The sequence below is a fragment of the Geobacter sp. OR-1 genome, assembly GCF_000813145.1.
Taxonomy (GTDB): Bacteria; Desulfobacterota; Desulfuromonadia; order Geobacterales; family DSM-12255; genus Geoanaerobacter.
Genome location: NZ_BAZF01000003.1, coordinates 169,583 through 227,253, shown reverse-complemented (window position 1 = coordinate 227,253; position 57,671 = coordinate 169,583). Strand labels below are relative to the sequence as shown.

Below are 57,671 nucleotides of genomic sequence, written 5' to 3'. Positions count from 1 at the left end.
CAAGCAGGCGCCGCTACCGGCGCCGGTCCTGAAAACGACGGCGACTACCGGCTCAGTCACCCTGGAATGCATTGCCGTAACCCTGCCCGCAGGATATGTTCCGACAGGATGCGCCATTTACCGGGCAAAACAGGGGGAACCGGAACCGCTGGCTCCGTATGCGGCGCTCCCTAACTTCGGAAAATATGAGGACACCCTGCTGGAACAAGGGGTGACCTACCAATATCAGGCCACCCAGACCGCAACAATCAATGGCCAGTCCATCGAAGGAGTCCCGGCAAAAGCCACGGCCAAGCTGGCGGAACCGGATTGATCGGTCGATAAACTAGATCAGCAGTCGCGGAACGCTGCCGGCCGTTTTTCCAGAAAAGCGGCCATACCCTCTTTCTGGTCAGCAGTGGCGAAACTGTTGGCGAACAGCTCCGCCTCGTATGCGCACCCCCTGGCAATATCCATCTCAAGACCGTTAATGACCGCCTGCTTGCAGAGTTGCAGGGCCGGCAGCCCCTTGGCGGCAATCTTACCGGCCAGCAGCCGCGTCTCGTCCAGCAACTCTCCCGGAGCCACAATCCGGTTTACCAGGCCGATGCGCAGCGCCTCCCGGGCGTCGATCATTTCTCCGGTGAGGATCAGTTCCAGTGCCCGCCCCTTCCCGATCAGCCGGGGTAAACGCTGGGTACCGCCAAAGCCGGGCAGGATGCCGAGGTTGACCTCTGGCTGGCCGAATTTGGCGGTCTCGGCTGCCATCCGGATATCGCAGGCCATGGCCAGTTCGCAGCCGCCGCCAAGGGCATAACCATTCACCGCGGCGATAAACGGTTTGGCAGACCGTTCGATCCCGGCAAAAATGCGGTGCGCGCGAAGCGCCATTTCCCGGGCCTCCATCGGCGACATATCCCGCATCGTGGCGATATCCGCCCCGGCAACGAACGCCTTTGTCCCGCTGCCGGTGATAATCGCCACCCGGATCTCTGGATTGCGGCCAATCTCCCCGACTAGGTCTTCAAGCTCCGCCAGGGTCGCCAGGTTCAAAGCATTAAGGGCTCCGGGGCGATTCACCGTCACGGTCGCCACCCCTTCGACAATCTCCAGCAGCAGATTTTCCAAATTCATAGCTACTCCTTGTTCATGCAGAATATCCGGTGGGCCTCGGTTGGCAAATAATAACATATGAGGCAGCAACATGCGTTGCCCATATATGACAAAACGCCGGAACCATTATTGGCTACGGCGTTATTGTTTGTAACTATAAGCTTATTACGTCCCAGAAGGGTTATTTGAACCTTCATACCGTCCCCACCCCTCAATTCCGTTTGAGATTAAATGAGGAAGATACCCTGACACTGTTTTCTCTCATTTTTCGCGACAGATTTGACCCACTATTAAAGTTCGTTAAAATTATAGAGGTTCATTCCCAACATGAATGCCCCGTAACAGGAGGCGAAATATGCTCAAAATTTTATTTACATTGTGTCTAACGATATTAGCATCGCCGGTCTATGCCGAAACGATCAAGATCGGCGGCTCCGGCAGCATGATTCCGATGCTTACCGATTTGGCCAAAGGCTACATGGAAGAGAACCCCGACGACAATGTGGAGGTTAATCAAAAGTCTTTGGGGCAAAACGGAGGGATAAAGGCTCTCAGTGACGGCTCTATAGATATAGCTATGTCTGCTGTCAGGCTGACTGATGACCAAAATAGGCTCCCGATAAAGGCGTATGAAATTGCTAAGGTTGCCGGGGTAATTGTTGTCACTAATGATGTCCCCGTAACGAATATTTCAACTCAGCAATTATGCGACATATACTCCGGGAAGATAAAAACCTGGGAACAGTTCGGCGGCAGTGACTCGGCTATACAAGTTCTTACTCGTCCTGAAAGTGACAGCACCAAATTCAGGTTGAGAAAGTCGTTTGCCTGCATGGAGAATTTGAAAGAATCTCCAGACGCCGTGAATCTGCCGAAATCACAGGAGATGTACAATGCTCTTGTTTCCAGGAGCAATGCTATAGGCATTGTGGATGCGATAGCTATGGCTGAAGGCATAGGCAAATTCAAGGCAATCAAAGTTGACGGAAACAGCTATTTAATGTATGAAAGCGGCCAATGGCCTTACGGCTACAGGAATCATCTCGTAGTAAGAAACACAGTGACAAATAAAGCGGTAAAAAAGTTCCTGGAATTTGTGAAGTCTTCCGAAGGCCAATACTTAATTAATATGAACAAAGCCATACCGGTTGATTTCAGCCTGTAATAAAAGAATATCCCTCGTCTTTTGTTCGAATTATAGACCTGTTAAAGTATTTTTTTCATATCGTCAAAAACAAAAAAAGCCCCGCAATGCGGGGCTTGGGCGGTTGTATTTCTGAATGTATTAAATGAAAGGTCTGACTAAAACGGTATATCGTCATCAGGGTTGAAGGACGGCTCTTCGTAGGCCGGAGCAGAGTTGTAGCCACCCTCGGTTGCCGGGCGTCCGCCACCCTGGCGGCCTCCCGAACCACCTTCGCCCTTGCCGCCGAGCATCTGCATCCGGTCGCCGACGATCTCGGTGGTGTAACGGTCCCTGCCGTCCTTGTCCTGCCATTTCCTGGTCTGGAGCCGCCCCTCAATGAAAACCGTGCGCCCTTTTGCCAGATACTCGCCGGCAATTTCCGCCTGCCGCCCCCAGAGGACGACGTTGTGCCACTCGGTCCGCTCCTCCATCTCGCCGTTCCTGTTTTTGAACTTTTCGCTGGTGGCCACGGAAAAGCTCGCCACTGCCTGGCCCGACGTGGTGTAGCGGACCTCCGGATCCTTCCCAAGGTTCCCTATAAGCATCACCTTGTTTAAACTGGCCATGGCGCCACTCCTTCCTTCACGGATGTCAATTAATGATGGCGGATCATACACCAATTTGACACGTAACTCAATTTGAGATTATCTCTCAGTCGGAGAATGGCGGGATATACTTTTGCCCTGCTGCAACACTCTGTTGACTCTGCAAGTAAAAACAAGTAAATTTGTTCGGATTAACTGTGCGGGTACCGACCAAATGCTTCGTGCCTATCTTTTCCTCATGTTCTTCATCCCGCTGACCTTTGCCTTCGCGGCAATCGCATTGGTCTGCACCCTTTTTGATGGCACGGGCAGCGCATATCACCTGATTGCCTGTGCATGGAGCAGCGTCAGCCTCAGGATGGGTGGAGTCTCGGTAGAAGTTGCGGGCCGGGAAAATGTTCCGGAGAATGTGCCGGTCATATACATGAGCAACCACCAGAGCAATTTCGACATCCTGGCCCTTTATCAGGCCATCCCGAGGAAATTCTCCTGGATAGCCAAGGAAGAGTTGTTCTCGTACCCCATCTTCGGCCACTCCATGCGCAGAGCCGGATATATACCGCTCGACCGGAGCGATGGCCGCAAGTCGCTCCGCAGCATGGTTGCTGCGGCGGCAAGGATCAATCAAGGGGTCAGTGTCGTGATCTTTCCGGAAGGGACCCGTTCCGAAGACGGACAGCTCATCCCCTTCAAGCAAGGGGCGTTCCTGCTGGCGGAAAAGGCAAAAGTACCCATAGTTCCGGTCTCGATCAGCGGCAGCGGGGCGATTAATCCCGCCAAACAGCTTTGGCTCAAGCCCGGAACCATACATATACGGTTTGCCGAGCCGATATCCGAGATTGCCCAAACCGGCCGCAAGCGCGCCGACCTGATGAATCAGGTGCGGGCGGCAATCGAAGCAAACCTGGAGACCTATAGATGATATTGGCCATTGCCCTCATTTTATGCGGCCTTGCCGGCGTTGTATGGGGCCTTCCCGCCATGCACCGCCTCCGCAGGCCTTTCGACATCCTGGCGTCGCTTATCGTCCTGGCGGGAGTAGTCGCCTCTCTTATCGGCGCCCTGATTCTCACCGTACCCGGCTTTTTCAAAGGATAGCGTTATATGAGTAAAGCCCGCACCATAGCGGAACACGTTACTGTGGCTGCTGTCATATCGATCCTCCTGATCTGGGGGAATACCCAGTACCGTCAATGGTACCAGTACTCCAAGGGTGAGGAGGCCATGGCCAAAGGGGACGCGATCGCCGCCATAGCGGCCTACGAAGCCTCCCTGCATATGTACACCCCGTTGAGCCCACTGATTGGCCGCTCGGCGGAACGGCTCTGGAATCTGGGACAGGAACTGGAACAAAGAGATCCGCGCAAGGCCTTGCTGGCATACCGGGCGCTGAGGAGCTCATTCTATGCAGTCCGCAGCCTCTATTCACCCGGCACCGAATGGATCAAACGGTGTGATGACAGGATTGCCCTGCTGGTCAATACCACCCCTGCCGGAAGGTAGGCACCAATGGACACTTTGACAAAGGACAACTCGGGCCTCAAGATCATTCCGCTCGGCGGTCTCGGGGAGATCGGTCTGAACATGGCCCTGTTCGAGTACGGCGACGAAATCATCGTGGTCGACTGCGGGCTGATGTTTCCCGACGCCTCGATGCTCGGCATCGACCTGGTGGTGCCGGACATAACCTACCTGCGCGACCGGGTCGAGCGGATCCGCGGGATCTTCCTTACCCATGGTCACGAAGACCATATCGGCGCGCTTCCATACGTACTGCCGGAAATCAACCCGCCGATCTTCGGCACTGCCCTGACCCTGGGGCTGGTCAAGGCCAAGCTCAAAGAGTTCCACCTGGACGAAAAAGTCGACCTGCGGGTGGTAAAGCCGCGCGAATCGGTTACGGCCGGCTGCTTTACCGTCGAGTTCATCCGCGTCACCCATTCCATTGTCGATGGTTGCGGCCTGGCCATCCGGACCCCCGAAGGAACGGTCATCCATACCGGCGACTTCAAGATCGACCAGACGCCGGTGGACGGCGAGTTGACCGACCTGGCCTCGTTCGCGCGCTACGGCGAGGAAGGTGTCCTGGCGCTGATGTCCGACTCCACCAACGTCAAGCGCGAGGGGTACACCATCTCCGAGCGGGCGGTCGGCGAGGCGTTTCACGAGCTGTTCCCCAAATGTCCGGGCAGAATAATCGTCGCGGCCTTTTCCAGCAATATTCACCGTGTCCAGCAGGTCGTGGAGGCTGCGCTCAGCTGCGGCCGCAAAGTGCTGCTCAACGGGAGATCCATGGTCGCCAACGTCCAGATAGCAAGGGAACTCGGCTATCTCCGGGTTCCGGACGGTCTCCTCATCGATTTGAAAGAGCTTCCCCATCTCCCCCGGGAAGAGGTCTGCATCATCAGCACCGGTTCCCAGGGGGAACCGATGAGCGCCCTGACCCGGATTGCCATGGACGACCACAAGCAGATCAAGCTGGCGCCCGGAGATACGGTGATCCTCTCCTCCCGTGTCATCCCGGGCAACGAGAAGACCATCACCGACATGATCAACCACCTCTATCGCCGCGGCGCCGAGGTTTTCCACGAGCAGGTCTCGGAAGTCCATGTATCCGGCCACGCCAGCCAGGAAGAGCTGAAACTGATCCTCAACCTCACCCGGCCGGACTGGTTCATCCCGGTCCATGGCGAGTACCGCCACCTGGTGTGCCATGCCAGGCTGGCCCAGCGTGTGGGGATACCGGCCGAACGGTGCATTGTGGCCAACAACGGCGACGTCATCGCCTTTGCCGAAGGGGAAGGGTGCATCATCGACCAGGTCGAGAACGGCAGGGTCTTTGTGGACGGCAAGGGGATTGGCGATGTGGGGGAGATCGTCCTGAAGGATCGCAAACACCTCTCCGAAGACGGCATGGTGATCGTGATCATCGGGATTGCCATGTACAACGGCCAGATTATCTACGGTCCGGACATTGTCTCGCGCGGGTTTGTCTTTGAAGACGAGAGCCAGGATTATCTGGACGCTACGCGCCGGGTGGTGACCGACAGGCTCTCGGAACTCAGCCCCGAGGTCATGGGCGACCTCAATGAAGTCAAGCAGGAGGTTCGGGCTGCACTCCGGCGGTTCTTCAAGAAGAGCATCGAACGGCGGCCGGTGATCCTCCCCCTGATCCTGGAGATGTAAGCAATGATCGCGCTCGCCACGCTCTTCCGCTACCGGCTGCTCGTCCCCCTGGCGCTGATCCTCGGCCCGGCGCCCTATTTCAGCGAACCCCACCTTGCCGAAAAGCTCCGGATGCTGATGAACGGCACACTCCACAGGCCGCTGGACATTTTCGACCTCTGCCTCCACGCCGCCCCTCTGCTGCTCCTGGGGTTCAAGGTGGGTGCCGATATCGGCCGGAAGATCCTCGCAAGAAAAACTCCTGTATAGAGCCTCCCTAATGAAAGACGACCATTACTGGATGGGTGAGGCAATCAAGGCGGCCCGCAAGGCCGGGGCCAGGAACGAGGTTCCGATCGGCGCCGTGATCGTGCGCGACGGCAGGGTATTAGGCTCCGGCTACAACCTCAGAGAGACGCGGCAGGACCCGGCAGCCCATGCGGAGCTGATCGCCATCCGCCGTGCCGCCCAACGCGCCGGCAACTGGCGGCTCTCCGGCGCCACCCTGTATGTGACCCTGGAACCATGCATCATGTGCATGGGAGCCGCAATCCTGGCCAGGATCGACCGATTGGTCTTCGGCTGCTTCGATCCGAAAGGGGGGGCCGCCGGCTCACTCTACGACCTCTCCTGCGACAGCCGCCTGAATCACCGCTTTGACGTTACCAGCGGCGTGCGCGGCGAGGAGTGCGCAGAGCTGCTCAGCAGCTTTTTCCGGCAGCTGCGGAAACAAAAAAAGGGCATTACTGAAGAGTGATGCAACAGATTGATTGAAATTCTTTCTCAGATGAGATATATAGAAACCCTTCTGGAGAGGTGTCCGAGTGGTCGATGGTGCCTGACTCGAAATCAGGTGTGGGGAAACTCACCCGGGGTTCGAATCCCTGCCTCTCCGCCAGTTAAAGCAAGGGGTCGCGGTTATATCCGCGACCCCTTGTTCTGTTTGAATTATAGTAAGTATGAAGTACGGCAGGTGTAATGCTTGTCAGTCTTGAGTTGGCCAAAGATTTTACAAGGTAATTTTTTTATATAGATTACTGTGTGTGATTAAATCCGGGTCTTTGGCAATTTAGTTTTGGATTAAGGAAGTGAGCATCTTTTTCAAAGATTTTAGCCCGGTTTTGATTGTGTCACTCTTTTTATTTATTCCCGCTACCCTTATTTCATTGAGTATTGTTTTTATTCCCTCAACCTTTTGCCGCTTGGCGGCCTTGTTATCCAAGTAATTCTCAACAAAACCAAAAATAGTGATTATTTCATCCAGTTCGCTCACCACTCTATGGTAATTTTTTATATTATTGGCTTCTTCTGCTTCTGCTATATATTTGCCAATAACGATAAATATCGGCCGGGTTTTATATTCATAATTACTTGACAACGTAAAAATAAACCTATGCAACTCAATGAAATTTCTTTGGGTAGCCACAGAGCTCTTTTCATTCAAAGACTTCTTAATATTATTGCTGATTTCATTGTATGTTTTTTCCGGATTGGTTTTGAGGTCCTTTTTTAGTTGGGGCAACATCCGGTTGAATGTCATATCAATCTTGCCGGTTGCACTCAGTGCTCCATCCCAGTTGCCAGACTTGAATGCGGTTTCAAGTTCCGCAAAGTCGTTGAATATCGATGTCAACTCAGGTGGCGGTGATGCAATCCGGGCGTGAGACAAAGCCGGAAGAAAAAAAATGAACAGGGCAACAATTAATAAACCGGCACATTTTAAGCTAATTTTCATAACGCCTCGCTGATTTGGTATGCAAAAATTACGCTCTTTTTACCGTGAAAATTACCACTCTGCAAGTCCAATATGCAATTCGTGTTACATCCTTAGTACATCAACACCCCCGGAATCCCTTGACAAACTGTGGTTTCACGGTATGTTAAGGGGGTGTACCGATCTATACTAAATTTTCCGAGGCGATCAAGATGACAAGGACCGGCAAAAGGCGCGGCAACAGACTCTCAGTGCTAAAGGGAGCGATCTATGCCATACCGCTGCTCGCCTTGGCCCTGCCGGCTGCAGCACAGAGCCATGGGAAGATCAGAAGCGACGATCTGGCGCTTGCCACCCGGGAAGAGCTGCAGCTCTTCTGGGAGGAAAAGGACCTGATTGTGGAGTCCGCCACCCGGACCGATAAGCCGCTCTCCCAGACCGCGGAAAACATGATCGTAATTACGGCTGGAGAAATCGAAAAGATGAACGCCCACACCGTGGACGAGGTGCTGAGCCGGGTGCCGGGGCTGTTCGTCGATTTTGGTATTCCCGATTTCGTTACCCATTCGGGTCTTCATATCCAAGGGTCCAAACCGACCCATGTGGCGGTCAAAATCGACGGCGTGCCGCTCAACCTCCTCTCCGGCGAGGTCTCCATGTCCTTCATGGTGCCGCTGCAGATCATCGAACGGATCGAGATCGTCAAGGGGGCGGCATCCTCTGCCTGGGGCTCGGCCCTGGGAGGGGTGATCAACATCATTACCAAGGATACCGGCGATACACTCCTACCGCACGGCAGTCTGTACGGCTCCATTGGCGAGGCCAAATCGCTGGACTACGGTGGTGAACTGTCCGGCAAGGCCGGGCCGGTGGAATACTACCTCCATGCCGGCCGACAGGAATCGCAGGGACTACGGGTCGTCCATCTGCTCAAGAACTCCCTGTTCGGTAAACTCACTGTCTCCCCGACCAGCGACCTGACCCTGACGGTCAGCTCCGGCTACATGGACCCGGCCGAAACCTATGCCCCGCCGAAGGCGATCCGGTTTGGTCAACAGCTTGAGGGGCATTTTGATGCCAGTACCTTCTTCGTCAACGGCGAGGCCGCCTACCGCTTCACCGACGACCTTAGCCTGCATGTGAACCTCCATTCCGTCAGGATCAAAGACGATACTTTTTCTATCCTGCGCCCATCGGGGGATCTCTACAACGGCTTAAATGACGTCGACAAGACTATCGGCGGCGGCATCCGCCTGACCTACAGCAGCGGCATGCACAACGCGGTGCTGGGAGGCGAAGGGAGCTACGGCGATGTCGAAGCAACCACCAAATTCGGCCCGATCCTGTCGACGGCGCTCAGTCTTCCGGCCAGCAGCACCGTCTACCCGGATATCACCCGCTGGGCGCTCTATGCCAACGACACCGTGACCCTGGGACCGGTAAGCGTTACCCCTGGTATCCGCTATGACCATAACAACATTGCCGGCGGCTTTGTCTCCCCGAGTCTGGGGATCGCCTGGCAGCTGGCGGATCGCACTGTGGCCAGGGCCTCGGTTGCCCGGGGGTTCACTACTCCGGTGCTGACCAACATGCAGGGGGGCGGGCCGATGCTCAAGCCGAACCCGGACCTCAAACCAGAGCAGGTCTGGTCGTTCCAGGCCGGGATAGAATCCGGGGTGTGCGATTACCTGAACCTGTCGGCCGTCCTGTTCCGCCACGATATGAAGGACGAGCTGACCCAGACCGCGCTGTCGCCAGTCATGTTTTATACCGTCAACAACGGGAATGTAACCCGGCAGGGGTACGAACTGGGGGCAGAGACCGTGCCGTTTTATGATCTGTCATTAAAGGCGGCATTCAGCTATGTGCGGATAAGCCCTGATTCCGCAGCTCCGGGGCAGGACAATTACTTGACCCAGCTCCGCTTCCGCTATGACGACCGGAAATCGCTGAATGTTGATCTCTACGGCCAGCAGACCTGGTGGAACCTGGATGCCTCACAAGGGGCGAAATACAACAACTTCATCTGGGACCTGACCGCTACCAAACGGTTTCAGCTCACCGATACCACGTCAGCGGAACTGTTCGGCACGGTCCACAACCTGTTCAGCGGCTCGTCGTACACCTACTCCCTTTTTCCAAACCCCCAGCGCTGGGTTGAAGGCGGGTTGCGATTCAAGTTCTGACCTTATCCCCCAAGCGAGCACAGTGGAGCGTTTATTGCCCGCCCCTCTTCCGTATATCTCCGAACAGACACGGGATGATGCGGATAAGCGGCCATTTCCGCAAATCACCTTGACTTTTCACGCTGTTACGCGTATTCGTAGTGGCAGCGTCGGAATTAATGAGAATGGAACACCCCGAATAATGTCCAGCTATACGATACCCTGTTTTCGCCTTGTCCTCGCTCTGTTGTTCATAACTGTCATCTCCGGTAATGCCGGCGCCGCCGAGGTCGTTCTGGTCGGCGATACGCAGCTTAAACCAGCGCTGGATATCATTGCCGGCGTCAAAAAAACCCCTCTCTGCCTCGATCAAAATCTACACCCCGACCGAGGTCAAGGGGCGGCTCAAGAGCATAGTTGAGCGCGAAGAGGCGAAAGTGGTCATTGCGCTCGGCAAGGAGTCGCTGGCCGAAGCAATAACGCTCCCCCCGTCGATATCGGTTATCTTCGACCTGGTAGTGACGCCGCCGCAGGTGAAGCGACAAAACATGACCGGCTTTTATCTCGCTACCCCGGTCCGCCCCTATGCCGAGCTTTTGAAGAACAATCTCCAGTCGATCAGAAGAATCGCCGTGGTCGGAAGCCGCGAACAGTTAAGCCTCCTGGCCCGCGAGCAGATCCCCCTGTTCAACTCCTACAGCGTCAGATCGCCATACGAACTGGTCGATACGGTGCGCCAGCTCGATGAGGCGGATGCGATCCTGCTGCTTCCGGACACCTCGCTGCTGACAACCGCGGCAATGGATGAGGCGTACCTGCTCTCGTTCCGGCGCGGCATCCCGCTGTTGGGAATTTCGGAACGGCATGTCAAGCAGGGGGCGCTCCTGGCCCTGGTAGTGGACATGGTAGGCGTCGGCAGAACCATCGGCGAATATGCCACCAAGGCGCTGCACGGAGTCAATATCGGCCAGTTCCCCCCCGCACCGGGCAAACGGTTCGAACTGTATCTGAACACGGAAACCGCACGGCGGATGAAGATCAGCCTCCCTGAACAGCTCGTCAGGACCGCCAAAAGGGTCTTTCCATGAGGATGTCCTTCAGAACTAAGGCTCTGTTGTTCATGATCCCGGTTCTGGCGCTGGTCTCTCTCAGTTACACCTACGAATCGGTCCGGACTGAAAAACGGATCGTCCGGAGCGAAATCCTGAAACGCGCCGAGACGATCACCACCCTTGCTACCAAAACCGGCGAACTCCCCCTATTGTCGCGCAACCCCGAGCAGATCAAACATGCCGTTGCCTTTCTCAGGGCCAATTCCGAGGTCTCTTCGGTCACCTTTTACGATTCCGGCCTGGAGATAATGGTTCACGACGGGGTACCGGCAGCATCCAAAACCCCGATTCTCCGGCGCGACAGATCCATCTCCATGGTTGAATGGGACGACTATTTCCTGTTCTTTGCGCCGATCAATGCCATCCAGGCCAGTGACGAACTGGATTTCATCGGCAGCAGCGACAGTGCGGCAAAGGTGCAGCAGAATATCGGCTGGATCAGGCTCGGATTCTCGAAAAAATCGATGCGGGATACCGAGCGGAAGCTGGTCTTGCAGGGGCTCGGCCTGGCGGCATTCTTTACGCTGTTGAGTTCGATTCTGGCGTATATGCTTATAACCATGGCAACCAGGCCTTTTGCCCGGATCGTCGCCGTTGCCAACGATATCGCCCACGGTGACCTGAGCCGCAATATCGAGATCGAGCGGACCGACGAGCTGGGTGCACTGGCGCTTGCCTTTTCCAGCATGAAAAATACGATCCGCCAGGTACTGCGTGAAACAGAGACGATCATCAGCGGGGTGCAGGCCGGCAACCTGGCAGTCCGGAGCAATGCAACGCAGTTTAAAGGCGAATGGCGCGACCTGATCGAGGGGGTCAATCACCTGACCGATGCCTTTGCCACGGCCAACAACGAGCTGCAATCAACCAACGCGGAGATGCAGCTGGCCAAAGAACAGGCCGAGACCGCCAACCGGGCCAAAAGCGATTTCCTCTCCAGCATGAGCCACGAACTCCGGACACCGCTGAACGCCATCCTCGGTTATGCCCAGATACTGAAGCGCCAGAGAAACATGACCGAGTCCCAGCGCCAGCAGCTGGAGATAATGCAAAGCAGCGGCGAGCATCTACTCACCCTGATCAACGACATCCTGGATGTGGGGAAAATCGAAGCGGACAAGATGGAGATTGAAGATGTCACCTTTGACCTCCCCGCCCTGCTCCGCCAGGTTTATAACCTCACCAAGCTGAATGCCGAGGAAAAAGAGCTCCGTTTTGAGTATCAGGCCGTAACCCCCTTACCGCCGTACGTCCGCGGGGATGAGCGCAAACTCCGGCAGATTCTGCTGAATCTGCTCTCCAACGCGGTCAAGTATACCCAACGCGGCAGCATTAAAATGCAAGTAAGCTATGGGACGACAGGCGAGGAGCAGTTCAGTTGCGAAGTGGTCGATACCGGTATCGGCATCCGGGCCGACAAGCTGGATACGATCTTCGAGCCGTTCACCCAGTTGGCGACCAACCGGAAAGCCCGGGAAGGGACCGGCCTGGGGCTGAACATTACCAAGCGACTGCTGGGGCTGATGAATGGCCATATCAGCGTGGAAAGCGAACCGGGGCGTGGGAGCAGATTCCTGATTGAGTTGCAGCTGCCGTCCATAATGGCCGGCGATGCCCCCCTGGAAGCTGTTGAGTACCATGTCACCGGCTACCGCGGGGAATCGAAACGGATCCTGGTCGTTGACGACAATATCAGCAATGCCGCACTGTTTGTTTCGCTGCTGGAGCCGCTCGGATTCGAAGTCGATACCGCCAGAAACGGCAAGGAAGCGTTGCAACGGAGCGCCGAGTATAGGCCGGACCTGGTACTGATGGATCTGGTCATGCCGGAAATGGACGGGCTGGCTGCCGCCCTGGAAATGAGACGACGGCCGGAACTGGACCGGACCAGGATCATCGGCGCTTCGGCAACCTTAACGAAAAGCATCGACAAGGATGCTTTTGTGGCTGCCTGTGACGACTTCCTCCCCAAGCCGATCCGGATCGACCTCCTTCTGGACAAGATCGGGGCACTGCTGGGGATCGAGTGGGATATGACCGCCCCGGAACCGGCTCAACAGGGTGAGGTGAGCGGCCCGGTCAGGGAAGATTCGGTCTTTGCCGCCCCCTCGCCGGTTGAACTGGACGAATTGTATGATCTGGCCATGAGGGGCGACATGTCGAAAATTGAGGCCTGGGCTGCGGCACTGGAACAGAAAGAGACGGCCTTTGCATCTTTTGCCGCTAAACTGCGTGAACTGGCCGGAGGGTTCCGGACCAAGGCTATTCTGGCGATGGTTGAACAGTATCGAGGTGTTGACAGATGAGTGCGGCCATAGGAAACGATCCGCTGAAACCGGTTATCCTGGCGGTTGATGACGATCCCAACAACCTGGCCGTTGTCCGGGATTGCCTGCAGGAATGCAACTATACCGTTCTCGTGGCCGAGGATGGCGAAAGCGCCGTCACCAGGGCAGATTATGCCCTGCCGGACCTGATTCTGCTCGACGTCATGATGCCCGGCATCGACGGGTTCGAGACCTGTCGCACCCTGAAGGCCCGGGAAAGCACCCGCCATATACCGGTGATCTTCATGACAGCTCTGGCGGAAACCGGGCACAAGGTAAAAGGGCTCGAAGCGGGGGGCGTGGACTATATCACCAAACCATTTCAGCGCGAGGAGCTGCTGGCCCGGATTGCCGTCCACCTGCAGCTCCGGGATCTGACCTCCCGCTTGCAGGAAGCCAAGGAGACGTTGGAGAAAAAGGTGGCAGAGCGGACCCTGGATCTGGCCATTGCCAACCGCGAGCTGGAGGACGAAATCGCCGTACGCCAGGCGGCCCAGGAGCAGCTTCAGGCAAAGGCCGTTATCCTGGAGGAAAAGCTGGCCGAGTTGCAGCAGACTCAGAATGCGCTCGGAAAAAGCGAGCGGAAGTTTCGCGCCATCTTCGATCAGACCTTCGAATTAATGGGGCTCCTGACCCCGGACGGATTGCTTCTGGATGCCAATCAGGCAGCATTGAATTACTGTGGTGCCAAGGAATCAGCGGTTATCGGCAAGCCGTTCTGGGAGACTCCATGGTGGTCATACTCCGAAGCGCAGCGGGGAAATGTGCGTGAGGCCGTTGCCATGGCCGCAGCAGGGGGGATTGTACGTTTTGAAGCCAAATACCGGGATGCCGACAACAAAATCCATTATATCGACTTTTCCATAAAACCTTTGATGGACGATGACGGTAACGTCCTGATGCTTATCTCGGAAGGTCGCGACATAACCACGAGCAAAAAACTTGAACAGGAGCTCCGCCAGGCCCAGAAAATGGAAGCCATCGGCACCCTGGCAGCCGGCATTGCCCATGACTTCAACAACATCCTCACCTCCATTGTCGGCAACACCGAGATGGCGCTCAGCAATATTCCGGCCGGAGAACCGGTGCGGCGCAATATCGAGCGGGTACTCGAATCCGGCTCCCGCGCCACTGACCTTGTCAAGCAGATCCTGACCTTCAGCAGACAGTCGGAGCAGGAACTGAAACCGGTACTGCTGGCAGCGATCATCAATGAGGTGGTAAACCTGCTGCGTTCAACGTTGCCGTCAACCATCGATATCCGGACCGCTATCGATATCCCTCCTGAAGATGCCTTGGTAATGGCCGATCCGATCCAGCTTCATCAAGTGCTGATGAACCTCTGCACCAACGCGGCCCATGCCATGCGGTCCGATGGCGGAGTCCTGGCAATTACCCTGAACGAAGTCATGGCTGATGACTCTCTTATCTCCCGCCATCCCAGCCTGAAGCCTGGTCCGCACGTCATACTCACCGTAAGCGACACCGGGCATGGCATGGACAGTTCGACAGTGGGGAGAATTTTCGACCCCTATTTCACCACGAAAAAACCTGGCGAGGGTACCGGCCTGGGGCTATCGGTGACTCTCGGGATCGTTCAGAGCCAGGGAGGAACAATTTCAGTTTATAGCGAACCAGGACAGGGCACGAGCTTTCAGATCTATCTCCCCAAGACCGACGCGAAAATTGCCCATTCCGCCAACAAGGCGGAAGATCCGCTTCCCACCGGAAAGGAACGCATTCTGTTCGTCGACGACGAGCAGCTTCTGGTTGAAATGGCCCAGGAGATGCTCAATGCCCTCGGCTATCATGTTGTTGCCGTAACCAGCAGCCTCGAAACCCTGGAGAGGTTTCAAGCCCAACCGTTCGCTTATGACCTCCTCATCACTGACATGACCATGCCCGGACTGACCGGCAGGGAGTTGTCCCGGTCGATCCGCGCCATCCGCCCGGATATGCCGATCATCATGTGTTCGGGATTTACCGAATTCATCAATGCAGCAGAGGCCAAGGAAGCCGGAATCAGCGAATTCCTCATGAAACCTTATTCCACGGCCAGTCTCGCCAAAGCGGTTCGTAAGGCGCTGGATGAGGTCTTTGGCCAGCCGGAATAGTCAGCAACGTTATTAAACCTTTATTTCCCCTGCCCCCGCTTCATACTCGTATCTTCCCGATCGTTTGACTGCCTCTTGTCAGCCGACTCCAAATGGAAGCATCCTTGACATGGCCCTTATTGGAGAGAGAATTTTATGGTACTTCAATAAGTGCGCTATTGGATCGCCATGCTCAAGGAATTCAAAAATCTCAGATTGAGCATCAAAATCGCCCTGCTTGGCGCTGGCAGCGTTGTGATCACCGCGGCAGCCCTGGTAACTCTGGCAATGTGGCAGAGCAGCCAGTACAACGCGCTTGCAAAAGCCGAAGTGGACAGGTTGATCGAATCGGATCTCAATCATGTCACCGAAGGGGTATACAATCTCGTCAGCAACGAATATGAAGCCGCCCGGTACAGACTCGCTGTCAGCCGTAAGGCAGCCGGACAAATACCGGATCGATCCGCCAGGACCGTGGAGCCCGGAGCGGCGTCAATCCTGCTCCCGGCCATGGCAAACGAGCAGGAGATCGTGGCAAACATTCGCAAGGTGATCACGGCCATTAAACTGGGACAGTCAGGTTATGTCTATATTCTGCGGGGAAAGGGGGCGAACAGGGGACAATACGTAATATCCCAGCGAGGGGTGAGAGACGGCGAAGACATCTGGGAAACCAGAGATTCGGATGGCAACCCGATAATCAAGATCATCGTTGCCAAGGCAACAGTCTTGCCCAGGGGAGCGCTTGCAACCGAGCGTTACCGCTGGCAAAACCGGGGCGAACGGTTGCCGCGCTGGAAAGTGGCGCGACTCGCCTATTTCGAGCCGCTGGACTGGGTGATCGGCGTAAGTGTCTATGAAGATGAGCTGCAGATGTACCGGGAGGTTCTTAACGGCGGCCAAAAGCGGATGATGACAATCCTGAGCATTGCCGGAGCTATTATCTCCTGCCTTATCGGCATGCTCGGCGTTGCACTCGCCCTGACCATCGCCCGTCCTTTAAAGCAGCTCCAGAAGGGTGTCGAAACCATCATCGCCGGCGATCTGGATCAGGAATTGCCGTTGCAGGCCGATGACGAGACCGGCGACCTGACCAGGTCCTTCAACATCATGACCAATCGGCTCAAAGAGACCAACGAAGAGATCCGGCAGATGGTCGTGGGAATTGTCGAGAGCGAAGAACTGCTGCGGATGGCCGAAGAGATATCCCATGTCGGCTCCTGGTCGCTCGATCTCACCTCAAACCGGCTCTCCTGGTCCGACGAGGTCTATCGGATTTTCGGGCACGAACCGCAGGCGTTCGAACCGACCTATGAAGATTTCCTCGAAATGGTCCACCCGGAAGATCGCGAACTGGTCAAAAAAGCATACTCTGAATCGATAGACGCAGGAAATGCCCGGTACGAGATCGAACACCGGATAATCCGGGAAAAGACCGGGGAAGTCCGGATGGTTTTTGAAAGTTGTTTCCATATCCGCAATGAAGAAGGGCACATCATCAGGTCAACCGGCATGGTGCGTGACATTACCGAGCAAAAACAGGCTGAGGAGGCATTGGAAAAACGGATTCTGTCGTTGACCCGGCCTCTGGATGACAACTGGAGCATCGATTTTGAAGACCTGTTCAACCTGAACGATATCCAGCGTCTGCAGGATGAGTTTGCCCAGGCCACCGGGGTTGCCTCAATAATTACATACCCTGATGGCACACCGATCACGCAACCGAGCAACTTCTGCCGGCTGTGCTTCGATATTATCCGCAAAACCGAAAAGGGGCTGGCAAACTGTTACAAATCCGACGCAATACTGGGGCGTCTTTCCCACAGAGGACCGGCAATTCAGCCCTGCATGAGTGGCGGCTTATGGGATGCGGGCGCCGGTATTTCGGTTGGCGGACGGCATATTGCCAATTGGCTCATCGGCCAGGTGCGCGACGAGACTCAGACTGAGGAGAGGATGCGCGAGTATGCCCGGGAGATTGGCGCCGATGAACAGGAGTTGCTGGCGGCGTTCCGCGAAGTACCCTCCATGTCGCACGAAAAATTCGAGGCTGTTGCCAGAGCCCTCTTCACCCTAGCCAACCAGCTCTCCGCAACGGCCTACCAGAATATTCAACAGGCGCGTTTCATCTCCGAACGAAAGCAAATGGAAGCTGAGCTGCACCTTCTGAATTCAGAGCTGGAGAACCGCGTGGCAATACGAACCGCTGAACTCGAGCGGATGAACAGCGAACTGGAAAGCTTCTGTTACTCGATTTCCCATGAAATACGCGCCCCGATCGCCCGGCTTGAAGGGTTCAGCAGTACCATAAAAGAGGTCGCCGGCAATCCGGACTCTGATCTTCTTGTTTACTGTGCCGAACGGATAGAAACTGCCAGCAACCGCCTCAAAACGGTCATAGACAGCCTCCTGACACTGAATCGTCTGTCACGCGCCGAGATGGCACTGATGCCGGTCAACCTTTCCGGCATTGCGACACAGGTAATGAACGAACTCGTCGAGGATAGCGGCGGCCGCAGCATTAAGGCCATCATACCCCCGGAGATCGTTGTCCAGGGAGACCCGGACATGCTGGAGATCTGCATGCGAAACCTCCTGGGCAATGCCGTCAAATTCACGGAAAAGACCATCAGAGCAGTCGTTGAATTCGGGCAGACGGAGAGGGATGGCGAAATCGTTTATTTCGTCCGCGATAACGGGGCAGGGTTCGACATGGAGTATACCAAGAATCTCTTTGTCCCGTTTTGCCGGCTGCATTCCGAGACCGAGTTCGAAGGGATCGGCTTCGGGCTGGCAACCGTTCAGCGGGTCATCGAAAAACATGGGGGAAAAATCTGGGCAGAGGCGGCGCCGGACAAAGGCGCAACCTTTTATTTCACCCTTAGCGCCGTGGGGGCTAACGGTAACTCTTCCTCCGGAAAAGACCGGTTTTGATGGAAGCGATCCGGTCCAGAAACAGCATCCCGTCCAGATGATCGATTTCATGCTGCATGGCGACTGCCTCGAAACCGGTTGCCTCAACCTCCCGCGTCGTTCCCCAGATGTCCAGATAACGCACGACAATCCGCGTTGCGCGCACCACGTCGCCGGTGTAATCCGGCACGCTCATGCACCCTTCTCTCATTACCGCCTCGCCGTCGCGCTCGACAATCTCGGGATTCACCAGCGCCAGCAAGCCATGGTTATTGTCCCTGCCGAGCTTGCTGTTGGAGACGTCCACCACGCAGACCCGCAGCGAAACCCCGATCTGGGGCGCGGCAACCCCTACGGAACCGGGGCCTTCACGCATGGTGTCGATCAGGTCTTCGATCAGCCCCCGGATTTCGCCATCAACGACATCCACTTGGTGAGCCAATTTTTTGAGAATCGGATGAGGATATAGCAGTATCTTCTGACTCGGCATCGTATCAGAGGGAGACCGGGGTGATGCTTCGCACCGTGATCTCCACCTTCAGCTCCTTCCGCAGATTTTCCAGCAGGCTGGAGATATCATCGATGCTGACGCCCGCCGGCAGGGTCGCCTCCAGCATCAGCACATAGACCGGCTCCTCGACAGTGCCGATCAGCTTGGTGTTGAGGTCGGCGATGTTCACCTTCAGATCGGCAAGCACCCTGGTAACCCGGTACACGATCCCGGGCTGATCAGAACCGTAAACCGAGATCAGGCAGAGTTCGCCCTCCTCCTTCACCGGGCAGATCTCCGCTTCCGACAGGGTCCGGACATAGGTGACCAGGCCGGTACGTTCGTTCAGCCCCTTGAATTCGTCCACCAGTTTGGACTTTGTGAACGGCTTTTCGTGGGACACGATCAGGATCATGGCAAAATCCCCGCCCAGCATGGTGCAGCTGGAGTCCTCGATATTGCACCCCAGCCTGAACAGCACCTCGGTCACGTCGGCCACGATACCGGGCCGGTCCTTGCTGATGATGGTCACGGCAAAGTGAACCAGATTTTCCTTGCGACAATGGGTCATATAATCTCTCCCTGCGGCCTCATTCTACAGCTTGTTGATGAACACTTCCCGCGGCTTGCTGGTGCCGTCGGAGGGGCCGACGATCCCTTCCTGTTCCATCTTCTCGATGATCCGGGCCGCCCGGTTGTAGCCGATCCGCAGGCGGCGCTGGATCATGGATATGGAGGCCTGCTTGGCTTCGGCCACCAGGGCCACGGCATCGTCGTACCGCTCGTCCATCTCTTCGTCGTCGCTGCCGCTCTTGTCGTCGCCGACCTTGACTTCCAGGATCGACTTGTCGTAGACCGGCTTCCCCTGCTTCTTGAGGAAATCGACCACCCGCTGCACCTCGGCATCGGAGACGAAGGCGCCGTGGCTTCGCTGCAGCTTTGAGGTGCCGGGCGGCAGGAACAGCATGTCGCCCGCTCCCAGCAGCGATTCCGCGCCGTTGCAGTCGAGGATGGTGCGGGAGTCGATCTTGCTCGACACCTGGAACGAGACTCGCGCCGGGAAGTTGGCCTTGATCAGGCCGGTGATGACATCCACGGACGGCCGCTGGGTGGCGAGGATCAGGTGGATACCGGCGGCGCGAGCCATCTGGGCCAGCCGCGCGATCGACTCTTCGATTTCCCGGCCAGCCACCATCATCAGGTCGGCCAGCTCGTCGACAATGACGACGATGTACGGCAGGTGGCCGTGCTCCAGCGCCTCTTCCTTGTCGAGAAAGGCCTGGATGGCCGCATCGTCGGTCTCAGGCTCCACGACCTCGTCAACGAGCAGAATATCCTGGGACTTGAGCTCCTCGATCTCCTTTTCCTGCTTTTCCAGCGCCCGGTTGTAGGAGTCGATGTTCCTGACCCCCTTATCGGCCATCAGACGATAGCGCCGCCCCATCTCCTCTACTGCCCAGCGGAGCGAGATGGACGCTTTTTCGGGTTGGTCACCACCGGCAGCAGCAGATGGGGGATGCCGTCATAGACCGACAGCTCCAGCATCTTGGGGTCGACCATGATGATCCGGACATCTTTCGGCGTGTGGGTGTACAGAAGCGACAGGATCATGGTGTTGATCGAGACCGACTTGCCCGAGCCGGTGGCACCGGCCACCAGCAGGTGCGGCATCTTGGCCAGGTCGGTCACCAGCGGCAGGCCGGCGATATCCTTTCCCAGAGCCAGCGGCAGTTTGTATTTCCCCTTCTGGAACTCCTCGCTGGTGAAGATCTCCTTGAGCGAGACCATCTCCCGGTCGCGGTTGGGGAGCTCGATACCGACCACCCCTTTCCCGGGAATCGGGGCAACGATCCGGATCGACAAGGCCTGGAGCGCCATGGAGAGATCGTCGGCCAGCCCGGCGATTTTGCTGACCTTGATCCCGGGGCCGGGAGCGAATTCATACATGGTGACCACCGGGCCGGGACAGATCTCCACCACTTCGCCGTCCACGCCGAAATCACGCAGCTTCTTCTCCAGCAGCCGCGCATTCATGGTGAGCACTTCCTTGTCAACCTTGCGGCTGCTTGCCGGCGGGGGATCGAGCAGCGACAGCGGCGGGGTGCGGAAACCGTCTTCGTTCTTGGCAAAGTCGAACAGCTCCTGCTGGGGCTTGAGCTTCTCGGCCTCCTGCTTTTCCTTTTTCATCGATTTCGGCGGAGCCGGGATATTCACCGGGACCGGCTTGATCAGCGGTTCGGGCTTGTCGCTCTCCCTGGGCTTGGCGTCCTTCATGATCTCCCGGTTCAACGCCTGCTTCTCCCGGTAACGTGCCCACCGGTCTCCCATGGAGTTGATCCACCAGTCGGCAAACAGGACAAAGGAGAACCGGGACATGATCGTAATCGATGCCGCCAGAACCGGCAGCAGCAGAAGCAGCGCCCCGGCAACACCGAGCAGACCCTTGAGCATGGTGACGGTCTTGTACCCGATGGCCCCGCCGGTGGGGATCCGCTGGCCGAACAGGGCCGTGAACTCGATATTGAAGGCGAACAGGGCGGAGAGAGATACCATCAGCCCGAAAAAGGCGATCACCTTGTAGACCGTTATCTTCAGCTCCTTGAACCGGAGCAGCCGGTACGAGGTATAGAGCATGGCACCGGCAACGACGTACGCAGCAACGCCGAAGAACTGCAGAAGCAGGTCGGCCACCTGCGCCCCGAGCCTGCCGCCGAAGTTATGTACCCCCGCTTCCGTGGAAAAGGTATTGAACGAGAGATCGTCAGCGTTGAACGAAACCAGCGCCACCAGCACGAACAAACCGGCGGCGCCAAGCAGCATCCCCTTGATTTCGCTGGTCAGCTTCTCTTTTTTCGGTGCTTGATCGTCCATGAAAATCCCTATAAATCGGGCAACGCCAGTAGTTTTGACAATCCGTAGATTAGTATCACAAAAGGATGTCACACACAATCATCTCTATACCGGCATCGTCTGGCGCAATACCGCCCGGAATTTCTCCGCCGCCGGAGAGAGGGATCGCCCCCGGCGCCAGACCAGGGAAAACAAACGCTTTTGCGTGATCCCCCCCAGATCTATGGCAATCAGATCACCGGCGGCCAATTCGCCGGCAACAGCGACCTCCGACAGGAAAGCCGGTCCGCATCCGGCTATTACCGCCTGCTTGACCGCCTCGCTGGTCGAAAATACCGCGCCGATCTTGAGTTCGCGGCCATCAATCCCAGCTTGGCGCAACAGTTCGGCAACTGCCCGGCCGGTTCCCGAACCCTGCTCCCGCGCAACCAGGACCTCGGACTTCAGTTCGCAGACATCGATCCTGCCGGCCTCTCCCCAGGGGTGGCCCCGTTTCACGACCAGCCGCACAGTATCGTTCCCGACGACTTCCGACTCAAACGCCGAATCTTCGGAAGGCGCACCAACAACTGCCAGTTCCACAGTCTCGTCACGGAGGAGCGCCAGCGCTTCGCGGCTGTCCCGGATATCCGCGATGACCTTGATCCCCGGAGCCTGTCTGCGCAAAAGCGCTACCGCCTCCGGGATCAGGTAGGTCCCCGGAATGCTGCTGCCGGCAACCCGCAGTTCGACATCCTCAGCGCAGCTGAAACGGCGGATCGCCTGCTCCGCGCCCCGCAACGCCGCCAGAACCTTTCTGGAACTATGCAGCAGGGTCTTGCCCGCCTGGGTGGGGACAGCGCCCCGCCCGGTTCTGTCGAGCAGCCGGACCCCAGCTGCCTGCTCCAGGGCCGCAATATGCTGGCTGGCCGTGGATTGCGTCAGGCAGACCGCTTCCGCTCCCTTGGAGAAACTGCCGCTCTCAACAATTGCCACAAACACCTCAAGTTGCTTAATATTCATGCCCACCGCCTATCGCTAAAATCAGTTAACTCTATCGCTTTTGTTGAAGATCTCAATATCGTTTTTTCGGCTGGCTGGTTACCATTCGGAAGCGATGAAAAGCAGCCGAGGCTTTCGTTGCCCGGATCGGAACCGGCTGCTTGACCTTTTTCCGGCGCTCTGTTAAAAGGGCGTTGGTTTCCGGGGGCCGAACGGTTCTCCCTGGAATCGGGGGTATTTCATGTGCAGTGCCGAAAGGACGACCGGAGCTCCGCTCATCCGCCTCGACGGAGCTGGTTGGGGATTTGCTGGTCCGGTCGGGTTTGACGGCCATCAGGCAGCCCTGACGGCCTGGCATCCCGGCGAGGTGGCGAATGCCATCGCCGCAGCCGAGGCAGCCGCCGCTGCGGGGCTCCACCTGGTCGGCTTTATCTCCTATGAAGCGGCAAGCGCCATAAATCCGATCCTGCCAGCCAAGGCCCCGCTCCCCGGTCTGCCGCTCGCCTGGTTTGCCTCGTTCCGGGAAGTTGCCGCAATCCCCTGCGCAAGCGATACCTGCCCTCCCCTGCCGTTGAGCCCGGCGCAGACTTTGACCGAATACCGGCGTGATGCTCGCAAGGTTCTCGATTACATCTCCGCAGGCGACTGCTACCAGATCAATCTGACCTTCCCCCTTACCGGGCAAACGGCAAGCCCACCTCTGTCGCTCTACTGCGGGATGATAAAGTCGCAACCCCCACCTTATGCCGCCTATATTGATACCGGTGAGTTCGCAATACTGTCCCTTTCTCCGGAACTTTTTTTCCGCCGGCACCAGGAGGAGATCGAGACGCGCCCCATGAAAGGGACCGCACTCAGAGGACGATTCCCTGCAGAGGACCGGTTGCTGGCCGACAGGCTCAAAGAGAGCCCGAAAGAGCGGGCAGAGAACCTGATGATCGTCGATCTGCTGCGCAACGACCTCGGCATGGTGGCAGAGATCGGGACGGTCCGGGTGCCGGAACTGTTCACCCTGGAAAGCTATCCCACCGTTCACCAGATGACCTCGACCATCAGCGCAGGAGTGAAGCCGGAGCGGTCTCTGGCCGAGCTACTGGCTGCTCTGTTCCCCTGCGGCTCCGTAACCGGCGCGCCGAAGCGTCGCTCGATGGAGATCATCGCCGAACTGGAGAACCGGCCCCGCGGGGTCTACTGCGGAGCAATCGGATATCTTGCCCCTGGCGGCAAGACGACCTTTAGCGTTGCCATCCGGACGCTCTTGGCCGACCATGTGAAGCAGCAGACGATACTGGGGGTCGGCAGTGGCATAACCGCCGACAGCAGCCATGCAGATGAGTACCGGGAATGCCTGGCAAAAGGGGCCTTTGCCTCAACGCCCCTGCCTGCCGTCGGGCTGATCGAATCGCTCCGGCTGGAGAACGGCACCTATCCACGCCGGGAACGGCATCTGCACCGCCTGACCTGGTCTGCCGGTCGCCTGGGTATGCCGTGCGACCGTGGCGAAGCCGAACGTCTTCTCGATACGGAGTCCCGGAAACCGGGCATCCGCAAGGTCCGCCTTCATCTTGACCGGACTGGGACCCTGTCCGTGGGCTCGGCACCGTTGCAGGACGAGCCGTCCCCCCTGCTGCTGGCGCTGGACAATGACCACCCTGCTGAGCCTGACGATCTGCTGCTCTTCCTCAAGACTGATTGCCGCGAGCGGTACGAGGCGGCGCGCGCCCGGCACCCGGATGTCGACGAGGTCCTGCTGCTGAACAGCCGGGGGGAACTGACCGAAGGGAGCTACAATTCGCTGGTTTTGAAGATCAATGGCGAGATGATCACCCCGCCGCTGGCAAGCGGACTGCTGCCCGGCATATTGCGCGAAGAGCTGCTGGAACGGGGGGAGCTGGCCGAAAGGGTTCTCTACCCGGCCGACCTGTGGCAGGCGGAGGAGATCTGGCTGATCAACTCCGTCAGGGGAAGGCGACGGGGTAAAATGACCGGAGGCTACCCCTGTTGACCCGTTACTCCCGGATCTCCTGACCAGGGCTGACGAATGAAATCCCCTGCCCGCCGGTGGCGCCGATCATCACGCACTCGATCACCGGCGCATTGATGACCCGGTCCGCAGACCACCTGACGATGAAATTGGCACCGAAACCGCCCCGGCTGTCTTTCTCCTCCACGTAAACATGCGTGGTCCCGAGCGGCCCGAGGAGTAGCGGCCGGTCGAGGTGCCTCTTTATCAGCCTGCCGTCGTTATCGTAATAATCAATCGCAGTGACCCGAAACGTTCCCGTCATGTCCGTATTCCTGATGCTGAGCAAGGCGGCGAGCTGAAACGGATTTTTCCGCGGCCCGCTGTACACGTTGGAGTACACCGGGACATACACGGTCTGCCCCTTTGACAGGCGGACCTCGGCCGGCGATCCCCAGCTGCACACCGGCATGATTGCAGGGGCAAGAAGCATTACGACGAAGATCAATTTGGTTACAGACCTGAAGATCATGGTGAACTCCTGAGATTGCGGTATTATTTGATGGATAACACACCCGATGAGGCTTGACAAGCGGGCCTCCTCAATTCAACGCGACCGGATGCTACTATGGCTGTCCTGTTTGACCTGGAAATACTTTTCGGCCTGGCCATTCTGACCGTCCTGCTCGTGCGGAGGCTGGCGCTCCCCTCGATCATAGGGTTCCTGGCCGCCGGCATGATCGCCGGCCCCCATGCCCTGGCTCTGGTAAAAAGCAGCCATCAGGTTGAACAGATGGCTGAGATCGGGGTCGTGCTCCTCCTGTTCACCATCGGCATCGAGTTTTCGCTCAAGGAACTGATGCGGATCCGGCAGATGGTATTTCTCGGCGGCGGGCTGCAAACAGCCCTGACCATCGCCGCCATTGCCGCCATCGGAGCGGCCTGCGGCTATTCCATCGAACAGGCGATATTTTTCGGCTTTCTTGCCGCACTTTCCAGCACGGCCATCATCATGAAACTCTTGCTTGATGGCGGGGAGATGGATACCCCGCACGGCAAGACCACGCTCGGCATATTGATATTCCAGGACCTTTGCGTAGTGCCGTTGATGCTGCTCACCCCCCTTTTGGGGGGGAGCGGCAAGGGTGGCGCCGACATCCTGCTGATGATGCTCAAAGCGGCGGCAGTGGTAGTGGCCGCTCACTATGGCGCCCGCTACCTGATCCCCTGGATCCTGCGCCAGGTAGTAAGCGCCCGCAGCCGGGAACTGTTCATTCTGACCGTCATCTTCATCGGTTTCGGCACCGCATGGCTTACTGCCGAGGCAGGGTTGTCGCTGGCGCTCGGGGCATTCATCGCCGGGCTGGCGATCTCGGAATCCGAATACAGCCAGCAGGTGCTGGGCGACATCATCCCGTTCCGCGACGCCTTCATGAGCCTGTTCTTCCTCTCCGTGGGAATGCTGCTGGACCCGGCGGTACTGCTGAAATACCCCCTGCTCGTTGCCGGCACAGTTGTGACGATCATCCTGGTAAAGGTCCTGGTGGCCGTCTCTGCGGCCCGGGCCATCGGTCTCCCCTTGCGCGTCGCCATCCTTTCGGGCCTTGCCCTGGCCCAGATCGGCGAATTCTCCTTTGTCCTCTCCCAGACCGGCCTCAAATACGGGCTCATGTCACCCGACCTTTACCAGCTTTTCCTGGCCGCATCCATAGCGACCATGGCACTGACCCCGCTCTGCCTTCGCCTTGCCAACCCCCTGGCAACGTTTGCAATCAGGCGGCTTCCTTCCTGGCTGACCAGAGGCAATAACGCGCTGGCCGGACGGGAAAGACGGAGCCGGCTGTCCGGCCATGTCCTCATTGCCGGGTACGGCCTGAATGGCCGCAACCTGGCCAAGGTGCTCAAAAACCTGGAAATTCCCCACCTCATCGTCGACACCAACCCATTCACCATCAGCAGCGAACGGAAACGGGGGGAGAAAATAATTTTCGGCGATGCCTCGCAGCCGGAGGTGCTGGAGCACGGCCGGATCGCCCAGGCCAAGATGCTGGTCATTGCCATCTCCGATGCCGCTGCCAGCCGCCGCATTGCGGCCCAGGCAAGGCAGATGAATCCGAGCATCCATATAATCGCCCGGACCCGATATCTGCTGGAAGTTGAGCCACTCTACCGTCTGGGGGTTAATGAGGTGATCCCGGAAGAGTTCGAGACCTCTGTGGAGATCCTCTCCAGGGTGCTCCGGACCCTTCTCGTGCCCCAGGACGAGATCGAACAGCACATCTCGGAGGTTCGCCGCGACGGCTACGGCATGCTCCGGAGCGTCAGCCGGCGTCACAGTCATGCGGTGGGGATCAGCGGTTACCTGGCCGGGGCGGAGATCGCCACATTCAAGGTCGGCCATGGATCGCTGCTGGCAGGCGAGAGCCTCAGCAAGGGGACGATCAGAAGCATGTCCGGAGCCACGGTCCTGGTCATAAAGAGAAAAAGCGAGGTGATCCCGAACCCCGATCCGGTCTGGGAACTAAAACCCGACGATATCGTGCTGCTCCTGGGATCCCCGGAACAGCTGGCCGCTGCCGGAAGGTTGTTCACCCGGCCGGCCTGACTTTCCAGGCCGGCCGTTACCCGTCAGTTGCCGGATCAGGCCGGCTCGAACAGCTCTTTCCCTACTCCGCATACCGGACAGACCCACCCTTCCGGCAGATCCTCGAAAGATGTTCCCGGAGCCACACCGCTGCCGGGATCGCCAACAGCAGGGTCGTAGATGTACTGGCAAATGGTGCACACGTATTTCTGCATATTTGATCTCCTTTACCTTGTGATTACCCGATCAATCATAACGTAATTATCACCGGCCGCAATCGAACCGTGCCATCGCCTGACACCCTTGACATTCAACAGGTCGATACTTATCTATTGCTCAGAGAGAACAAACGAAAGGAGGTAATCCATATGGCAAGCTGGGATGTATTCAAGGAACTGGACAATCTGAGGAAAGAGATCGATGAAGCTTTTCGCGGTGCTGGGCACAATCGACCGTTTGGACCAACGTTCCTTTCGCCGGTAACAAGCCGCCGTTTTCCTCAGGTAAACTTCAGCGAGGACGAAGGGCAGGTCTACATCGAGGCGCTGGCTCCGGGAGTCGACCCAAAGGAGATCGATCTCTCGGTTATGCGGAACACCGTAACCATCAGCGGCGAGCGCAAACCTTTTGTCGAAATGGACGGACAGATAGTGCACCGGTCCGAGCTCGGCTCCGGGAAGTTTTCCCGAACGCTGGAACTCCCGGTTGACATCGATCCGAACAAGATCAGCGCCCAGTGCAAAGACGGCCTTATGCTGATTACGCTGGCCAAGGCCGAACATGCCAAGCCCCGGAAGATCGAGATCAAACCAGCCTGAGCGGAGTGATCGTCAATAATCTTGACAGCAACGGAAAGGAGGTCATCAACATGGCAGCGAACGGCATTACCGAAAGAAACGAGGACAGAGCGGTCCAGACCCGTGAAGAAACCAGGTCCAATGAAAAATATATCCGTCCGGCAGTCAATATCATCGAGACCGAGGAAGGACTGACCCTTACGGCCGACCTTCCGGGCGCCAACAAGGGGGCGCTGGACGTGAATGTGGAAAAGGGGATTCTGACCATCAGCGCGCCGGTCGATCACAGCATGCCGGGGCGTCCGGCCTATACGGAGTTTGAACTGGCTCCCTATTATCGCCAGTTCACCATTCCTGAGAGCCTCGACCATGAAAAGGCCAAAGCAGAATACATCAACGGGATCCTGACTCTGCGGATACCGAAGGCGGAAGTGGCCAAGCCGCGGAAAATCGAGGTTACGGTCGGGTAAGCCCGGCAATACCGGTAATCGAAACAGCAATGGCCGCCAGTGGCGGCCATTGCTGTTTCCAGGGAGTTCAGTCGCAACTATGGCAATCAGCTTCAAAGATGCTATAATTAGTTTCTACACATCAATTCCATGCCGACCGAGGAGGATACAATGTCAGACTGTACTGTCACCTGTCCGTCCTGCGGCACGGCAAACCGGATTCCCATCGACAAGGAAGGCAAAAATGGGCGGTGCGGAAACTGCCAAAGTCCCCTGCCCCCCAGCTACTGTCACCCGCAACAGCTGACCGATAAAGATTTCCATGAATTCCTCGCAAACTATCCCGGCCCGGTGCTTGCCGAGTTCTGGGCACCTTGGTGACCGCACTGCGTCTCATTCGCACCGGCGGTGCGAACGATAGCGGCCAGGCTGGCGGGTAAGGCGGCAGTTGTCCAGATCAATACCGAAGAGAACCGGATTCTCCCCGCAAGGTTCGGCGTCAGAGGGATTCCGCTCCTGGTGCTGGTGCGCAACGGCAAGCCGGTGGCGGAACTTGGCGGTGCCCAAACAGTTGAGGCTGTTCTTGCCTGGTTCATGCAACATCAGCCTGAAAGTGGTTGAAGCGTTGCCTAAAATAGCGCAGAATTGGGCCGATTCAAATTTTCCGGACAAATCAAGGAAAGCGCAGTGGATACAATATTAATAATTGACGACGAATTTGCTGTTTTATGCAGCTTTGCCGCATTTTTCGAAGATTGCGGCTTCCGGGTCCTGAAGGCGACGAACGGCTGTGACGGACTGGATATCTTCAGAACTCATCGACCGGACATTGTTTTTACCGACCTCCGGATGCCCGGGCTCGACGGATTTGCGCTGCTTTCGACAGTGAAGCAGGAAAGCCCGGAAACGCCGGTAGTGGTAATTTCCGGAATAGGCGTGATTGCCGATGCCATCAAAGCCGTGAAGATGGGGGCTTTTGACTTCGTATCCAAGCCGGTGAGAGAACTCCCGGAACTGGAGATCATCGCCAAAAAGGCTCTGGAAACCAGGGAACTCCGTAGTGAGGTCGCAGCCCTCAGAGATCGAATCCTGGACGGAAGACTCCTCCATCAGGACGCCTTCAGTGCCATCATTACCAAAGATGCAGGCATGACCAGGATATTCCAGTATATCGAAGCGATAGCCCCGAGCAGTCAGCCGATTTTGATCAGCGGTCAAACCGGAACCGGCAAGGAGTTGATCGCAGGAGCCATCCACAAGGCGAGCGACAGGAAGGGTCAGTTCGTTGCCCTGAACCTGGGCGGACTGGATGACCAGATGTTCTCGGATACCCTGTTCGGTCATCTCAAAGGGGCCTTCACCGGCGCCGACCGGCCGCGGGAAGGGATGATCGTCCAGGCAACGAACGGCACCCTCTTCCTCGACGAAATCGGCGAACTGACCGAGACATCACAGGTCAGGTTGTTGCGGCTCCTCCAGGAGCAGGAATATTTCCCCCTCGGTTCCGACACCCCTCGAAAGAGCAGCGCCCGGATTATTGCCGCCACCAACCGGGAACTGTCTGCCATGGTCAAGGAAGGGCGTTTTCGCCAGGACCTTTACTACCGGCTCTGCACGCACCATGTCCAGATACCCCCGCTCGCCAGCCGCAAGGGGGATATCCCGTTTCTGCTCGAGAATTTTGTCGCAGATGCAGCAGCAGCCATGGACAAACCGAATCCCTCCATACCTCCGGAGCTCTACCGGTACTTGAATACCTATGATTTCCCAGGCAATGTCCGCGAACTCAAGTCAATGGCATACGATGCCGTAGCCAGGCACAAGCACGGCCCGCTCCCCAAGGACAATTTCATCAGTGCGATGGGAGCAGAGCAAGGGTCGGAACTTATCAATCCGGATGAGACTATCGCCTTGATCCCGGCATCGAGTGACCGCATGCCGACACTCAAGGAGGCCGAAGAGGCGCTGATTTGCAAGGCCCTGCAACTGGCTGACGGCAATCAGGGTGTTGCTGCCCGCTACCTGGGGATAACACGTCAGGGGCTGAACAAGATTCTCAACCGTAAAAAAACCAGCTGACCTTTCCTGCCAACCTCTCCTGTCAACATTGTTGCTCAGGCAACTCTGTTGCGCCCCGCAATTTTTCTTAACCCCTTAACATTATTAGAATGCCTATATTTGCCCGCTGTAACAGCAACAACGTTGACAGGGGAGGCAGTTTACCCCACAGTAGATATCTACCTTATTTCACTACACATTTTACCATTTTAAAGACAGGCACCATCTGTGCTGAACATTCTTTTGGATAAACCAAGACATTAACCAATGTTTCCGACCTCGGGTCTCATCAATTAATCAAAACAATATCAGCAAGCAACGGAGGAAGAAAAAATGAAAAAGTGGAGCGATTTTCAGGTCAGAACCAAGCTTATGGTCCTTGTTGTCTCTGCCTGCCTGGCTCTGGCGGTAGTAGGAGCAGTGGGGCTATTGGGGATGCGCAGCGCCAATCAGAGCCTGGCCGAGTCCAATAACAGCATGGAGCAGACTGCGCTTCTGGGGCAGATGAAGAGTGATTTCCTGACAATGCGGCTGGATCTGGTCTACATGATGGCGCTTAAGGATGAGGTAAAGCTCAGGGAGAAATGGACCGACTTTACCGCCAAGACCTCTGCGGTCCGGGATTCACTGAAAAAATTCCAGAGCCACAAGCTAACCACCCATGAAAAAGACGGAATGACTGTCTTTAAGGATGGGTTCGAACAGTATGTAACCACCGGGACCAAGCTCGGGGAGATGCTCCTGGCCGCCCATGCGGCGAATAATGCCAATGCACTTGCCGAAGCCATCAAATACGGGACAGGGGTTGTTGACCCCCCTGTACAACCAGCCGGCCGAGACCGTCTCCAAACTTGTTGCCGAAAATATCAAGAATGGGGCTGAGATGTACAATGCCTACACCGCAGCATATAAGCGCTCTCTGGCCACCATGATAGCCATTATTGCCGTTTCTCTCTTCGGTGCCTGCCTGCTCGGTTTTTTCATTGCAAGATCAGTTGCCGGTCCGCTGCATGTAGTGTTTGAGGCCATGAAAGACCTGGCCGCGGGAAACCTGAGTACTCGCTGCAACATCAATACCCGCGATGAAATGGGGCTTCTGGCTGCCGAAGTCAATATCATGGCTGAGAAACTGAACCAGACCATTGCGCTTGTCGCACAAAGCGGTATTGACGTCGCCTCTGCAGCCAATCAACTCCATTCCACGTCTGAACAGATCGCCACCGGCACCGAGCAGGTTGCCGCACAGACCCAGACCGTGGCAACAGCAAGTGACGAAATGGCGGCCACAACCTCTGATATCGCCCGCAACTGCCATGTTGCGGCAGACAACGCCGGGAAGGTCAACCAGGCCGCCCTGACCAGTTCGGAGATCGTGCAGCACACCATTTCGGTCATGAGCCTGATTTCCGATCGAGTCAAGGATTCCGCTCAGAAAGTGGAGGCGCTCGGCGCCCGCTCGGAAGAAATCGGCGAGATAGTCGGAACCATCGAGGATATCGCGGACCAGACCAATCTGCTGGCCCTGAACGCCGCCATAGAAGCGGCCCGGGCAGGTGAACAGGGGAGAGGATTCGCAGTGGTTGCCGATGAAGTCAGGGCTCTTGCCGAAAGAACCACCAGCGCTACCAAGCAGATTGCCCAAACAATCAAAACCATCCAGCAAGAGACAAAGGGAGCGGTTCTGGCCATGGTCGAAGGTGTCAAAGAGGTGGAGACCGGCACCTCTGAAGCAGCACGGTCCGGAGAGGCGCTGCAGAATATCCTTGACCAGATTGGCTCGCTCTCCATGCAGGTGAACCAGATTGCAACCGCCGCAGAAGAGCAAACCGCAACTACCGGCGAAATCACCAACAATATTCAGCAAATCGCATCAGTTGTCCAATTGACCGCCAATGGTTCTCAGGAATCATCAGCTGCAGCGGCCGAACTGGCCCGCTTGGCCGAAGAGCTCCGTTCGCAGGTGGAACAGTTCAAGCTGGCGGCATGACAGGGCTTTCCAGTCAGGGTTATTCCAGCGTTAATCCATGACTCTAAGACGGGATGAACCTTTGAAATCCTCGGCAGTGGAGTTTGAGTTCATCCCCTTGCCGCTTTCTTAAAAAGGAATGCCGATGAAGTTGCCCTGCAGAATAATAATCATGACTGTTTTGGCTGTTGCAGCCACGGCCATGTTTGCTGCAATCTTTTCCCTTCAGCAAATATACCGGGAAGCCGAGATCCAATCCCGGCTAGAAATGGAACGCTGCATCAAGACGTTCTGGGAGTTTCTGCGGCAAAAAGGGACACCGGTCAGATTAGCGGATGGGAAAATGTATGCCGGCGACTACCTGATCAACGGCAATTATGAACTGCCGGACAAAATACAACAGATCTTCGGTGGTACGGCCACAATATTCATGGGAGATATCCGGGTTTCCACTAATGTCCTCAAAGACAATGGAACTCGCGCTGTCGGTACCAGATTGGTCGGTGATGCCTACGACGCCATTTTCAAGAACGCTAAACCATATCGTGGTGAGGCAACCATACTCGGCAAACCGTATTTTACCGCCTACGACCCCATAGTAAATCCTGAAGGGAAAACTATCGGGGTATTGTATGTGGGGGTAAAAAAGGACATCTTCCTTGCCCATTATGACGAACTCCGCAGAAACGTTGCCGGAGCAATGTTAGCCGTCGTAACGATCTGCTCCATACTGTATTTTCTGATCATCCTGTCGGGCAGACGTACCGCTGCGGTTCAGAAACGGGCATTGGATTTCCTGCAGGAACTGATCGATTCCATGCCGAACCCTGTCTTTTACAAGGATCTTGATGGCAGATACCTCGGCTGCAACAAGGCATTTGAAACGTATCTCGGCATATCCAGGGACGCTCTGGTGGGCAAGACCGTTTACGATGTTGCCCCGCCCGAGATAGCAGATCAATACAGGGTGAGCGACAATAAGCTATTCAACTCCCCGCCCGGCACAATCCAACAATATGAATCCAGGATGATGGACGCGGATGGAGCCATCCGTGATGTGATATTTTACAAATCGAGATTTTCCGACCGGTACGGCTCGGAAGGGCTTGTGGGGTCCATTCTCGACATTACCGAAAAAAAACATAGCGAGACCCGCGAACGCTCACGATCCGAAATCCTTGAGCATATCGCCAAAGGCAGACCGCTTGCGGACATTCTCGACGTTATCACAATGGCAGTGGAGCGCGAAAAACAAGGGGCATTATGTTCCATACTGCTGGCCAACAAAGAAGGGACCAGACTGTTTCATGGTTCGGCCCCAAGCCTTCCCGACGAATACATCAAAGCGGTTAACGGAACCCGCATCGGCAAAGGGATCGGCTCCTGCGGAACCTCTGCCTTTCTGCTCGAACGGGTGTTAGTTGATGATATCGACACACACCCTTACTGGCGGAACTTCCTCCCCGCACGCGAAGCCGGCCTCAGATCCTGCTGGTCCGAGCCTATTCTCTCATCCACCGGTAAGCTGCTCGGAACCTTTGCCATCTATCATCGCGAACAGCGGTCACCCGGCCCTGATGAGATTAACCTCATCGAGTCAGCCGCCCATTTTGCCAGCATTGCCATTGAACAGACCGAAACCGAACTGGCCCTGAAGCAAAGCGAGAGAAAATACCGGGAACTGGTGGAAAACGTCAACAGCATCATCCTCAGAATGGATACCAATGGCCGAGTCACATATTTCAACGAGTTTGCCCAGCGGTTTTTCGGCTATACGGGAGATGAGCTCATCGGTCGCTATGTGGTCGGGACCATTGTCCCCGATGAAGATACCGCCGGCCAAAGCTTGGCAGAGATGATCAACGGTATCTGCACCAATCCGGAAAAATATGCGCTGAATGAAAATGACAATATCAAAAAAGGGGGGGAAAGAGTCCGTATTTCCTGGGCCAACAAAGCCTCTTTGGACGAACACGGGACCCTCAGAGAAATACTCTGCGTCGGGCAGGATATTACCGAACGCAAGCGTCTTCAGGAGATGATGGTACAGACGGAGAAGATGATGACTGTCGGCGGCCTTGCCGCAGGGACAGCACATGAACTGAACAATCCGCTCGGCGCGATCCTTCAGAATGCCCAGAATATCATCCGCAGGGTATCCCCCGGCCTGCATGCGAACGAAATGGCCGCCGCCGATATCGGGATTGAATTTCTGAAGGTCCGGGAATATATGGACCGCCGCGGGATTATCGAGATGATTCAGCACATCGATTCTTCAGTGAACAAGGCGGCCGACATTGTTGCCAATCTGCTCACCTTTAGCCAGAAAAGCCCCTCCATAGCGGAGATGTCCACACTGTCGGAAATCGCAGACAAAGCCATTTCCCTGGCTGCCGCCGATTATACCCTCAAAAAGAAATATAATTTCCCCAACATCGATATTGCCCGTGATTATGCCGAGCTCCCTAAAGTACCTGCCAACTCGCAAGAGATTGAACAGGTGATTTTCAACCTGATGAAAAATGCCGCACAGGCAGTAGCGGATAACTATCCAGACAGAACACCAAGGATCGTTATTCGTACAAGAATACAGAATCGCTATGCCCTGCTAGAGATAGAAGACAACGGCTCAGGGATAAAAGGTGAGCTCATTCCGCGTATATTTGAACCATTTTTTACTACGCGAGGGGTAGGAAACGGAGCCGGCCTGGGTCTTTCGGTTGCCTACTCACTCGTAGTAAACAACCATAATGGCCAGATATCGGTGGAAACAGCTCCTGGCGAAGGGAGCTGTTTCAAGGTGCTGTTACCTCTTGAGCGGGAAAAGTAAAGGTACGATTATGAACTTGGGAATTCAGGAACGAAAAAACGGGCTGACCCTGCTTACCATCGAAGACGAGACCGGGCTCAGGAAAAGCATAGCTGATTATTTCGAAGACAGCGGCTTTACTGTTATTGAAGCATCTGACGGTCATGAGGGGCTGGAGGCATTTCGCAACCACAAGCCCGACATTGTCTTTGCCGATCTCTGCATGCCTAAAGTTCACGGTCTGGAAATCATCCCGGTGATGCATCAGGAGAGTCCGTACACGCCGGTCATAGTAGTATCCGGAGCCGGGATGCTTCAGGATGCGGTTGAGTCGATGAAGCGCGGCGCATGGGACTATGTGTCAAAACCGATTCGGGAACTCGGCGCTCTCGAACAGCTGGCATTCAAGATGCTGGCCAGGTCGGAGGAACTCAAACGGGAGTCGGAGTACAACAGCAACCTGCAGCAAGAGCTTAGCAACCATCAAGACCGGGATTCTTTGACCGGTCTCCCCAACAGGAAGCTGTTCAAGGATCATTGCGGCCAGATACTAGATCAGGGAGCTGCCGGCTGCCTGGGATTGATAGACCTCGACAATTTCAAGGCGATCAAGGAATCGTTTGATCACGAATCCGGGGACCAGCTGCTCATGGAGGTTGCCGAACGGTTGGGAGCTAAGTTTACCGGCAGCAGCGTGCTGGCACGTCTCGGCGGCGATGAATTCGCCTTTTTAACAACCTATAGCGCGCAACCGTCATCAGAAAACCAGGAAGAGGTGGTTAAAAGCATAAGATCGGCCTTTGCCGCACCGTTCGACATTAAAGGAGAGGAGCTTCTTATTACCGCCAGTATGGGGCTCTCCTGCTGGCCGGCCGATGGCAACACAATCGACGAACTTCTGAAAAAGGCCGATATCGCCATGTCAAGGGCCAAGGAACAGGGCCAAAACAGCTGCAGGATTTACAGTTCCGAAATTACCGCCAGATCAACTGACTGGATAACACTCCAGACCAGATTGCGCCGCGCTTTGGAGAAAAACGAATTCATTCTGCACTATCAGCCGCAGATGGATATCGGTACGACAGAGATAAAGGGGGTTGAAGCGCTCATCCGGTGGCAACCGGAAGGCGAGCCGCTGGTACCGCCCGGAGCATTCATACCGGCCCTGGAAGAGTCCGGCCTTATTATACAGGTTGGCGAGTGGGCACTACGAACAGCCTGCAACCAGCTACGCCAGTGGAACAGGTCCGGCCACCCACCCTTCATGATGTCCGTGAACGTAACGGCATTGCAATTTCATTCCCCAGGTTTTGCGGAAAAAGTGGCCGACATTATTGCGGAAACGGAAATCGATCCGGAATATCTCTGCCTGGAACTGACTGAGAGTATCGTCATGAAAGATGTCGCCGATACCATCGACACCTTGACCAAGCTCCGGAAACTCGGCATCGCACTCTCTCTCGACGATTTCGGCACCGGCTACTCGTCGCTCTGCTATCTCCGCAAGATGCCGATCAGCGAGCTGAAAATCGATCGGTCTTTCATCGCCACCCTGCCGGAAGACCAGAACAACGCCATGATTGTAAGCACCATCATCAGCATGGCTAACTGCCTCAACATGCGGGTAGTGGCAGAGGGCGTCGAAACCAGTGACCAATTGGAATACCTGCGCGCCAATCATTGCCATATCGCCCAAGGGTATCTGTTCAGCAGGCCAATACCGGCTGAAGATTTCCACATATGACTTCCTGACTTCGGGAATACAGACCAGTAGTTCTCCTCAGAGATTTCACTCCCCAGCGGATCCCTATCCGTCCTATTGTCGCGACATATAGCCGAATAAATGTTCAAGTCGCCGCGCTGCATGCCGATAAAGCTAGATAACTTTATCCGCCATTCCTGCACAATCCGGGCGGATTCCTTCCCCTCGGATTGCATGCGACCTGTCGGGTCAAAGCCACGCATTTTTATCAGAGGCCTTATGAAGATAAAAACCAAGCTCATCCTCAACATGGTCATCGGGGCAGTGGCAGTCTGGACCATTGTCATCACCAGTGTCTTCGGCATGAACTTCATCAAAGGGAAACTCTCCTATCTGACCCAGAAGAGCACCCCTTACCAGATGCGCACGGTCGAGTTCCAGAAAGAGCTTCAGGGGGCCACCACTGATCTGGTCAAGGTTAATGCCGCCCGCACCATGCAGGAGTATCAGACATTCCGGGCCGAAGCGGAAAAATCTCTGAACAGTGTCAAAAACGCAGAACTGTCGTTGGAGGAGATGTCCGGCAACAAACTGGAAACACACAAAGAACTGAACAAGATTGCCCAGGAACTATTTACCGTAGTTGCCAACAAGCTTGCCTCGGAAACTGCCGCCAATAACGCGAGCCTGAAAGTGGCCCAGCGCCTTAAAGAATCATCGAGCCGCCTGAAGGAACTGGACCAGAGGATTCGCATTCTCCAGACCGGCCGGACCAACTCTTTTGCTGCCGCACTACGGGATACCGGGCAGTTTTCCGGCAAGTTGCGAAGCGTAGAGGAGTTGCGTAACCTGGTAAAAGATCTGCAGCTGGTCCTCCTGGAGATACAGAACGCCCAGAGAAACACTGTCGTGCTGATTGCCAAGGGGAAACTGAATGCCGCCAACCTGAAGATCTCAAAAAACGAATACCTGCAGGAAAACGACACAATAGCTGCAGACTGTAAAGCGATTTCGGCCAAGATTGAAGAGGTTGCAAAGCTGCAAAGCGCGGCCCTGTCGCAAAAGACCGATGAGGCCAGAGGAAAGGCAACGGCTGCAGGAAAAGAAACATTCGAGAAGGTCAATACCCTCTTTCTCACTCTCGATCAGGAAGCTTCCCTGGCCAATGAAAAGTTCGGAATCGAATCGAAAAAGCAGGGGACGATATTCACTCAGTCAAATGTCGCCAACAGCATCCTGATGAACAATTCCGAACTGGTCTCTCTCGGGATGTCCCTTGAAGGGCTGACCACCAAGCTCTTCACCCTGGAAAGCGTCGCCGACATCGACAAGCTGGCGCCGGAGATAACTGCTGTCTTTGGCAAGGCCGAAAAACTTACCAAAAATCTTGACGATTCAATGAAAAAGATCGGTGTTTCGCAAGAGCTGAAGATCCTACGGGGTGTACAAGGGACCCTGACCGGTATCCGCAGTGAGCTTTTTGCCGCAAACGGGATCATTGCCACACTCAAGACGCACCTTAACGCCGAAGATCAGGCCGTAAAAATTGGCGACAAACTTCGTGAAATTGTTGTCAAACAGGGCGAAAAAGGAAAAGAAACGGTAACTGCAGCCAAAGGCGACCAGGAAAAAGCGATCGCATCCGTAAACAAGATGGTAGCGACCAGCATCACCCTGCTTATTGTGATCGGCTCTGTGGCAGCAATCATCGGCACATTCTTCGGGATCTGGGGATTCCGCTCCGTAATCCGGCCGCTCACAACGCTGGTAACGGTTGCGGACAGTGTTGCCGATGGGAACCTGCATATCAGCGACATCAAGAAAGGAAACGATGAGTTTGGCCAGGTACAGGCGGCCATGGACAAAATGGTCCACAATCTGCGGCAAATGGTAACCAAAATCAGCGACTCTACCGCAACCGTGGCCAGCAGTTCCGAGGAACTCTCGGCTACGGCCAACGAACTGGAGAAAAACTCGCACGTCCAGACCAGCGGCATCGAAACCACAGTCACTGCCATGACCGAGATGGTCCAGACCATTCAGGATGTCTCAGGCAATGCCATGAACACAGCCGATTCGGCCGGCAAAATGAAGCAGATCGCCCAGGCAGGACAGAAGGCGTTGGACAGCACTTCGAAAGAGCTGTTTGCCTTTGCCGATGTCGTCCGGCAATCAGCGGAAAAGACCGAAGCTTTGGGGGTCAAGTCGGAAGCGATCGACGAGATCGTGGAGATGATCAAAGACATTGCCGACCAGACCAATCTGCTGGCCCTGAACGCCTCAATAGAAGCCGCTCGGGCCGGAGATATGGGACGCGGTTTTGCCGTTGTCGCCGACAGCGTCCGTCAGCTTGCGCACCGCACTATAGATTCCTCCGAAGAGATCGGCCGTACCGTGAAAGAAATGCGGGAAGAGGTGCAGTCTTCGGTTACCGTAATGAAGAAAGAGCGGGAGTCCATTGACGGCATTATCCAGCACATCGACAACACCCTGCAGTCAATGGGCCAGATTGTAACCCATGTAGAGCAGGTCTTTGACATGGTCCAGACCATAGCTACCGCCACTGAAGAACAGTCTGCCACTGCCGACGGGGTCAACCGAACCATGGTCGGGATCAATGATATCACGCGCCAGCTGACCGTATCGGTCACCGAGATCAAGGGAACATCCGACAATTTCGCCCGCCTTGCTGCAGACCTGCAGCAGATGGTCGGCTGGTTCAAGCTGTAGAACGTACGCATCCGAAGAGAAAGGAGCTTAACCCATGCTTAACAAAATCGTTCTTTGCTGCGTTTCTATGTTGTTCATTTCCTCGCCCTTACTGGCGGAAGAGTTGAAAATAGGTGCCGGAGCCGCACCCACGGAAAACGTTCTCAAACCGTCTAAATCCGCCTTTGAGAAAGCAACGGGAATCAATCTCACAATCCTTGCCAGCGGCCCCAAACAGGCGTTCATTGATCTGGACCGCGGGAGTGTTGACGCTGCAGCTGCCGGGCTCTCCATGGACGACTGGCTGGCGCTCCTGAAAAAGGAGGGGGTGACAATATCGGATCCAACGACATACCAGGCGGTGGTCATCGGCAAGGATCGCGTGATTGTCATCGTGCATAAGGACAATCCGGTGACAAAGCTCAGCAAGGAACAGTTGACGGACATCTTTTCCGGCAAGATCAACAACTGGAAAGATGTCGGGGGTAAGGATGCGCCAATTCTGGTTGTCTGGGGTGGACTCACCCAGGGCACCAATTCCATGTTCGTCAAGCATATAATGGCCGGCGCCAAGCCGACAACCGACGTGATTACGGCAACTACTGCCGAGGATATCCGCCAGAACATCGCAGCCAATCCCGAAGCGATCGGCATCGGACCCCAGGCAATCGTTAATGCGACCGTGCGCTCCCCGGAAACACCAGAAGTTGCCCGGCCGATCACCCTCATTACCAAGGGGGCACCATCACCCAAGGTCAAGAAGCTGCTCGATTTTCTGCAGGCCCGGAAATAACACCATAAGCCAAAGGAGTTTTTAATGCGTAGAATTCTTCCCCTGTTAACCGCCGTATCAGTACTGCTTTCCGCATCACTGGCCTTTTCAGCCGAAATCAAGCTCGGTGGCGGCGGTGCTTCCATCGCCACGGTCTTTGCGCCAATCAAAGACGCATTTGAAAAGTCAACCGGCCACAATCTGATCCTCCTGCAGAGCACCCCGAAAGACGGACTAAAGCAGCTTTGGAGCGGACAGGTTGAAGTGGCGGTAACAGCAGTCGGCCTTGACGGCATGATTGCCGGAGCAGGAAAAGACGGGGTCAAGATTGACAAGGCAGCATTACAGCCTGTTGAGGTCGGCACGAACAAGACCGTTGTGCTGGTAAACCCGGCCAACAAGGTAGCCAATCTGAATAAAGATCAGATGAAGGGGCTCTTCACCGGCAAGATCACCAACTGGAAAGAGGTGGGCGGAAACGACGAGCCGGTGCTGGTGATCTGGGGCAAGAACTCTCCCGGCCAAAACGCCCTCTTTACCAAGGTGATCCTGGACAATGAAAAGATCACCTCAGAACATCTGGAGACAACAGATTACAAGGGGATCAAAGAAAGTGTAACCAGCAACCCCGGAGCAATAGGAATAGATCCGCTCGGCATGGTGGATGACACAGTAAAAGGGATCAAGCCGTCACCTGAAGCCAACAGCCCGATTCTGCTGATTACCAAGGGAGCTCCGTCAGCGCCCGTCAAGCAGTTGCTCGACTTTATCAAGGGCGAAGGTAAGAAGTACATCAAGGAGTAGAGCGTACGTAACAGTCAACACAAAGAGGCCGGGACCAACCAGTCACCGGCCTCTTTGTGTTGCGTCTCCCCTAAGCTGGAGCATGCCTTAGGCTAAAACAGTCAGTGACCGTAACTGCTGCCGATAGCGGAAAAGGGGAGTTCCAGCCCCAGCTCCGGCACCTGCCGCCCCACCCAGGCAATGAAGGTATTACTGTTCGGCCCCGGAAACGCCTCATAGGTCGTGGGCCATGGATAGGCCCGAGCTGCCTTGTCGACCTCCGCGATCAACCGGTCAACCCCTGCTCCCCGGTGTTCCTTGAGCAACCGCGGTCGCTCGCCGTACCAGTAACGGTCGGGAAGGTCCTTCTCGATCCGCACCACCGGCTGCCCACGTCGCAACCGCCAGCCAATCACCTCGTAGACAGTATAGAACTCTTCATCGCTGTGCTTGGCGGCAATCCAGGTATGAATGGCAAACCAACCACGCCACCCCCAGGTAGAAGCGCCGTAGACCTGCAATACCGCCTCTTTAGTAACCTGTGGGTCAGGGGCAATGCCGGCGGACTCGCGGCTGGCACTGCGCCAATCCCTGCCCGAGGAACAACCGGCAGCGATCAGCATTGTCATGATGATCAGAATAACCCTCTTCAACTTTTCCTCCTTAGTTACCAATGGCATTATTGCCCGTTCTGCTGAATCTCAGAGCATAACCATGGCATCTATATTTTAACGCTCCATAGGGTCAGAGCCAAGCCTTATTCAAGAACCTGACTCATTGCTGTTACTGGTTTTGACTGCCATTTTTCTTCTGGATTTCCCTCATGAAGCGTAAAATTATATCAGGAGCCGATAACAACGAGGAATTCGGATTCCTGAAGGAATCGGTGTGGAGTGCCGGTTCCGGAGCATCGATGCGAAGAGGAGGTGCGTTATGCGCATTATTCTGATAGGCGGTACGGGTACTATAGGTCGGGAGGTAGCCAAGGCCCTCCGGGTCAACCATGAGGTGGTGATTGCCGGCCGCAGCAGCGGCGAATTGCTGGTCGACATCGCAATACCGGAGAGCATCGAGACCATGTATAAAGAAGCGGGGAGCTTCGATGCCGTGGTTTCGGCAGCCGGGAGCGCACGCTTCGGCCCGTTGGACGATCTGGAATATGACGACTTCCTGTTCAGCTTCAGAAACAAGCTGATGGGACAGGTCAACCTGGTCAAGATCGGTCGCACCTTTATCAACGACAACGGTTCATTCACCCTCACCAGCGGGGTGCTGGCCAGGGAACCGATGCCGGGGAGCAGTGCCGTCAGCATGGTAAACGCCGGATTGGAGGGGTTTGTCCGGGCGGCGCAGCTGGAGATGGATCGGGGTGTGCGAGTGAACGCGGTGAGTCCGGTCTGGGTGCAGGAAACCCTGCTGGCCATGGGGAGGAAAACCTCGGAAGGAATGCCCGCCGCCCTGGTGGCCCGGGCATATCTGGCCAGCGTCACCGGCACCATGAAGGGGACAGTTCTGGACGTGAACGACTATGTCTGAACCGGCAATCGCGTGAAATGGGTGCATGTGCAGGAACCGGGCTTCGAGTTTTTCAGTGAGAGCGGTGGGAAGCGCCCGATCATGGATCGCTCCAACCAGTTAATTGCCAGCATAACTCCTGCAAATAAGTACATAACGGGAGAATACCCTGAGCACCATACAGGCCGCGAACCTGGATGAGGAGAGAGGCAAAAGCCAGGAAATTGGCCACACCCAGCATCTTGGGGAACAGCCATGGTAGCGTATACGAAGGGTTCATCGGGACGCTTTGGCCCTGCCGAGGCTGCAGGTCCCGTCCGGGCAGGCCCCATGGCTCTTCGGCAGCAATTTCCTCATCCCGGCTATCGTGCGGTAAACGAGCCGGGCAAGGAAATGGATGCCGGGGAGGCTGACCAAGGTACCGAGTAATCCGTACCACAACGAAGAGGGCAAGGCCTGCCAGATCACCCGGAAGGCATCAACGCCACGGTAAACCTCTCCCCAGCGATCGATGGCATGCATCTCGTACATGAATGCGGCCAATGGCATATCGTAAAGGGTCGCATCGAACGAGGGGGCGCTTATGTCTACGAAGACAAGACGCCCCTTTTTCTCTTTCTCCCGGTAGAACGCCATCTTTGCCGTACACAGGGAACAGGATCCATCATAGAAAACCTGTACCGGATATTCCGTGATCTCCTGCATCACACGCTCCCTCTCGCTTCGCGCCTCATGCATCCGGCAGTGTGTTCCGCCAGACGGCTCTCCACTCCCATATATTAATTTTACCACCATTGCCCGATACAGCGTCTGCATTTTACCGTTCAGAGTAGTTCTTCGGCCTTGGCAAAGGCCGCTTCCATGTCCGGCAGATGGGTCAGTTCCGGAACGACCTGGATGTAGCGGACTATGCCAGCCTTATCCACCAGAATCACTCCCCTGGCGAGCAGCATGCTATCCGCCTGCAGCAGGCCGGTGGCACGACCGAACGACCCGTCCCGATAGTCGGAAAGATAGGTGATATCGGTAAGCTTGGCCTCCTGTGCAAAACGCTTCTGTGCGAACGGCGTGTCACGGCTGATGGTGATCCGCACAATCCCTTTCCCGAGTTTGGCGCCCGCCTCACCCAGGTAATGCGTCTGGGCGTCGCACACTTTGGTATCCAGAGAAGGTACGATGTTGAGGAACAGTACGCTTCCTTTCATCTGTGCAAGGTCGGTTTTCTTCATGGTATTGGCATCGATCAAGGCAGTCGCCGGAAGCGGTGCCCCGATCGTTAGAGGCGTTCCGGAGAGCTGCAGCGTTTCCCCTCTGAGGGTAACAGTGGTACCGGGTAGAGATGAGGTTTTGTCCACCGGAATCCTGGTTCCGCTTGTCAAGCCGCAGCCGGTCGCGAGTAGGAACAGAAAACCGAAAATCAATGTCGAGAATCTTGCAATTTTCATGATCCACCTCCGTTTCTATACGTCAAGTATAGCACACGGGACCGGTCCCTTGGATGCACCCAGTTGCAGCAATAAATATTGCATAAGCAACAAATATTCAATTCCATCACATTAAGCAACCACTTAACCATTTCCATTTCCCCTGTCCAGATAACCCGCAAAAATTGTTGCACGTTCATCCGGCCCGCAAAGAGATTCAGGCGCCATCTGACTGATATTACTATACTTTACAACGACAGCATGCGGTATGGATATTGCGATACCAGTTTTTACGGCTTCAGAACGCCAACCAAGGAGACAAATGATGAAAATTTTGACCGGTCTTACCATCGCAACTCTTTTTGTTGTGGCACCCACCCTGTCCGGAGCCGCGGATTACAATACCGACAGCCACCCCTCGGCAGAAGTGGCGCCCGGCATCTATGGGAAGATGTTCTCCACGGTGACGAGCAAGTTCAACCTCGCCATCGGCGGCTACCTGAAACTTGACTACGCCTACAACTCCACCAATCTCGGCAGCAACGGCGTCATTACCCCCATTTCCGGGGCAATCCCTTCGAAGTCAATCAATGGTACAGGCCCCAACTCGGCAACATTTGCCAACCAGGACCAGTCAGTCTTCTCCATGAAGCAGTCGCGCATCTGGTTCAAGATTGACGGTCCCCCCCTGGTCGGGGCCAAGACCGGCGGCTTCCTGGAGGTCGACTTCTACGGCGACAATTCTGGAGCCGCGGAAAGCCCGATGCCGAGGCTCCGCCACGCATACGGCACCATCGACTGGCCTCAGACCCAGGTATTGTTCGGCCAGTACTGGGATATGTTCGCCCCGATGATCGCTTCTACCGAGGACTTCAGGACCGCTGCCCCCCAGGGAGCACCCTACGGTCCGCGCATCCCGCAGATCAGGCTCACCCAGAAGGTTGACTTCACCGCCGACCACCAGTTGAAGCTGGTCTTTGCCGTCCAGGACCCGAACCAGACCGGTGACAATCAGAGCAGTGTGACCGGACAGTACGGACCGAGCGTGAACTATGCCGGCCAGATCTTCTACGTCAACAAAGGGCTGGGAACCGCCCCCGGCTACATGAGCCTTTCCATGAACCCTCTTACCGTGGGGGTTTTCGGACTATACGGAACGGAAAAGGCTCTGAGCAATGCCAATAACAGCCTCTCCTCCTGGGGGTATGGGCTTTACACGTTCGCACCCCTGCTCAGGTCAAAGGACGGGGTAAACCGGGCAATGACCCTGGCATTCGAGGGACAGGCGTACGAGGCCGGCAATCTTGCCTACAGCGGCGCTACCGCAATATCAGTAGTCGGCACGACGCCTGCTGGAGGCACTCAGGGAAGCACTTCCAACACGTTCGATGCCGCCGGCAATCAGAAACCGGCCCGAAACTGGGCCTTCATCGGCCAGCTCAAGTTTTTCCCGATTCAGGACCTGGGTTTCACCGCCGGCTTCGGCAGCCGCTATGCGCTTAACAACGGCGACTATGCCAACATCACCAATTACCAGCGACAGTCGCGGCAGATCTACGCCAACGTCACCTATGACCTCAACGCCGCGATCAGGCTGGCCACGGAATATCAGAACATCGAGACCAAGTACGGCAATGTCAACGGTGTCAGCGGTGCCAAGGCGAGCGGCGTGGACAACACCGTCCGGCTGTGCGCCTACTATTTTTTCTGATGCTGCCGAAATAAACAGGAACATTTTTAACAATTCATCCGAACCAGGGAGGCATGAAATGAAAGTGACGCGAAGGACGTTTTTCAAGGTCTGCGCAGGCGGGCTGGGGGGTTCTACAGTGGCAATGCTCGGCTTTTCGCCAGACAAAGCCCTGGCAGAAGTGCGGCCGTTCAAGCTGGCCCGCAGCAGCGAGACCCGCAACACCTGCCCTTACTGCTCGGTGAGTTGCGGCTTGATCATGCACAGCCTCGGGGACAAGGCGAAAAACGCCGAGGCTTCCATTTTCCATATCGAGGGGGACCCTGACCATCCGGTAAACCGCGGCACCCTCTGCCCCAAGGGGGCCGGACTGGTGGACTTCATCCATAGCCCCAACCGGCTCAAATACCCGGAATACCGCGCACCCGGCACCAAGGAGTGGCGGCGTATCTCCTGGGACGAGGCATTTACGCGGGTGGCCCGGCTGATGAAGGACGACCGGGACCGGAACTTCATCCCGAAGAACGATGCCGGGACTACGGTCAACCGCTGGCTGACCACCGGTTTCCTGGCGGCATCAGCATCCAGTAACGAATCGGGCTATATCACCCACAAGGCGATCCGCAGCACCGGCATCCTGGCCTTCGACAACCAGGCCCGGGTCTGACACGGCCCCACGGTGGCCAGTTTGGCCCCTACATTCGGTCGCGGCGCAATGACCAACCACTGGGTGGATATCAAGAACGCCAACGTCATCATCGTCATGGGCGGCAACGCCGCCGAGGCGCACCCGTGCGGCTTCAAATGGGTAACCGAGGCCAAGGCCCACAACCACGCGCAATTCATCGTGGTGGACCCCCGCTTTACCCGCTCGGCAGCTGTGGCTGACCTTTATGCCCCGCTGCGCACCGGTACGGACATCGCCTTCCTCGGCGGGGTGATCAACTACCTGCTTTCCCACGACAAGATCCAGCACGAATACGTCAAGGCCTACACCAACGCCCCATTCATCGTGGCCGAAGGTTACAAGTTCGATGACGGCCTGTTCTCGGGCTACGACGAAGCGGGCCGCAAGTACGACAAAGCCACCTGGGCCTATGAGCTCGGTCCGGACGGCTATGCCAGGATCGACGAGACCCTGCAGCACCCCCGCTGCGTGCTGCAGCAGCTAAAAACACACTATGCCCGCTACACGCCGGAAATGGTGAGCAGTATCTGCGGCACGCCCAAGGATACCTTCCTCAAGGTGTGCGAGATCGTTGCCACCACCTCGGCACCTGACCACACCCTGACCTTCATGTACGCCCTCGGCTGGACCCAGCACTCGGTCGGATCGCAGATGATCCGGACCGCGGCCATGGTGCAGCTGTTGCTGGGCAACATGGGGATGGCAGGCGGAGGAATGAACGCTTTGCGGGGCCACTCCAACATCCAGGGGCTCACCGACCTGGGACTCTTGTCCGACCTCCTGCCGGGCTACCTCACCATGCCCAGAGAAGCGGAGACCGACTACCAGGCTTATATCGACAAACGTGCCCTCAAGCCGCTGCGCCCCGGCCAGATGTCCTATTGGCAGAACTACGCCAAGTTCCATGTCAGCCTGATGAAAAGCTGGTTCGGCGATAGCGCAACCAAGGAAAACAACTGGTGCTTCGACTGGCTCCCCAAGCTGGACAAGGTCTACGACGTGCTCCAGGTGTTCGAACTGATGCACCAGGGGAAACTGAACGGCTATTTCTGCCAGGGATTCAACCCGCTGGCCGCCTTCCCCAACAAGGCCAAGATCGGCGTGGCCCTGGCCAAGCTCAAATACCTGGTGGTGATAGACCCGCTGGCTACGGAAACCTCCTGCTTCTGGGAAAACCACGGCGAACACAACGATGTGAACCCGACCAAGATCCTGACCGAGGTCATCCGCCTTCCTTCCACCTGTTTCGCCGAAGAGAACGGGTCACTCACCAACTCCGGCCGCTGGCTGCAGTGGCACTTCAAGGGTGCCGAGCCGCCGGGTGAGGCCAAGCCTGATGCCGATATCATCGCCGGCATCTTCCTCAAACTGCGGGAACTGTACCGCAAAGAAGGGGGCGTCTTCCCCGACCCGATCCTAAACCTCACCTGGAACTATAAGCGTCCCCACGCCCCGTCGGCGGAAGAACTGGCCATGGAGTACAGCGGCAAGGCTTTGGCCGATCTCCCCGATCCCAAGGACCCGGCCAAGACCATGCTGATGAAAGGCCAACAGCTGGACGGCTTTGCCCAGCTCAGGGACGACGGAACGACGGCCTGCGGCTGCTGGATCTATTCCGGGGCCTGGACGGAAAAGGGGAATATGATGGCCAGGCGAGACAACTCCGACCCCTCGGGCCTGGGCAACACCATTAACTGGGCCTTTGCCTGGCCGGCCAACCGGCGCATCCTGTACAACCGCGCCTCCTGTGACCCGGCAGGCAAACCATGGGACCCGAAGCGCAAGCTGATCGGCTGGGACGGGGCCAAATGGAGCGGTGCCGACATACCGGACTTCAAGCCGGATGTCGCGCCAAACGATGCCATGAACCCCTTCATCATGCTGCCGGAAGGTGTCGGCAGGCTGTTTGCCCTAGACAAGATGGCGGAAGGGCCATTCCCCGAGCATTACGAGCCGTTCGAAACCCCCATCGACACCAATCCTCTGCATCCGAAGGTGATCAGCAATCCGGCGGCCCGGGTCTTCAAGGGGGATCTGGAGGCCTTCGGCAAGGGTAAGGAGTATCCCTACGCCGCCACCACCTATCGCCTCACCGAGCACTTCCACTTCTGGACCAAGCACACCAGGCTGTCGTCCATCATGCAACCGGAGCAGTTCGTGGAAATAAGCCCGGAACTGGCCCGGGAAAAGGGAATCAAGGATGGCGACCGGGTCAAGGTCTGGTCCAGCCGGGGTTTCATCAGGGCGGTGGCAATGGTGACCAAGCGGATCAAGCCGCTCCAGGTCAACGGCAGGACCGTCCACACCGTGGGGATACCGCTTCACTGGGGTTTCAAGGGGCTTGCCAGGCGCGGTTACCTGGCCAACATCCTGACCCCGTTCGTGGGGGATGCGAACACCCAGACCCCGGAGTTCAAGTCGTTCCTCGTCAACATCGAGAAGGCATAGGAGATGGATCATGGCATTGCAATCACTTGATATCATCCGACGTTCCGCCACCACCACCCCTTCGCCCGGACAGCGCCAAACCCCGGAGGTGGCCAAGCTGATCGACATCTCCAAATGCATCGGCTGCAAGGCCTGTCAGGTGGCGTGCATGGAGTGGAACGACACCCGCGACGACATCGGCACCAATCATGGCGTGCTCGACAATCCGCTGGACCTGACCGAAAACTCCTGGACCGTGATGCGCTACGCCGAGGTGGAGACAGAGCGTGGTCTGGAATGGCTGATCCGCAAGGACGGCTGCATGCACTGCGCGAATCCGGGCTGCCTCAAGGCATGCCCGGCGCCGGGGGCAGTCGTCCAGTACTCTAACGGCATCGTGGATTTCCACGAGGAGAACTGCATCGGCTGCGGCTACTGCATCACCGGCTGCCCGTTCAACATCCCCCGGCTGTCGAAAAAGGACAGCAAAGTCTACAAGTGCACCCTCTGCTCCGACCGGGTGGCCGTGGGGCTGGAACCGGCCTGCGTCAAGACCTGCCCCACCGGCGCCATCGTGTTCGGCACCAAGGAGGATATGATCCGCCACGCCGAGGAGCGTGTTCGGGAGCTGACTGAGCGTGGTTTTGCCAAGGCCGGGATCTATGACCCGCAAGGGGTCGGCGGCACGCATGTGATCTACGTGCTGCAGCATGCCGACAAGCCCGAGGCGTACTGCGGCCTACCCCGGAATCCTTCAATCGGCCCGATGGTGGATCTGTGGAAGGGGGCGGCCAAGCCGGTGGCCACACTGGGCCTGGCCATGGTAGCCGTAGGCGCCTTTTGCCATTACGTAACCAAGGGTCCCAACGAGGTCTCGGAAGAGATCGAGAAGGAGTTCGAAGATGAAAAATGACCCGAAAAAAATACTCCGGTATACGCCATTCGAGCGGGCCAACCATTGGCTGTCGGCCATCACCTTCATCCTCCTGGCGATCTCCGGGCTCGCCTTCTTTCATCCCGCCTTCTACCCCCTGACCCAGCTGTTCGGCGGCGGCGTCTGGACCCGCATCCTGCATCCGTTCATCGGGGCAGCGATGGCCATCTCCTTTGGCGTGATGTTTTTCAGTTACCGGAAGCTGAATGTCATAACCCCGACCGACAAGGAGTGGCTGAAACATGTGCGCGAAGTGGTGGACGGCGATGACCGGAACATGCCGGAAGCAGAGAAGTTCAACGGCGGCCAGAAGCTCATGTTCTGGCTGCTGGTCGGCTGCATGGCGCTGCTCATCCTGTCCGGCATCGTTATCTGGCGCGCCTATTTCGCCTTCCTCTTTCCGGCCGCAGTGATCCGTCTCGCTTCCGTGGTCCACGCCGTGGCGGCAACCATCATGATCGCCCTGATCATCTTCCATATCTATGCCGCCATCTGGACCAAGGAGAGTATCGACGCCATGCTGTACGGCTGGGTCAGGCGGCCCTGGGCCAAGCAGCATCACCCGGCCTGGTTCCGACAGATGATGGGAGGCGACAAATGACCAGCGAACTCGGCATTCTCGCACATGAGATCGAAGCCCCGGCCGGAGAGATCCGTCACACGATCCTCCCCGGACGAGACCTGTTCAGCCGCCGAGCCGAAAGGTTCCGTCATCTTGCCCCCGGTCATCCCCTGGAAGAGTATCTCGACTTTCTCGCTATTGTTGCGGATGCCCAGCAGGCGGCCCTGAACCGATTCCCCGCTCTGCCTCGGCCAGATCCCGGCGAACAGGCAAAATGCCGCACCCATGGCCTGCCGCTGCTCGACGTACACTCCTGGCCCCGGCACCCGGCCTGGCGGGATGGGCTGACTTCGATCCTGCAACAGCTGACAAATGCCGCGCTGCCGGATGCAACCCAAGAGACCATCACCGGTTTGCAGCAAAAGAGTGACGCAGAGTTGGAGCAGATGGCCGGCCGGATTCTGACCGGGGATCTGGCGGAGGTTTCGCCGCGGGAATTGCCGTTTGTCGCCGCCGCACTGCAGGTCTATTGGCTGCAGATGGCGACAGCCCTTGGCGAAGATGCGTTCGGCAGGCTGGAACAGGGCGGGTTATGCCCGGTATGCGGGTCATACCCGGGGAGCGGCATGGTCGGCAGTGCTACAGCAAACCCGGGATTACGCTACCTCTGCTGCTCCCTCTGCGCCTCGCAGTGGCACATGGTGCGGATCAAGTGCAGCTGCTGCGAATCCACCCGCGGGATCAACCATTACACCCTGGAAGGGTCGAACGCTGCGGTCAAGGCGGAGAGCTGCGACGACTGCAACTCCTACCTGAAGCTCCTGTACCTGGAACAGGACCGGGAGATGGATGCCATGGCCGACGACCTGGCCACCCTGTCCCTGGATATGCTCATGGACAAAGAGGGGAAGTCGCGGGGCGGGCCGAACCTGTTTTTTCATCCCGGCATGGCCTAATGGGGCTAATGCAGTTAAGCCGATGAAACGGCACCACAGACCAGGCAGGAGGCAAGCCATGAACGCACCTGAATTGCTGTTGCATAACGGGGCTATTACCACTCTCGATCCTGCCCATCCTCAGGTCTCGGCCGTAGCCATATCCGGTGGACGAATAGCGGGAACCGGGGGGGAGGAACTTCTTGCCACCGCAGATGAAAGGACAAAACGGATCGACCTGCAGGGGCGGCGGGTCATCCCCGGCCTTAACGACTCCCACATCCATGTGATCCGGGGTGGGCTCAACTTCAACATGGAACTCCGATGGGACGGTGTCCCGTCCCTGGCACTGGCCCTGGAGATGCTCCGTGAGCAGGCCCGGCGCACCCCGCCACCACAGTGGGTGCGGGTGATCGGCGGCTGGACCGAGTTCCAGTTCGTTGAGCAGCGGATGCCGACATTGGATGAGATCAATTCCGTTGCCCCTGATACCCCCGTTTTCGTCCTGCACCTGTACGACCGGGCCATGGTCAACAGGGCCGGACTGAGAGCGCTCGGCTACACGAAAGAGACTCCTGACCTCCCCGGTGGGGAAATCCAGCGGGACAAGGTCGGGAATCCTACCGGGCTTCTCATCGCCAAGCCCAATGCCCTGATTCTCTATGCAAGCCTGGCCAAGGGACCGAAGCTCGGATTCGACGACCAGGTCAATTCTACCCGCCACTTCATGCGGGAACTCAACCGACTCGGGATCACCAGCTGCATCGATGCCGGGGGCGGTTTTCAGAACTACCCCGATGATTACCGGGTCATCGAGCAGCTTGCGGAAAGGGATGAACTGACCCTGCGCATCGCCTACAACCTCTTTACCCAGAAGCCGAAGGAGGAATACGACGACTTCAGCCGCTGGATCGGCATGACCTCGCCCGGCAAAGGGAGCGATGTTTACAAGATGAACGGCGCCGGCGAAATGCTGGTCTTCTCCGCCGCCGATTTCGAGGACTTCCTGGAACCGCGCCCCAATCTCCAGCCGGTCATGGAGGCAGAGCTGAAAAAGGTAGTTGGGCTGCTGGCGGCGAAACGCTGGCCGTTCCGTCTGCATGCCACCTACGACGAGTCTATCTCCCGCTTCCTCAATATCTTCGAGGAGGTCGACCGGGAAGTGCCGTTTCAGGGGTTGCGCTGGTTTTTCGACCATGCCGAGACCATCTCGGAGCAAAACATGGAGCGTGTGAAGCGCCTGGGTGGCGGCATTGCCATTCAGGACCGGATGGCGTTTCAGGGGGAATATTTCGTAGCCCGCTATGGCGCCGAGGCGGCCAAGCGGACCCCGCCCATCGCCCGGATGCTGGAGATGGGGATACCGGTCGGTGCCGGGACTGACGCCACGAGGGTTTCGAGCTACAACCCGTGGGTATCCCTTTACTGGCTTGCCAGCGGCAGGACCGTGGGCGGCCTGCCGCTGTATGACGATAAAAACCGCCTCGACCGGACCGCAGCACTCAGGCTTTACACCGAGGGGAGCTCCTGGTTCTCGGGCGACGAGGAAAAGAAGGGGCGGATAGCAGTGGGACAGTTTGCCGACCTGGCGGTGCTGTCGGCTGACTACCTCATTGTCCCCGAAGAGGAGATCAAGGGGATCGAGGCAGTTCTGACCATCATGGATGGGAAGATTGTCCACGCCAGCGGCGATTTTGCTCCCCTCGCTCCCCCGCTTCCTCCGGTGAGCCCGGACTGGTCGCCGGTAGCCAGTTATGACGGGTATCACCGCGGCAGTGCGGCAGCCGGGCTGCATCGTCAAGGGTGTGCCTGCCACAGCCATCAAAAGGTCTGGTCTCCGCAAGAGGGCCGGTTCTGGGGAATCGGCTGCGACTGCTTCGCCTTTTGAGCCCGGAAACGATAACCTAGGAGGTTGTTGAAAAACCCAGGTTGTTCAAAAATAGTCAGATCGTCGCACCCACAGAAAGCCCCACGGAGGCGTAGCAGCGCTACGCCGCACACGGCGGCTTTCGAGGACGGCGGCGAGATGGCTGTTTTTCAACAACCTGCTCACAGGAGGAAATAATGGATTCGTTTCGCAAGATAAACAAAGTCTGGAAGAGCAAACCGACCATCGAGGGGGCCGGAGTCCATTTGAAACGGGCCTTCGGCAACAGCCAGGTTCCCCTGTTCGACCCCTTCCTCCTCCTGGACGACTTCCATTCCAATTACCCCCCCTTCTACCTGAAGGGTTTTCCGTGGCATCCGCACCGGGGGATCGAGACGATCACCTACGTTATCCATGGCCGGGTGGAACATGGCGACAGCATGGGGAACAAGGGGGTCATCGAGTCGGGGGACGTGCAGTGGATGACGGCCGGCAGCGGCATCATCCACCAGGAGATGCCGCGCGGCGACGATGAGGGACTCATGTGGGGATTCCAGCTCTGGGCGAACCTCCCCGCATCCCACAAAATGATGGACCCCCGCTATCGCGGCATCACCGCCAACGAGATCCCCGAGGCGGTCCTCAAAGGGGATGTGCGGGTGAAAGTCATCTGCGGCAGGGTGAACGGAGTGCAGGGGCCGGTGCAGGACGTGATCGTCGATCCGGAATATCTGGACGTGACGGTGCCTCCGGAAACCACGTTCACCCATCCGGTCAAGCGGGGCTACACCGCCTTTGCCTACGTGGTGGACGGTGAAGGGTACTTTGATCCGGAACGAAACGCCTTTGCTCACGAGGTGGTGGGGGTCAATTACTTCGACATGAAGCGGGAGTGCGCCTGCACTGCGGAAAGTCTCGTTCTCTATGGAGACGGCGATGCCGTGGTCATCACCACCCAGGATCGGCCGGTCCGTTTCATCCTGGTTTCGGGTCAACCGATCGGAGAACCGGTCGCCTGGTACGGGCCGATCGTCATGAACAGCCAGGAGGAGCTGGAAGTCGCTTTCGAGGAGTACCAGAAGGGAACGTTCATCAAGCACAAGTAGCGCCATTCTTGCGGGCCGCCCGCCTGATCCCATGCCGCTAGGTTGCTACAATACCGAGACGTGTGTGATTGAATTGCCGGAGCCAGCTCTGTGGCTGACTCCGGTGAAACGCGTCACAAAGCTTTTTTGCGAAGAATATACCCCGAAAACCGGATCACTTCATCGCCGGCGGCCCCGGCGATGCGGAGCGTTTCTCCCATGCCGCGGCCAAGGCCGTAGATGATCGCTTCATTGTCGCTCAGCGGCTTCAGGGCAAAGCTCAACGTGGCGGCGGAAAAGTGCGGCATGCCATACTCCACTACCAGCAGGCCGTTATCGTTTTTCAGCCTGATGTTGTCGATCAAGAGGACGTCGTCACCCTTGTTGACGATCTCGTACTCCCCTACCCGCGCCTGCCATGCCGCTGATACCGGCACCGGCCTGATCAGCTCCCCCACCAGAAGCTCCTGCCGATCCATACGAGCAGTAAGAATGTCATGGCCGTTGATGGTCGCCTTTGTAATGCCGACTCGATCCAGAGGGCCCAGGCTGATGGGAAAGAGCCCGAAGAGCCTGAACTTCAGGCCGAGCAGGCCATCCGCTCCCGGCACCAGGCGTAACGGCGCGCCATTGACCTCGGCCCGCAGATACCCGGATTCCTTGGTGACCGGAACCACGCCGGCAATAGTGGCGTATCGCCCTTCGTACGATGCGAGCTGCTGTTCCGGGATACTGTTTTCGTCATCGACACGCGCTATCGGTTCCGGCTGGGTTATGCCCGTTTTGGCTTCCAGCGCCAGTTTCAGGGTCTCGGCCGCCAGCTTGTTGACAACCTCGCCGCCGGTTGCCGAGTTGGCAAGCACCACCACGCCGAGCTTCTTATCCGGCAGCATGGCCAGCATGCTGCGGTGATACAGGGTGGCGCCAGAATGATGGGCAACAGGCCCGGCATTCTTGATGTCGATATCGCCCAATCCGCTCAGCATCCACCCCAGGCCGACGTGGAAGTTGAGATCAAGAGGAATGCCTGAGTTCTGCGGACGCAGCATCTCGCCAAGGCTTGCAGAGGAGATGATGCGCCGGCCGTTGCTCATTCCGTCGCTAAAAACCATCTGCATCAGGCGCGACAGGTCGAGCACGGTACTGTTCAAACCACCGGCCGGTAGATTGCGCAGCTCCGGCTCCTCGCCCAGATCGCCCTTCACGTATGCCTTGGCTGCGCCAGCCGATTTGTCCGGACCCTTGGCAAAGGACGACCGGGCCATCCCCAACGGCTCCAGCAACGATGTTTGCACAAAAGCGGCGAAATCTTGTCCAGCAACCCGCTCTTCAGCCAGGCCGAGCAGGGTGACGCCGAGATTGGAGTACGAGAAGATTGTATTGGGTGGCTGCACCGCGTACTCGTCCCGGACCGGCGTCAGGAGGGTCGCATACGGCTCGGCCCGTCTGGTCCACATCCCCTTGATGTAGTCGGACGGGAGTCCGGAATGATGGGTCATGAGGTTCCGGGGGGTAATGGGGGCGACATCCTCAAAGCGGCGCCTGATGGAAAAGTCGGGGAGATAGGTCTGCAAGGGCTTGTCGATATCGAACTTCCCCTGCTCGGCAAGCTGCATGGCAACGGTCGCGGTGAACAGCTTGGAGATGGAGCCGGCCCGGTATATGGTCTCGGGCGAGGCAGGGATCTTGTTCTCCTGGTCCGCCAATCCGAAACCCTCGGCCCAGACGATCCGCTGATCATCGACCAGCGCGATGGAAAGACCGGTAACGTCATGCTTCTTCATCTCAGTGCGGGCCAGCCACTGTATGTACTCCTTGGTGTAGCCGTAATCGCTACGGGCAATGGCAGCCGGTTTCACCGGCGCAGTGGAACAGCCGGCCACACCGAGAACAACTGCCGACAGAACAAAGAAGCGGGCTGCAAACTTCATCATTATAGGATTCGCCGTCACCCTATTCAGGATCCACCTCGCGCTTTCCGTACAAAATCTTCGAACAACAAGTCATCGTGAGTCTTGGCAAAAATCAAATCTTGAATCGCAGAGGGCGGGTCAGGCCGAACCGCAGGCATCGGATCCTCATCAAAATAAGTCGAATACGACGCAGCGGCTTGAGCATTCCGCCTTTTCTCATCATCAGGTGTCACCAGTTTACCGTACTGATTGCCTTCATACGTGGACGGCATTGGGTACTGACCAAAAATCTTGCGGTAGCAGTCCACGCACACGACAACGAGAGGAGAGGCGCTGATGACGGATACCCTAAGCCTTTGGTAGTTCAGCTCAACCCATTGACTCAGCGGCTGATTGCCCGATTGGCATTGGTATGCGATGCCGCTTACGAGAATCCCTCGCTTGTTCTCACCTTGCTTGCCGATACCATATGAGCATCGATAAACGTCGCATTTCATGATTGTCCTCCCTTCCGGCGCTTCTCCCAATAGATGACGGTGCGGGCAATTGATCACGGTGTTCTGGAATTTGCTGTGGTGTTAAAACATGTATATCTTATCGCCTTAATGTCAAGTGCCATATAATTGTAGGAAATTAGGGGAATAAGTAGGGGGGATTTCGGGGGAGAAACTAGGAACACTCGCCAGTTTTTTGCCGGTCCGACCGCTTGCTCGCACAAGCTATCAATACCACCGGAGGCTTCCACCTCAACTACTTATGCATTCAAACACTCTCCAGTTTTTCCCGATAAATACGGGGAGTGTCACTAATTTTCTATTTCACGCATAACGCCTTGGCGGGTCTGCTGTGAAAACAGCAGCACCCGTCTGGTTGGACATGCCTCACTCGAACCATGCCCTAATGGCAGCGGATAAAGTTCCAAGCTCTTTAGCGTTCCTCGTAACCCAAGAAATTCCTTTTTTAAGCAGTGCTTCTTTTTGGGGGCCTTTTGCCTCTGGAAGTTCGTCAAGTATTTCCTCAAGTTGGTTCCGCTCGGCCTGTGGCACTCCTCGGCGTTTTAGTTCCGGATGTAAACTGTTGTAATTACCGACTTGAAGATTCGAACTTGTGACATCACCAATAACTCCAGAAAATGTACCGATGTTGTATACCGTGCCCGATGCGAGTTTGACTTCGTCTGCTGAAAAAGTCATCCCTTCACCGAGAATCCCATTTTGCTCAAGTTCAAGACTCCACTCCAGCACCTTGTTTCTAACTGCCTGAACTATGCCAGCAACTTGGTTTCGTCCAACCAGTAACGTCGGTACCATGCCGAGTTGAAACGACTCAGAATTGCCGAAGACCTCCATCAGGATGTTATGAGGCAGTGGCACCTGAAGGTTTCCATCATTTTTATCTTTGATTAG

At 56.7% G+C, this 57,671-nt stretch carries 48 protein-coding genes, 1 tRNA gene and 1 pseudogene (2 of these 50 running past the window's edge); 35 read left to right on the top strand and 15 right to left on the bottom strand.

Translation table 11 applies throughout. The features are described 5' to 3' along the window. A protein-coding gene (locus OR1_RS04670; RefSeq protein WP_041970308.1) for a lipoprotein crosses the window boundary here: on the top strand, positions 1-313 show its end. The gene continues 431 nt to the left of window position 1, outside the view; the window shows 313 of its 744 coding nt (coding positions 432-744); its start codon lies off the left edge, out of view; it ends in the stop codon at positions 311-313. Positions 314-330: 17 nt separating this feature from the next. On the opposite strand, the gene OR1_RS04665 is transcribed toward OR1_RS04670, so the two are convergent. Beyond that, positions 331-1,113, bottom strand: a complete 783-nt coding sequence (locus OR1_RS04665) for an enoyl-CoA hydratase-related protein (RefSeq protein ID WP_041970306.1) — start codon at positions 1,111-1,113, stop codon at positions 331-333. A 334-nt stretch (positions 1,114-1,447) separates the two neighbouring features. On the opposite strand from OR1_RS04665, the gene OR1_RS04660 reads away from it, so the two are divergent. Beyond that, entirely contained in the window at positions 1,448-2,257 is an 810-nt protein-coding gene (locus tag OR1_RS04660; RefSeq protein WP_041970304.1) for an extracellular solute-binding protein, read from the top strand. 137 nt (positions 2,258-2,394) lie between these two features. On the opposite strand, the gene OR1_RS04655 is transcribed toward OR1_RS04660, so the two are convergent. Continuing rightward, the gene (locus tag OR1_RS04655) at positions 2,395-2,844 is read right to left on the bottom strand and encodes a single-stranded DNA-binding protein (protein WP_041970302.1); all 450 of its coding nucleotides are present in this window, start codon (positions 2,842-2,844) and stop codon (positions 2,395-2,397) included. A 193-nt stretch (positions 2,845-3,037) separates the two neighbouring features. Between OR1_RS04655 and OR1_RS04650 the strand changes: the two genes are divergently transcribed. From OR1_RS04650 to OR1_RS04620, 7 genes are all read left to right on the top strand, one after another. Then, positions 3,038-3,745: a 1-acyl-sn-glycerol-3-phosphate acyltransferase gene (locus tag OR1_RS04650; protein ID WP_041970301.1), complete on the top strand. Its 708-nt coding sequence runs from the start codon at positions 3,038-3,040 to the stop codon at positions 3,743-3,745. Beyond that, complete coding sequence (locus tag OR1_RS04645; protein WP_041970300.1) at positions 3,742-3,921, top strand: hypothetical protein; 180 nt, start codon at positions 3,742-3,744, stop codon at positions 3,919-3,921. The genes OR1_RS04650 and OR1_RS04645 overlap by 4 nt, the downstream gene beginning before the upstream one ends. Positions 3,922-3,927: 6 nt before the next feature. Continuing rightward, positions 3,928-4,326, top strand: a complete 399-nt coding sequence (locus tag OR1_RS04640; protein WP_041970298.1) for a hypothetical protein — start codon at positions 3,928-3,930, stop codon at positions 4,324-4,326. 6 nt (positions 4,327-4,332) lie between these two features. Next, positions 4,333-6,009, top strand: a complete 1,677-nt coding sequence (locus OR1_RS04635) for a ribonuclease J (RefSeq protein WP_041970296.1) — start codon at positions 4,333-4,335, stop codon at positions 6,007-6,009. A gap of 3 nt (positions 6,010-6,012) precedes the next feature. Next, entirely contained in the window at positions 6,013-6,258 is a 246-nt protein-coding gene (locus OR1_RS04630; RefSeq protein WP_041970295.1) for a hypothetical protein, read from the top strand. Positions 6,259-6,268: 10 nt separating this feature from the next. Continuing rightward, on the top strand, positions 6,269-6,745 hold the full coding sequence (gene tadA / locus OR1_RS04625; RefSeq protein WP_041970293.1) for a tRNA adenosine(34) deaminase TadA: 477 nt from the start codon (positions 6,269-6,271) through the stop codon (positions 6,743-6,745). A 53-nt stretch (positions 6,746-6,798) separates the two neighbouring features. Beyond that, positions 6,799-6,886: transfer RNA gene (locus tag OR1_RS04620), tRNA-Ser, on the top strand. Positions 6,887-7,057: 171 nt separating this feature from the next. On the opposite strand, the gene OR1_RS04615 is transcribed toward OR1_RS04620, so the two are convergent. Beyond that, the gene (locus OR1_RS04615) at positions 7,058-7,723 is read right to left on the bottom strand and encodes a hypothetical protein (protein ID WP_041970291.1); all 666 of its coding nucleotides are present in this window, start codon (positions 7,721-7,723) and stop codon (positions 7,058-7,060) included. Between the two features lie 191 nt (positions 7,724-7,914). On the opposite strand from OR1_RS04615, the gene OR1_RS04610 reads away from it, so the two are divergent. The 5 genes from OR1_RS04610 to OR1_RS20585 all read left to right on the top strand — a co-directional run bounded on the left by OR1_RS04610 (position 7,915) and on the right by OR1_RS20585 (position 18,333). Beyond that, positions 7,915-9,888 (top strand): TonB-dependent siderophore receptor, encoded by a 1,974-nt coding sequence (locus OR1_RS04610; protein WP_041970290.1) that lies wholly within the window; start codon positions 7,915-7,917, stop codon positions 9,886-9,888. 314 nt (positions 9,889-10,202) lie between these two features. Continuing rightward, complete coding sequence (locus tag OR1_RS04605) at positions 10,203-10,955, top strand: ABC transporter substrate-binding protein (protein ID WP_041970289.1); 753 nt, start codon at positions 10,203-10,205, stop codon at positions 10,953-10,955. A gap of 2 nt (positions 10,956-10,957) precedes the next feature. Beyond that, positions 10,958-13,285, top strand: a complete 2,328-nt coding sequence (locus OR1_RS20590; RefSeq protein ID WP_160295210.1) for an ATP-binding protein — start codon at positions 10,958-10,960, stop codon at positions 13,283-13,285. Then, complete coding sequence (locus tag OR1_RS04595) at positions 13,282-15,420, top strand: response regulator (protein WP_052440257.1); 2,139 nt, start codon at positions 13,282-13,284, stop codon at positions 15,418-15,420. The genes OR1_RS20590 and OR1_RS04595 overlap by 4 nt, the downstream gene beginning before the upstream one ends. 150 nt (positions 15,421-15,570) lie before the next feature. Next, positions 15,571-18,333, top strand: coding sequence for a PocR ligand-binding domain-containing protein (locus OR1_RS20585; RefSeq protein ID WP_152609809.1), 2,763 nt, complete (start codon positions 15,571-15,573; stop codon positions 18,331-18,333). Here the strand turns inward: OR1_RS20585 and def are convergent. The 4 genes and pseudogenes from def to OR1_RS04570 all read right to left on the bottom strand — a co-directional run bounded on the left by def (position 18,296) and on the right by OR1_RS04570 (position 22,654). Next, a complete protein-coding gene (def, locus tag OR1_RS04585; RefSeq protein ID WP_041970287.1) occupies positions 18,296-18,802 on the bottom strand; it encodes a peptide deformylase in 507 nt (168 codons plus the stop codon). The genes OR1_RS20585 and def overlap by 38 nt on opposite strands. Positions 18,803-18,806: 4 nt before the next feature. Beyond that, on the bottom strand, positions 18,807-19,373 hold the full coding sequence (locus tag OR1_RS04580; protein WP_041970285.1) for a glycine cleavage system protein R: 567 nt from the start codon (positions 19,371-19,373) through the stop codon (positions 18,807-18,809). Between the two features lie 24 nt (positions 19,374-19,397). Next, positions 19,398-21,673: pseudogene (locus OR1_RS22690) on the bottom strand (DNA translocase FtsK). Between the two features lie 84 nt (positions 21,674-21,757). Continuing rightward, complete coding sequence (locus tag OR1_RS04570) at positions 21,758-22,654, bottom strand: LysR family transcriptional regulator (protein ID WP_041970284.1); 897 nt, start codon at positions 22,652-22,654, stop codon at positions 21,758-21,760. A 220-nt stretch (positions 22,655-22,874) separates the two neighbouring features. Here OR1_RS04570 and pabB point away from each other — a divergent pair, with 220 nt between their 5' ends. Beyond that, positions 22,875-24,638, top strand: coding sequence for an aminodeoxychorismate synthase component I (gene pabB, locus OR1_RS04565; protein WP_052440255.1), 1,764 nt, complete (start codon positions 22,875-22,877; stop codon positions 24,636-24,638). A 4-nt stretch (positions 24,639-24,642) separates the two neighbouring features. Here the strand turns inward: pabB and OR1_RS04560 are convergent, their stop codons facing one another. Next, positions 24,643-25,128 carry a DUF3124 domain-containing protein gene (locus OR1_RS04560; protein WP_041970282.1) on the bottom strand — a complete coding sequence of 162 codons (486 nt, stop codon included), beginning with the start codon at positions 25,126-25,128 and terminating at the stop codon, positions 24,643-24,645. Between the two features lie 96 nt (positions 25,129-25,224). Here OR1_RS04560 and OR1_RS04555 point away from each other — a divergent pair, with 96 nt between their 5' ends. After that, on the top strand, positions 25,225-27,201 hold the full coding sequence (locus OR1_RS04555) for a monovalent cation:proton antiporter family protein (protein ID WP_041970281.1): 1,977 nt from the start codon (positions 25,225-25,227) through the stop codon (positions 27,199-27,201). Positions 27,202-27,236: 35 nt separating this feature from the next. On the opposite strand, the gene rd is transcribed toward OR1_RS04555, so the two are convergent. After that, on the bottom strand, positions 27,237-27,395 hold the full coding sequence (gene rd, locus OR1_RS04550; RefSeq protein WP_041970280.1) for a rubredoxin: 159 nt from the start codon (positions 27,393-27,395) through the stop codon (positions 27,237-27,239). 153 nt (positions 27,396-27,548) lie between these two features. Between rd and OR1_RS04545 the strand changes: the two genes are divergently transcribed. The 11 genes from OR1_RS04545 (at position 27,549) to OR1_RS04495 (ending at position 41,246) form a co-directional block, all read left to right on the top strand. Then, positions 27,549-27,998 carry an Hsp20/alpha crystallin family protein gene (locus OR1_RS04545; RefSeq protein ID WP_041970278.1) on the top strand — a complete coding sequence of 150 codons (450 nt, stop codon included), beginning with the start codon at positions 27,549-27,551 and terminating at the stop codon, positions 27,996-27,998. Between the two features lie 50 nt (positions 27,999-28,048). Next, positions 28,049-28,447, top strand: coding sequence for an Hsp20/alpha crystallin family protein (locus OR1_RS04540; protein WP_041970445.1), 399 nt, complete (start codon positions 28,049-28,051; stop codon positions 28,445-28,447). Positions 28,448-28,597: 150 nt separating this feature from the next. After that, complete coding sequence (locus OR1_RS04535; protein WP_082002802.1) at positions 28,598-29,047, top strand: co-chaperone YbbN; 450 nt, start codon at positions 28,598-28,600, stop codon at positions 29,045-29,047. A 66-nt stretch (positions 29,048-29,113) separates the two neighbouring features. Then, a complete protein-coding gene (locus OR1_RS04530; protein WP_237754224.1) occupies positions 29,114-30,505 on the top strand; it encodes a sigma-54 dependent transcriptional regulator in 1,392 nt (463 codons plus the stop codon). A gap of 312 nt (positions 30,506-30,817) precedes the next feature. Next, positions 30,818-31,366 (top strand): MCP four helix bundle domain-containing protein, encoded by a 549-nt coding sequence (locus OR1_RS23210; RefSeq protein WP_082002801.1) that lies wholly within the window; start codon positions 30,818-30,820, stop codon positions 31,364-31,366. Next, the gene (locus OR1_RS04525) at positions 31,290-32,471 is read left to right on the top strand and encodes a methyl-accepting chemotaxis protein (protein ID WP_370543327.1); all 1,182 of its coding nucleotides are present in this window, start codon (positions 31,290-31,292) and stop codon (positions 32,469-32,471) included. The genes OR1_RS23210 and OR1_RS04525 overlap by 77 nt, the downstream gene beginning before the upstream one ends. A gap of 124 nt (positions 32,472-32,595) precedes the next feature. Continuing rightward, positions 32,596-35,280 (top strand): PAS domain S-box protein, encoded by a 2,685-nt coding sequence (locus tag OR1_RS20580; protein WP_052440254.1) that lies wholly within the window; start codon positions 32,596-32,598, stop codon positions 35,278-35,280. A gap of 10 nt (positions 35,281-35,290) precedes the next feature. Continuing rightward, a complete protein-coding gene (locus OR1_RS04510) occupies positions 35,291-37,003 on the top strand; it encodes an EAL domain-containing protein (RefSeq protein ID WP_041970276.1) in 1,713 nt (570 codons plus the stop codon). A 237-nt stretch (positions 37,004-37,240) separates the two neighbouring features. Next, a complete protein-coding gene (locus OR1_RS04505) occupies positions 37,241-39,691 on the top strand; it encodes a methyl-accepting chemotaxis protein (protein ID WP_041970275.1) in 2,451 nt (816 codons plus the stop codon). A 34-nt stretch (positions 39,692-39,725) separates the two neighbouring features. Continuing rightward, positions 39,726-40,463, top strand: coding sequence for a substrate-binding domain-containing protein (locus tag OR1_RS04500; protein ID WP_041970274.1), 738 nt, complete (start codon positions 39,726-39,728; stop codon positions 40,461-40,463). A gap of 24 nt (positions 40,464-40,487) precedes the next feature. Continuing rightward, positions 40,488-41,246, top strand: a complete 759-nt coding sequence (locus tag OR1_RS04495; RefSeq protein WP_041970272.1) for a substrate-binding domain-containing protein — start codon at positions 40,488-40,490, stop codon at positions 41,244-41,246. 101 nt (positions 41,247-41,347) lie between these two features. Here the strand turns inward: OR1_RS04495 and OR1_RS04490 are convergent, their stop codons facing one another. Beyond that, positions 41,348-41,848: a DUF3750 domain-containing protein gene (locus tag OR1_RS04490; protein ID WP_162483604.1), complete on the bottom strand. Its 501-nt coding sequence runs from the start codon at positions 41,846-41,848 to the stop codon at positions 41,348-41,350. 310 nt (positions 41,849-42,158) lie between these two features. Here OR1_RS04490 and OR1_RS04485 point away from each other — a divergent pair, with 310 nt between their 5' ends. Next, a complete protein-coding gene (locus tag OR1_RS04485) occupies positions 42,159-42,761 on the top strand; it encodes a short chain dehydrogenase (RefSeq protein WP_041970269.1) in 603 nt (200 codons plus the stop codon). Between the two features lie 255 nt (positions 42,762-43,016). On the opposite strand, the gene OR1_RS04480 is transcribed toward OR1_RS04485, so the two are convergent. Next, a complete protein-coding gene (locus OR1_RS04480; protein WP_041970268.1) occupies positions 43,017-43,445 on the bottom strand; it encodes a thiol-disulfide oxidoreductase DCC family protein in 429 nt (142 codons plus the stop codon). 119 nt (positions 43,446-43,564) lie between these two features. Further along, complete coding sequence (gene tpx / locus OR1_RS04475) at positions 43,565-44,185, bottom strand: thiol peroxidase (RefSeq protein WP_052440253.1); 621 nt, start codon at positions 44,183-44,185, stop codon at positions 43,565-43,567. 304 nt (positions 44,186-44,489) lie between these two features. On the opposite strand from tpx, the gene OR1_RS04470 reads away from it, so the two are divergent. From OR1_RS04470 to OR1_RS04435, 7 genes are all read left to right on the top strand, one after another. Next, positions 44,490-45,875 carry a hypothetical protein gene (locus OR1_RS04470; RefSeq protein WP_052440252.1) on the top strand — a complete coding sequence of 462 codons (1,386 nt, stop codon included), beginning with the start codon at positions 44,490-44,492 and terminating at the stop codon, positions 45,873-45,875. A 58-nt stretch (positions 45,876-45,933) separates the two neighbouring features. Continuing rightward, on the top strand, positions 45,934-48,990 hold the full coding sequence (gene fdnG, locus OR1_RS04460; protein WP_152609806.1) for a formate dehydrogenase-N subunit alpha: 3,057 nt from the start codon (positions 45,934-45,936) through the stop codon (positions 48,988-48,990). A gap of 10 nt (positions 48,991-49,000) precedes the next feature. Further along, complete coding sequence (gene fdxH / locus OR1_RS04455) at positions 49,001-49,882, top strand: formate dehydrogenase subunit beta (protein ID WP_041970261.1); 882 nt, start codon at positions 49,001-49,003, stop codon at positions 49,880-49,882. After that, positions 49,872-50,504, top strand: a complete 633-nt coding sequence (locus tag OR1_RS04450; RefSeq protein WP_041970259.1) for a formate dehydrogenase subunit gamma — start codon at positions 49,872-49,874, stop codon at positions 50,502-50,504. Before fdxH ends, OR1_RS04450 begins: the two co-directional genes overlap by 11 nt. Further along, a complete protein-coding gene (gene fdhE / locus OR1_RS04445; RefSeq protein ID WP_052440251.1) occupies positions 50,501-51,421 on the top strand; it encodes a formate dehydrogenase accessory protein FdhE in 921 nt (306 codons plus the stop codon). The genes OR1_RS04450 and fdhE overlap by 4 nt, the downstream gene beginning before the upstream one ends. A 58-nt stretch (positions 51,422-51,479) precedes the next feature. Then, positions 51,480-53,288, top strand: coding sequence for an amidohydrolase (locus OR1_RS04440; protein WP_041970257.1), 1,809 nt, complete (start codon positions 51,480-51,482; stop codon positions 53,286-53,288). Positions 53,289-53,464: 176 nt separating this feature from the next. Beyond that, positions 53,465-54,373, top strand: coding sequence for a pirin family protein (locus tag OR1_RS04435; protein WP_041970256.1), 909 nt, complete (start codon positions 53,465-53,467; stop codon positions 54,371-54,373). Between the two features lie 113 nt (positions 54,374-54,486). On the opposite strand, the gene OR1_RS04430 is transcribed toward OR1_RS04435, so the two are convergent. The 3 genes from OR1_RS04430 to OR1_RS04420 form a co-directional block, all read right to left on the bottom strand. Continuing rightward, positions 54,487-56,286 carry a serine hydrolase gene (locus OR1_RS04430; RefSeq protein WP_041970255.1) on the bottom strand — a complete coding sequence of 600 codons (1,800 nt, stop codon included), beginning with the start codon at positions 56,284-56,286 and terminating at the stop codon, positions 54,487-54,489. A gap of 23 nt (positions 56,287-56,309) precedes the next feature. Next, positions 56,310-56,762: a hypothetical protein gene (locus OR1_RS04425; RefSeq protein WP_041970253.1), complete on the bottom strand. Its 453-nt coding sequence runs from the start codon at positions 56,760-56,762 to the stop codon at positions 56,310-56,312. Between the two features lie 384 nt (positions 56,763-57,146). Further along, positions 57,147-57,671: the 3' portion of a hypothetical protein gene (locus OR1_RS04420; RefSeq protein WP_052440250.1), read on the bottom strand. 303 nt of this gene lie beyond the right edge of the window; the window shows 525 of its 828 coding nt (coding positions 304-828); its start codon lies off the right edge, out of view; it ends in the stop codon at positions 57,147-57,149.

Coding starts and splice junctions, on each gene's coding strand:
- OR1_RS04480 (WP_041970268.1), bottom strand. CDS start 43,445: ATGCAGGAGATCACGGAATATCCGGTACAGGTTTTCTATGATGGATCC.
- OR1_RS04570 (WP_041970284.1), bottom strand. CDS start 22,654: ATGAATATTAAGCAACTTGAGGTGTTTGTGGCAATTGTTGAGAGCGGC.
- OR1_RS04450 (WP_041970259.1), top strand. CDS start 49,872: ATGAAAAATGACCCGAAAAAAATACTCCGGTATACGCCATTCGAGCGG.
- fdhE (WP_052440251.1), top strand. CDS start 50,501: ATGACCAGCGAACTCGGCATTCTCGCACATGAGATCGAAGCCCCGGCC.
- OR1_RS04655 (WP_041970302.1), bottom strand. CDS start 2,844: ATGGCCAGTTTAAACAAGGTGATGCTTATAGGGAACCTTGGGAAGGAT.
- tadA (WP_041970293.1), top strand. CDS start 6,269: ATGAAAGACGACCATTACTGGATGGGTGAGGCAATCAAGGCGGCCCGC.
- OR1_RS04615 (WP_041970291.1), bottom strand. CDS start 7,723: ATGAAAATTAGCTTAAAATGTGCCGGTTTATTAATTGTTGCCCTGTTC.
- OR1_RS04580 (WP_041970285.1), bottom strand. CDS start 19,373: ATGACCCATTGTCGCAAGGAAAATCTGGTTCACTTTGCCGTGACCATC.
- OR1_RS20590 (WP_160295210.1), top strand. CDS start 10,958: ATGTCCTTCAGAACTAAGGCTCTGTTGTTCATGATCCCGGTTCTGGCG.
- OR1_RS04505 (WP_041970275.1), top strand. CDS start 37,241: ATGAAGATAAAAACCAAGCTCATCCTCAACATGGTCATCGGGGCAGTG.
- OR1_RS20580 (WP_052440254.1), top strand. CDS start 32,596: ATGAAGTTGCCCTGCAGAATAATAATCATGACTGTTTTGGCTGTTGCA.
- OR1_RS04645 (WP_041970300.1), top strand. CDS start 3,742: ATGATATTGGCCATTGCCCTCATTTTATGCGGCCTTGCCGGCGTTGTA.
- OR1_RS04490 (WP_162483604.1), bottom strand. CDS start 41,848: ATGCTGATCGCTGCCGGTTGTTCCTCGGGCAGGGATTGGCGCAGTGCC.
- OR1_RS04500 (WP_041970274.1), top strand. CDS start 39,726: ATGCTTAACAAAATCGTTCTTTGCTGCGTTTCTATGTTGTTCATTTCC.
- OR1_RS04610 (WP_041970290.1), top strand. CDS start 7,915: ATGACAAGGACCGGCAAAAGGCGCGGCAACAGACTCTCAGTGCTAAAG.
- rd (WP_041970280.1), bottom strand. CDS start 27,395: ATGCAGAAATACGTGTGCACCATTTGCCAGTACATCTACGACCCTGCT.
- OR1_RS04430 (WP_041970255.1), bottom strand. CDS start 56,286: ATGATGAAGTTTGCAGCCCGCTTCTTTGTTCTGTCGGCAGTTGTTCTC.
- fdxH (WP_041970261.1), top strand. CDS start 49,001: ATGGCATTGCAATCACTTGATATCATCCGACGTTCCGCCACCACCACC.
- pabB (WP_052440255.1), top strand. CDS start 22,875: ATGTGCAGTGCCGAAAGGACGACCGGAGCTCCGCTCATCCGCCTCGAC.
- OR1_RS04470 (WP_052440252.1), top strand. CDS start 44,490: ATGAAAATTTTGACCGGTCTTACCATCGCAACTCTTTTTGTTGTGGCA.
- OR1_RS23210 (WP_082002801.1), top strand. CDS start 30,818: ATGAAAAAGTGGAGCGATTTTCAGGTCAGAACCAAGCTTATGGTCCTT.
- OR1_RS04660 (WP_041970304.1), top strand. CDS start 1,448: ATGCTCAAAATTTTATTTACATTGTGTCTAACGATATTAGCATCGCCG.
- OR1_RS04425 (WP_041970253.1), bottom strand. CDS start 56,762: ATGAAATGCGACGTTTATCGATGCTCATATGGTATCGGCAAGCAAGGT.
- OR1_RS04510 (WP_041970276.1), top strand. CDS start 35,291: ATGAACTTGGGAATTCAGGAACGAAAAAACGGGCTGACCCTGCTTACC.
- OR1_RS04435 (WP_041970256.1), top strand. CDS start 53,465: ATGGATTCGTTTCGCAAGATAAACAAAGTCTGGAAGAGCAAACCGACC.
- OR1_RS04555 (WP_041970281.1), top strand. CDS start 25,225: ATGGCTGTCCTGTTTGACCTGGAAATACTTTTCGGCCTGGCCATTCTG.
- OR1_RS04650 (WP_041970301.1), top strand. CDS start 3,038: ATGCTTCGTGCCTATCTTTTCCTCATGTTCTTCATCCCGCTGACCTTT.
- OR1_RS04495 (WP_041970272.1), top strand. CDS start 40,488: ATGCGTAGAATTCTTCCCCTGTTAACCGCCGTATCAGTACTGCTTTCC.
- OR1_RS04545 (WP_041970278.1), top strand. CDS start 27,549: ATGGCAAGCTGGGATGTATTCAAGGAACTGGACAATCTGAGGAAAGAG.
- OR1_RS04485 (WP_041970269.1), top strand. CDS start 42,159: ATGCGCATTATTCTGATAGGCGGTACGGGTACTATAGGTCGGGAGGTA.
- OR1_RS04665 (WP_041970306.1), bottom strand. CDS start 1,113: ATGAATTTGGAAAATCTGCTGCTGGAGATTGTCGAAGGGGTGGCGACC.
- OR1_RS04640 (WP_041970298.1), top strand. CDS start 3,928: ATGAGTAAAGCCCGCACCATAGCGGAACACGTTACTGTGGCTGCTGTC.
- OR1_RS04630 (WP_041970295.1), top strand. CDS start 6,013: ATGATCGCGCTCGCCACGCTCTTCCGCTACCGGCTGCTCGTCCCCCTG.
- tpx (WP_052440253.1), bottom strand. CDS start 44,185: ATGAAAATTGCAAGATTCTCGACATTGATTTTCGGTTTTCTGTTCCTA.
- OR1_RS04635 (WP_041970296.1), top strand. CDS start 4,333: ATGGACACTTTGACAAAGGACAACTCGGGCCTCAAGATCATTCCGCTC.
- OR1_RS04595 (WP_052440257.1), top strand. CDS start 13,282: ATGAGTGCGGCCATAGGAAACGATCCGCTGAAACCGGTTATCCTGGCG.
- OR1_RS04560 (WP_041970282.1), bottom strand. CDS start 25,128: ATGATCTTCAGGTCTGTAACCAAATTGATCTTCGTCGTAATGCTTCTT.
- OR1_RS04540 (WP_041970445.1), top strand. CDS start 28,049: ATGGCAGCGAACGGCATTACCGAAAGAAACGAGGACAGAGCGGTCCAG.
- def (WP_041970287.1), bottom strand. CDS start 18,802: ATGCCGAGTCAGAAGATACTGCTATATCCTCATCCGATTCTCAAAAAA.
- OR1_RS04440 (WP_041970257.1), top strand. CDS start 51,480: ATGAACGCACCTGAATTGCTGTTGCATAACGGGGCTATTACCACTCTC.